At 69.7% G+C, this 57671-nt stretch carries 46 protein-coding genes and 1 pseudogene (1 of these 47 running past the window's edge); 25 read left to right on the top strand and 22 right to left on the bottom strand.

Going from position 1 to position 57671, the window contains the following annotated elements:
• From purE to RL72_RS19245, 4 genes are all read left to right on the top strand, one after another.
• On the top strand, window positions 1-78 hold the end of the coding sequence (gene purE / locus RL72_RS12500) for a 5-(carboxyamino)imidazole ribonucleotide mutase (protein WP_045251178.1). 390 nt of this gene lie to the left of the window's left edge; the window shows 78 of its 468 coding nt (coding positions 391-468); its start codon lies beyond the left edge, outside the window; its stop codon occupies window positions 76-78.
• A gap of 5 nt (window positions 79-83) precedes the next feature.
• Window positions 84-1532: an LCP family protein gene (locus RL72_RS12495; RefSeq protein ID WP_045251278.1), complete on the top strand. Its 1449-nt coding sequence runs from the start codon at window positions 84-86 to the stop codon at window positions 1530-1532.
• 59 nt (window positions 1533-1591) lie between these two features.
• The gene (locus tag RL72_RS12490; protein WP_045251177.1) at window positions 1592-2662 is read left to right on the top strand and encodes a glycosyltransferase; all 1071 of its coding nucleotides are present in this window, start codon (window positions 1592-1594) and stop codon (window positions 2660-2662) included.
• An 87-nt stretch (window positions 2663-2749) separates the two neighbouring features.
• Entirely contained in the window at window positions 2750-5179 is a 2430-nt protein-coding gene (locus RL72_RS19245) for an FG-GAP repeat domain-containing protein (RefSeq protein ID WP_156156796.1), read from the top strand.
• A 48-nt stretch (window positions 5180-5227) separates the two neighbouring features.
• On the opposite strand, the pseudogene RL72_RS12475 reads toward RL72_RS19245, so the two are convergent.
• Together RL72_RS12475 and rfbB are read right to left on the bottom strand one after the other, a co-directional pair.
• Window positions 5228-5776: pseudogene (locus RL72_RS12475) on the bottom strand (dTDP-4-dehydrorhamnose 3,5-epimerase family protein); the annotation flags it as partial.
• Window positions 5777-5784: 8 nt separating this feature from the next.
• On the bottom strand, window positions 5785-6783 hold the full coding sequence (gene rfbB / locus RL72_RS12470; protein ID WP_045251175.1) for a dTDP-glucose 4,6-dehydratase: 999 nt from the start codon (window positions 6781-6783) through the stop codon (window positions 5785-5787).
• Window positions 6784-6925: 142 nt separating this feature from the next.
• Between rfbB and RL72_RS12465 the strand changes: the two genes are divergently transcribed.
• Both RL72_RS12465 and RL72_RS12460 read left to right on the top strand, forming a co-directional pair.
• Window positions 6926-8425: a DUF2142 domain-containing protein gene (locus RL72_RS12465; protein WP_169748238.1), complete on the top strand. Its 1500-nt coding sequence runs from the start codon at window positions 6926-6928 to the stop codon at window positions 8423-8425.
• Between the two features lie 42 nt (window positions 8426-8467).
• The gene (locus RL72_RS12460; protein WP_082072366.1) at window positions 8468-10048 is read left to right on the top strand and encodes a DUF2142 domain-containing protein; all 1581 of its coding nucleotides are present in this window, start codon (window positions 8468-8470) and stop codon (window positions 10046-10048) included.
• A gap of 42 nt (window positions 10049-10090) precedes the next feature.
• Here the strand turns inward: RL72_RS12460 and RL72_RS12455 are convergent, their stop codons facing one another.
• From RL72_RS12455 to RL72_RS12440, 4 genes are read right to left on the bottom strand one after another with little or no spacing between them, the layout of a single operon-like run.
• The gene (locus tag RL72_RS12455) at window positions 10091-11047 is read right to left on the bottom strand and encodes a glycosyltransferase family 2 protein (protein WP_045251174.1); all 957 of its coding nucleotides are present in this window, start codon (window positions 11045-11047) and stop codon (window positions 10091-10093) included.
• 12 nt (window positions 11048-11059) lie between these two features.
• The gene (locus tag RL72_RS12450; RefSeq protein ID WP_052674377.1) at window positions 11060-11482 is read right to left on the bottom strand and encodes a GtrA family protein; all 423 of its coding nucleotides are present in this window, start codon (window positions 11480-11482) and stop codon (window positions 11060-11062) included.
• On the bottom strand, window positions 11479-12441 hold the full coding sequence (locus RL72_RS12445; protein WP_082072365.1) for a Gfo/Idh/MocA family protein: 963 nt from the start codon (window positions 12439-12441) through the stop codon (window positions 11479-11481). Before RL72_RS12445 ends, RL72_RS12450 begins: the two co-directional genes overlap by 4 nt.
• On the bottom strand, window positions 12438-13544 hold the full coding sequence (locus RL72_RS12440) for a DegT/DnrJ/EryC1/StrS family aminotransferase (protein ID WP_045251173.1): 1107 nt from the start codon (window positions 13542-13544) through the stop codon (window positions 12438-12440). The genes RL72_RS12445 and RL72_RS12440 overlap by 4 nt, the downstream gene beginning before the upstream one ends.
• 100 nt (window positions 13545-13644) lie before the next feature.
• Between RL72_RS12440 and RL72_RS20580 the strand changes: the two genes are divergently transcribed.
• Together RL72_RS20580 and rfbA are read left to right on the top strand one after the other, a co-directional pair.
• Window positions 13645-14364, top strand: a complete 720-nt coding sequence (locus RL72_RS20580) for an acyl-ACP--UDP-N-acetylglucosamine O-acyltransferase family protein (RefSeq protein WP_045251172.1) — start codon at window positions 13645-13647, stop codon at window positions 14362-14364.
• Between the two features lie 59 nt (window positions 14365-14423).
• Window positions 14424-15299, top strand: coding sequence for a glucose-1-phosphate thymidylyltransferase RfbA (gene rfbA, locus RL72_RS12430; RefSeq protein WP_045251171.1), 876 nt, complete (start codon window positions 14424-14426; stop codon window positions 15297-15299).
• A 19-nt stretch (window positions 15300-15318) separates the two neighbouring features.
• Here the strand turns inward: rfbA and RL72_RS12425 are convergent, their stop codons facing one another.
• The gene (locus RL72_RS12425; RefSeq protein WP_045251170.1) at window positions 15319-16164 is read right to left on the bottom strand and encodes an NAD-dependent epimerase/dehydratase family protein; all 846 of its coding nucleotides are present in this window, start codon (window positions 16162-16164) and stop codon (window positions 15319-15321) included.
• A 146-nt stretch (window positions 16165-16310) separates the two neighbouring features.
• On the opposite strand from RL72_RS12425, the gene RL72_RS12420 reads away from it, so the two are divergent.
• Together RL72_RS12420 and RL72_RS12415 are read left to right on the top strand one after the other, a co-directional pair.
• Window positions 16311-17225 (top strand): ABC transporter permease, encoded by a 915-nt coding sequence (locus RL72_RS12420; protein WP_045251169.1) that lies wholly within the window; start codon window positions 16311-16313, stop codon window positions 17223-17225.
• Entirely contained in the window at window positions 17225-18424 is a 1200-nt protein-coding gene (locus RL72_RS12415; protein WP_045251168.1) for an ABC transporter ATP-binding protein, read from the top strand. Before RL72_RS12420 ends, RL72_RS12415 begins: the two co-directional genes overlap by 1 nt.
• Before the next feature lie 26 nt (window positions 18425-18450).
• On the opposite strand, the gene RL72_RS12410 is transcribed toward RL72_RS12415, so the two are convergent.
• Window positions 18451-19818 carry a glycosyltransferase family 4 protein gene (locus tag RL72_RS12410; RefSeq protein ID WP_045251167.1) on the bottom strand — a complete coding sequence of 456 codons (1368 nt, stop codon included), beginning with the start codon at window positions 19816-19818 and terminating at the stop codon, window positions 18451-18453.
• A 176-nt stretch (window positions 19819-19994) separates the two neighbouring features.
• Here RL72_RS12410 and RL72_RS12405 point away from each other — a divergent pair, with 176 nt between their 5' ends.
• Genes RL72_RS12405 through RL72_RS12395 form a run of 3 tightly spaced genes read left to right on the top strand, consistent with a single transcriptional unit; the run spans window position 19995 to window position 24327 of the window.
• Window positions 19995-21869, top strand: a complete 1875-nt coding sequence (locus RL72_RS12405) for a rhamnan synthesis F family protein (RefSeq protein ID WP_045251166.1) — start codon at window positions 19995-19997, stop codon at window positions 21867-21869.
• Complete coding sequence (locus RL72_RS12400; protein ID WP_045251165.1) at window positions 21866-23098, top strand: acyltransferase family protein; 1233 nt, start codon at window positions 21866-21868, stop codon at window positions 23096-23098. Before RL72_RS12405 ends, RL72_RS12400 begins: the two co-directional genes overlap by 4 nt.
• Window positions 23095-24327, top strand: a complete 1233-nt coding sequence (locus RL72_RS12395) for an alginate O-acetyltransferase AlgX-related protein (RefSeq protein WP_139168347.1) — start codon at window positions 23095-23097, stop codon at window positions 24325-24327. Before RL72_RS12400 ends, RL72_RS12395 begins: the two co-directional genes overlap by 4 nt.
• 12 nt (window positions 24328-24339) lie before the next feature.
• On the opposite strand, the gene RL72_RS19240 is transcribed toward RL72_RS12395, so the two are convergent.
• The gene (locus tag RL72_RS19240) at window positions 24340-26202 is read right to left on the bottom strand and encodes a glycosyltransferase (protein WP_052674374.1); all 1863 of its coding nucleotides are present in this window, start codon (window positions 26200-26202) and stop codon (window positions 24340-24342) included.
• A 285-nt stretch (window positions 26203-26487) separates the two neighbouring features.
• On the opposite strand from RL72_RS19240, the gene RL72_RS12385 reads away from it, so the two are divergent.
• On the top strand, window positions 26488-28224 hold the full coding sequence (locus RL72_RS12385) for a DUF6798 domain-containing protein (protein WP_156156795.1): 1737 nt from the start codon (window positions 26488-26490) through the stop codon (window positions 28222-28224).
• Window positions 28225-28231: 7 nt separating this feature from the next.
• Here RL72_RS12385 and RL72_RS12380 read toward each other — a convergent pair whose 3' ends face one another.
• Window positions 28232-30373 (bottom strand): glycosyltransferase, encoded by a 2142-nt coding sequence (locus tag RL72_RS12380; RefSeq protein ID WP_045251162.1) that lies wholly within the window; start codon window positions 30371-30373, stop codon window positions 28232-28234.
• An 87-nt stretch (window positions 30374-30460) separates the two neighbouring features.
• Here RL72_RS12380 and RL72_RS12375 point away from each other — a divergent pair, with 87 nt between their 5' ends.
• Together RL72_RS12375 and RL72_RS12370 are read left to right on the top strand one after the other, a co-directional pair.
• A complete protein-coding gene (locus RL72_RS12375) occupies window positions 30461-31360 on the top strand; it encodes a glycosyltransferase family 2 protein (protein WP_052674372.1) in 900 nt (299 codons plus the stop codon).
• Window positions 31350-33152, top strand: a complete 1803-nt coding sequence (locus tag RL72_RS12370; protein WP_052674370.1) for a glycosyltransferase — start codon at window positions 31350-31352, stop codon at window positions 33150-33152. The genes RL72_RS12375 and RL72_RS12370 overlap by 11 nt, the downstream gene beginning before the upstream one ends.
• A 28-nt stretch (window positions 33153-33180) precedes the next feature.
• Here the strand turns inward: RL72_RS12370 and RL72_RS12365 are convergent, their stop codons facing one another.
• Window positions 33181-34317, bottom strand: coding sequence for an NAD-dependent epimerase/dehydratase family protein (locus tag RL72_RS12365; RefSeq protein ID WP_045251161.1), 1137 nt, complete (start codon window positions 34315-34317; stop codon window positions 33181-33183).
• Between the two features lie 252 nt (window positions 34318-34569).
• On the opposite strand from RL72_RS12365, the gene glf reads away from it, so the two are divergent.
• The 4 genes from glf to RL72_RS12345 are packed head-to-tail and all read left to right on the top strand — an operon-like array spanning window position 34570 to window position 39348.
• A complete protein-coding gene (gene glf / locus RL72_RS12360; RefSeq protein WP_045251160.1) occupies window positions 34570-35706 on the top strand; it encodes a UDP-galactopyranose mutase in 1137 nt (378 codons plus the stop codon).
• Window positions 35703-37775 carry an acyltransferase family protein gene (locus tag RL72_RS12355; RefSeq protein WP_052674368.1) on the top strand — a complete coding sequence of 691 codons (2073 nt, stop codon included), beginning with the start codon at window positions 35703-35705 and terminating at the stop codon, window positions 37773-37775. The genes glf and RL72_RS12355 overlap by 4 nt, the downstream gene beginning before the upstream one ends.
• Window positions 37776-37813: 38 nt before the next feature.
• Window positions 37814-38608, top strand: a complete 795-nt coding sequence (locus RL72_RS12350; protein ID WP_045251159.1) for an ABC transporter permease — start codon at window positions 37814-37816, stop codon at window positions 38606-38608.
• Entirely contained in the window at window positions 38608-39348 is a 741-nt protein-coding gene (locus RL72_RS12345; protein WP_045251158.1) for an ABC transporter ATP-binding protein, read from the top strand. The genes RL72_RS12350 and RL72_RS12345 overlap by 1 nt, the downstream gene beginning before the upstream one ends.
• Before the next feature lie 16 nt (window positions 39349-39364).
• On the opposite strand, the gene RL72_RS12340 is transcribed toward RL72_RS12345, so the two are convergent.
• The 4 genes from RL72_RS12340 to RL72_RS12325 all read right to left on the bottom strand — a co-directional run bounded on the left by RL72_RS12340 (window position 39365) and on the right by RL72_RS12325 (window position 43723).
• On the bottom strand, window positions 39365-39961 hold the full coding sequence (locus RL72_RS12340) for a hypothetical protein (protein ID WP_045251157.1): 597 nt from the start codon (window positions 39959-39961) through the stop codon (window positions 39365-39367).
• Window positions 39961-40935 carry a glycosyltransferase family 2 protein gene (locus tag RL72_RS12335; protein WP_045251156.1) on the bottom strand — a complete coding sequence of 325 codons (975 nt, stop codon included), beginning with the start codon at window positions 40933-40935 and terminating at the stop codon, window positions 39961-39963. The genes RL72_RS12340 and RL72_RS12335 overlap by 1 nt, the downstream gene beginning before the upstream one ends.
• An 89-nt stretch (window positions 40936-41024) precedes the next feature.
• Entirely contained in the window at window positions 41025-42320 is a 1296-nt protein-coding gene (locus RL72_RS12330) for an O-antigen ligase family protein (RefSeq protein ID WP_045251155.1), read from the bottom strand.
• Window positions 42317-43723, bottom strand: a complete 1407-nt coding sequence (locus RL72_RS12325) for an O-antigen ligase family protein (protein WP_045251154.1) — start codon at window positions 43721-43723, stop codon at window positions 42317-42319. Before RL72_RS12325 ends, RL72_RS12330 begins: the two co-directional genes overlap by 4 nt.
• A 211-nt stretch (window positions 43724-43934) precedes the next feature.
• On the opposite strand from RL72_RS12325, the gene RL72_RS12320 reads away from it, so the two are divergent.
• The 3 genes from RL72_RS12320 (at window position 43935) to RL72_RS12310 (ending at window position 48871) form a co-directional block, all read left to right on the top strand.
• Window positions 43935-44252: a WhiB family transcriptional regulator gene (locus RL72_RS12320; RefSeq protein ID WP_082072361.1), complete on the top strand. Its 318-nt coding sequence runs from the start codon at window positions 43935-43937 to the stop codon at window positions 44250-44252.
• A gap of 105 nt (window positions 44253-44357) precedes the next feature.
• The gene (locus RL72_RS12315) at window positions 44358-47474 is read left to right on the top strand and encodes a glycosyltransferase (RefSeq protein ID WP_082072360.1); all 3117 of its coding nucleotides are present in this window, start codon (window positions 44358-44360) and stop codon (window positions 47472-47474) included.
• Window positions 47471-48871, top strand: a complete 1401-nt coding sequence (locus RL72_RS12310) for a DUF5719 family protein (protein WP_045251153.1) — start codon at window positions 47471-47473, stop codon at window positions 48869-48871. The genes RL72_RS12315 and RL72_RS12310 overlap by 4 nt, the downstream gene beginning before the upstream one ends.
• Before the next feature lie 51 nt (window positions 48872-48922).
• On the opposite strand, the gene RL72_RS12305 is transcribed toward RL72_RS12310, so the two are convergent.
• On the bottom strand, window positions 48923-49369 hold the full coding sequence (locus RL72_RS12305) for a hypothetical protein (RefSeq protein ID WP_309599119.1): 447 nt from the start codon (window positions 49367-49369) through the stop codon (window positions 48923-48925).
• A 49-nt stretch (window positions 49370-49418) separates the two neighbouring features.
• Between RL72_RS12305 and RL72_RS12300 the strand changes: the two genes are divergently transcribed.
• Window positions 49419-49625: a DUF3499 family protein gene (locus RL72_RS12300; protein WP_045251152.1), complete on the top strand. Its 207-nt coding sequence runs from the start codon at window positions 49419-49421 to the stop codon at window positions 49623-49625.
• A 20-nt stretch (window positions 49626-49645) separates the two neighbouring features.
• Here RL72_RS12300 and RL72_RS12295 read toward each other — a convergent pair whose 3' ends face one another.
• Complete coding sequence (locus RL72_RS12295; RefSeq protein ID WP_045251151.1) at window positions 49646-50491, bottom strand: RDD family protein; 846 nt, start codon at window positions 50489-50491, stop codon at window positions 49646-49648.
• Between the two features lie 16 nt (window positions 50492-50507).
• On the opposite strand from RL72_RS12295, the gene RL72_RS12290 reads away from it, so the two are divergent.
• The gene (locus tag RL72_RS12290) at window positions 50508-51500 is read left to right on the top strand and encodes a stage II sporulation protein M (RefSeq protein ID WP_045251150.1); all 993 of its coding nucleotides are present in this window, start codon (window positions 50508-50510) and stop codon (window positions 51498-51500) included.
• A 46-nt stretch (window positions 51501-51546) separates the two neighbouring features.
• Here the strand turns inward: RL72_RS12290 and RL72_RS12285 are convergent, their stop codons facing one another.
• The 5 genes from RL72_RS12285 to RL72_RS12265 form a co-directional block, all read right to left on the bottom strand.
• Window positions 51547-52326 (bottom strand): aquaporin, encoded by a 780-nt coding sequence (locus tag RL72_RS12285; RefSeq protein ID WP_045251149.1) that lies wholly within the window; start codon window positions 52324-52326, stop codon window positions 51547-51549.
• A gap of 143 nt (window positions 52327-52469) precedes the next feature.
• The gene (gene katG / locus RL72_RS12280; RefSeq protein ID WP_211256056.1) at window positions 52470-54719 is read right to left on the bottom strand and encodes a catalase/peroxidase HPI; all 2250 of its coding nucleotides are present in this window, start codon (window positions 54717-54719) and stop codon (window positions 52470-52472) included.
• A gap of 94 nt (window positions 54720-54813) precedes the next feature.
• Window positions 54814-55233, bottom strand: a complete 420-nt coding sequence (locus tag RL72_RS12275) for a Fur family transcriptional regulator (protein WP_045251148.1) — start codon at window positions 55231-55233, stop codon at window positions 54814-54816.
• Window positions 55234-55328: 95 nt separating this feature from the next.
• A complete protein-coding gene (locus tag RL72_RS12270; protein WP_045251147.1) occupies window positions 55329-56639 on the bottom strand; it encodes a DUF58 domain-containing protein in 1311 nt (436 codons plus the stop codon).
• 16 nt (window positions 56640-56655) lie between these two features.
• Window positions 56656-57579: an AAA family ATPase gene (locus RL72_RS12265; protein WP_045251263.1), complete on the bottom strand. Its 924-nt coding sequence runs from the start codon at window positions 57577-57579 to the stop codon at window positions 56656-56658.
• Window positions 57580-57671 lie beyond the last annotated feature (92 nt).

Here is a 57671-nt window from a genome sequence, read left to right as displayed (position 1 = left end):
GATCGGATCGAGTCCTATGCGCGCGACCTCGAGGCGCAGGTCGAGGAGAAGAACCGGCGGCTGAAGGACAGCCTGTGACCCAGATGCTCACCAGGCCCGGAGCGGTCTCCGCATCGAGTGCGGGGCTCATCCGCACGCGCCCGATGCGCGACCCGGACTTCGGCTCGCCGCAGGTGATGACGCGCCGCGGCTGGTGGCTCGTGGTGCTCAACGTGCTGGTGCCCGGCTCCGCGCAGGTGCTGGCCGGCAACCGGCGCCTCGGCCGCTTCGGGCTCGGCGCGACGCTGCTGATGTGGACCCTGGTGGTCGTGGGCGGCGTGACCGCGCTGCTCTGGCACCAGGCGCTGCTGTGGCTCACGGTCGGCGGCGGCTGGGTGAGCTGGCTCGTGCTGAGCCTCATCCAGGTCCTGTGCTTCGCGTACATCGTGCTGTGGATCGTGCTCACCTTCGACACGCTGCGCCTGGTGCGCCTGGTCCGCACCAGGGACTACGCGAAGATCGCGATCCCGCTCGTGGCCGTGCTGGTGCTGGGCCTGTGCGGGAGCGCCACGGCGTCGGCTGCGAACATCGTCGGATCCAGCCGCAACGCGATCAGCACCCTGTTCGGCTCGGGCGGGCCGAGCCTGCCGCCGAGCGACGGCTACTACAACGTGCTCCTGCTGGGCGCCGACAGCGGGCTCGGACGCGACTCGATGCGCTATGACAGCATCTCCGTCGTCTCGGTCAACGCCGAGACCGGCAAGACCACGATCTTCGGCATCCCGCGCGACATGCCGCATGTGCCGTTCGCGCCGGGACCGATGCACGACCTGTACCCCGACGGCCTGCAGGCGCACGACGACGCCGAATGCGGCTGGGGGAGCGGGATCAACCAGCTCACCAACGCGGTCGAGACGTGCCACACCGGTCCGTCCCTCTACCCGGAGGCGACCAAGCACGGATCCCGTCCCGCGGTCGAGGCCACCAAGGACGCGGCGGAGGGCGTGCTCGGGATCAAGATCCCGTACTACGTTTTCCTCGACATGAACGACTTCGCGAAGCTCATCGATGCGCTCGGCGGCGTCGACATCACGGTCAAGGAGCGGCTCCCCGAGGGCAACGTGCCGGAGTGGGGCGGCCCGGACAACGCCGAGGAGTGGGCGACGGGCTGGATCGAGCCCGGCAAGCAGCACATGAACGGCGACACCGCGCAGTGGTACGCCCGCTCGCGGTACACCACGAGCGACTTCGACCGGATGCGCCGCCAGCGCGAGCTGCAGGACGCGCTGCTCAAGCAGTTCACGCCGCAGAACGTGCTCACGCACTTCAACGAGATCGCGGCGGCGGGCACGTCGGCGGTGGACACCGACCTGCCGCAGGACAAGCTGCCGGAGTTCTTCGACCTCATGGTGAAGGCGAAGCAGCAGGGGCTCACGACGATCGATCTCACCCCGGCGAACGGCGTGGACGAGTTCGAGCCCGACTGGAACGACATCCACGCGAAGGTCAAGGCCGCCCTGCATCCGACGCCCTCGCCGACGCCGACCGGCTGATCGCGGGAGGCCGGGAGCGCCTCAGCGGCGGATGCCCCGGCGCTGGATAGGCTCGTCGCATGGCTGTGCTGCGGGTGGTGCTCGATCAGGTGAACGACGTCGTGGAGCCCGATCAGGCCGATGCGGCGCTCTCCCTCGTCCGGGCGCTCGCGGCGACCGCGCCGCCGAAGTGCGAGATCGAGGCGATCGTGCCGGCCGGCGGCGAGAGCATGGTCGCGGGCGCTGACACGGTGCATCGCCTCGGGCTCGCCCGTCGCGAGCTCGCCGGGGCGTGGCAGCTGGGCGTGGTCGCGGGCGTCGGCGGCGGCATGATCCATGCCCCCGGTCTCCTCGCCCCGCTCGTGAAGCACGACCGGGCCAACGACTACGACCAGACCGTGGTCACGGTGTGGGATCTGAGTCCCTGGGTGGCACCCGAGCAGCTGTCCCGCGCGAGCGTGCTGTGGCACCGCGGCATGCTCAAGCGCGCCGTCAAGCACGCCGACGCGATCGTCGTGCCGACGCACGCCATGGCCGAGCAGCTCGCGGACCTGGGCCGCTTCGGGGACCGGATCCGCGTGATCCCGGGAGCCGCGGCCGAGGGCTTCACGATCCCGCCCGACGCGGCGGGGCGTCGCATCGCTCTCGGCGCCCCGGCGCGGTACCTGGTCGCCACGGGCGGAGCCGCCGTGCTCGAGCCGGTGTTCGCCGCCGCGGTCGCCGTCGACGCCGATGTCTTCGTCCTCGACGCCCCCGACGCCGCGGCCTCGGCGATCGCGGGGGCCGCCGCGGCCGCCGGGCTGCCCGCGCCGCGGGTGCACGTGATCGGGCGGCTCGACGCGCCGGATCGTGCCGCTCTGCTCGCGGGTGCGCTCGCGCTCGCCGCCGCCGACCCGGCGCCGGCATGGCCGTGGCGCATGATCGAGGCGCTCGCGCTCGGGGTTCCGGTGATCGCCGCGGACAGCGGCGTGCACCGGGACGTGCTGGCCGAGGGAGGCCTGCTGGTGGGGCCGGACGGGTTCGCCGACGCGGTTCGGAATGCGGCGGGGGAGGGCGCGCGGCGCCTGTCGGTGCTCGCCGCGGATCGCTCGCGCGCCTATTCCTGGACCGGTTCGGCCGAGCGGGTCTGGACGCTGCACGCGGAGCTCTGACGCATCGACGACGCGTGAGTCGCGCTGTTCGGCAGCTTCGTGCGTGTCCGCGGCGTCATCCGGGGTGGCGTCCCGCAGAATATCAGCATGACTGGACATGCCCCGGGTCCTGTGCGCGCCGCCGTGCCCCGACGCAGGATGATCGGCATGCTCGTCATCGCCGCCGTCCTTCTCTCCGTGCTCGCGCCGGCGATCGCCGGAGGTCCACCGGCATCGGCCGTCCAGACCTCCCTGGCATCCTCCGCGACGACCTCGGTCCGCCCGATGACGCTCGACGGGTGGAATGCCGGGAACATCATCAGCGATGCGGTCTTCACGAACAAGACGACCATGAGCGCGGACCAGATCCAGAGCTTCTTCAATGCCAAGGTCGTGTCCTGCCAAGCGGGGTACACCTGCCTCAAGGACTTCCGGGTCACCTCGCAGGACCGTCCGGCGGATGCATACTGCCGTGGCTATTCGGGCACGGCCAACGAGAGCGCCGCGAGCATCATCTACCGCGTCTCCCAGTCCTGCAACATCAACCCGCAGGTGCTGATCGTGATGCTGCAGAAGGAGCAGGGTCTCGTCACGCACACCTGGCCGAGCAGCTGGCGCTACGACAGCGCTCTCGGACAGGGCTGTCCCGATGATGCGCCGTGCGACCCCACGTACGTCGGCTTCTTCCAGCAGATCTACGGCGCGGCCCGTCAGATGCAGATCTACATGGAGGGTCGCTGGTTCACCTGGTACGCCCCGGGCAACACCTGGAACATCCTGTACAACCCCAACCAGGGGTGCGGCTCCGGGCCGGTCTACATCGCGAACAAGGCCACGGCGGCCCTGTACTACTACACGCCGTACCAGCCCAACGCCGCCGCCCTGCGAGCCGGCTACGGCGAGGGCGACTCCTGCTCCGCCTACGGCAACAGGAACTTCTACAACTACTTCACCGACTGGTTCGGGTCGACCCAGACGTCGACGCCCGCCCAGCCGCCGGTCACCCTCCAGCCCATCAACACGTCGGGGCATGTGCTCGCTGTCAATGCGGCCGGGCAACTGCTCGCCTACCCGTTCAAGAACGTCACGTGGGGTGCGCCGATCCAGGTGGGATCCGGATTCGCGGGCCGCAAGGTGTTCGGCGTCGGCGATCTCACCGGGGACGGCAACAGGGACGCGATCGACGTCCGCTCCGACGGCACCGTCGACGTCATCTCCGGAACCGGCACCGGATACGACGCCGTCAGGACCCTTCCCGTGAACTGGTCGGGAGCCGCGTTGATCGCGCCCGCAGGCGACTTCGACGGGGATGGGATCCCCGACATGTTCACGACGCGCGCGGACGGGACGCTCCTGTTGTGGCGGGGAACCGCCCAGGGCGGACTCCGCGAGGGCATTCCGGTCGGGTCGGGCTGGCAGGGCTTCACGGCGCTGGTCGGAGGAGTGGACTTCTCGGGCGACGGGGTCCCGGATCTCATCGGTCGCACGTCCGGCGGAAGCCTCGTCGTCTATTTCGGCAACGGGCGCGGAGGCTGGGCGGGGCAACGCGTGGTCGGCTCCGGCTGGAACGGGATGAGCGCGATCTTCAGCCCCGGCGACTTCGGCGCCGACGGCACCGCCGACCTTCTCGCCCGTGACGGGCAGGGCCGGCTGCTCCTCTACGCCGGCCTCGGTGGGGGCGCGTTCTCCAGTGGCACGATCGTCGGCGGCGGCTGGGATGTGATGACCTCTCTGAGCGGACCGGGAGCTCCCGCGACCAAGGCGCGAGCTCTTCCGGCTGGTGCCGGAGACCTGAACGGGGACGGTGCCGCCGATGTCGTGGCGCTGACGTCCGCCGGCGCTCTGACCGTGTATCGCGGCAACGGGACCGGCGGGTGGGGCGCGGTCTCCTACGCGCGCACCGACTGGGCCGGTCAGGCGCGGCTGATCCCGCTCGGTGACTTCACCGGCGACGGGTTCCGCGACGTCGGCAGCGTCGACGCCTCGGGGACGTTCCGTCTGTGGAAGGGCGATGGAGCCGGCGGCTTCGCGGATCCGATCGTCATCGGCTCCGGATGGGATCCCAAACAGGTGATCGTCGGGAGCATGGACTTCGACGGCGACGGCAACACCGATGTCCTGATGCGCAACAGTGCGGGCGATCTGCTTCTGTATCGCGGCAACGGCGCCGGGGGCTGGATCACGGGCCGTGGCGAGAGGATCGGGTCCGGGTGGGGCGTGTTCGACGCCGTCTTCTACGCGGGCGACTTCGACGGCGACCGTCGGGGCGACCTGATCGCGCGTCGGGCGGACGGCTCCCTCTGGCTCTATGGAACCGATGGTGCGGGATCCTGGGTGTCCGCGAAGCAGATCGGAACAGGCTGGTCCATCATGACCGCGGTCGTCTCCACCGGTGACTTCGACGGTGACGGCGCCGCGGACGTGATCGCGCGTCTTCCCGATGGCGGCCTCATGCTGTATCGCGGCGACGGTGCAGGCGGTTGGAAGGGCAGCACCATCATCGGGTCCGGCTGGTCGGTGTTCAGCCAGATCGGCTGAACACCGGCGGTTCTCCGCGGAGCCGTGGAGGAGTCGGGTTCAGAAGCGCATCGGCGCGACGTCGGCGAGCCGCGGGTGTCCCAGGTCCTTCGCGGACAGCTCCGCTTGCTCGAGGGGAACCGGCCACTCGATGGCGACCGTCTCGTCGGCGAGATTGAGGAACGTGTACTCGGCCTCGGGCGACCAGTGCTCGTTGACGAGATACGTGTACGCGGTCGAGTCTTCGAGCGTCTGGAAGGCGTTGCCCACTCCGCGGGGGACGAACACGGCGACCGAGGGGTCGATCACGGTCGTGAACACCGTGCCGAACCCGTCGCCCTGGCGGAGGTCGACCCATGCGCCGAAAACGCTGCCCGTCGCGACCGAGATGTACTTGTCCCAGGGTTCGGCATGGATTCCGCGCGTGGTTCCGCGGGTCTTGTTGAAAGAGATGTTGTTCTGCACCGGCCCGAGATCCGGAAGCCCCAGAGAGGTCATCTTCTCCCGCTGCCAGTTCTCTTTGAACCATCCGCGGTTGTCCCCGTGCACGGGGAGGTCGAGGACCACGAGACCGTCGATGGGCGACGTGTGCAGGGCGAGCGGCAGCCCGAAGCGGATCCCGCCGCTCACTGGCCGGTCTCCGCGTACTTGCGCTCGGTCGCGGACTTCTGCGGTCGCCACCAGTCCTCGTTCTCGCGATACCAGCGGACGGTGTCGACGATGCCCGCCGAGAAGTCGGAGAACTGCGGCGTCCAGCCGAGCTCGTCGCGCAGACGCGTCCAATCGATGGCGTAGCGGCGATCATGACCGGCGCGGTCCGTGACGAGGTCGTAGTCGTCGGCGGGTCGTCCCATCTCCTGGAGGATCAGCTCGATGACCTGTCGGTTGGTCTTCTCGCCGTCCGCGCCGATGAGGTAGGTCTCGCCGATCGTTCCCGCGTCGAGGATGCGGAGCACCGCAGACGAGTGGTCGTCGGCGTGGATCCAGTCGCGCACATTCAGTCCGTCGCCGTAGAGCCTCGGGCGGACGCCGTCGATCAGGTTCGTGATCTGCCGCGGGATGAACTTCTCGACGTGCTGGCGCGGGCCGTAGTTGTTGGAGCAGTTGCTGATCGTCGCCTGGACTCCGAAGGAGCGGACCCAGGCGCGCACGAGCAGGTCGGAGCCGGCCTTGGTCGACGAGTAGGGGCTCGAGGGGTTGTAGGGCGTCTGCTCGGTGAAGCGCGCGGGGTCGTCGAGCTCGAGGTCTCCGTAGACCTCGTCCGTGGAGATGTGGTGGAACCGGATCCCGCTGCGACGAGCGGCTTCGAGAAGAGTGAAGGTGCCGATGAGGTTGGTCTGCACGAAGGGTGCCGGTCCGCTGAGGGAGTTGTCGTTGTGCGATTCCGCCGCGTAGTGCACGACGGCATCATGCTCGTCGAAGAGGCCGCCCACCAGCTCCGCATCGCAGATGTCGCCCTCGACGAACCGGAACCGATCGGAGGGGAGGCCCTGCAGCGACGCGACGTTTCCCGCGTACGTCAGCTTGTCGAGGACTGTGACACTGTCATCCGTGTTCTCGAGAACGTAGTGAACGAAATTGGAGCCGATGAAGCCGGCTCCGCCCGTGACAAGCAGTCTGCGCATCCCGCAATGATACCGGGCGCTCATGAGCCGACCCTGTGCCGGTGGGGCACCCGGGAGCCGCTCCTCGCTCACATATACTCGCCGGGTGGCAGTTACCCCGGATGGCACCGCACCTCTCGATCGCCCTGGACGACGCGGGGGAGTGCGGCTCCTTCTTCTGGTGCCGCTGCTGCTGCTGGTCGCGCTGAGCGCCTGGGCCGTGGCGACGCCCGTCGGCGGATCGCCGGATGAGAACTATCACTTGGCGAGCATCTGGTGTGGTGCGGGGGAGCGTCCCGGGTTGTGTGAGAGTGCCTCGGGTGGTGCGGGTGAGCGGGTGCCGTGGGCGACCATCGCCTCGCAGTGCTATGCATTCCATCCGGAGGTCGCGGCGACGTGTCAGGTGAAGGCGCTGGGCGCGGATCCGAATCGTCTGGTGACGACGCAGCATGTGAACTCGGTCGCGCATTACTACTCGCCGTTGTATTACGCGGTGCTCAGTCCTTTCGCGTCGGCGGATGTCGGGGCGTCGGTGATCGCGATCCGGATCGTCAATTCGCTGCTGTTCGTGGTGATCGTCTCGGTGCTGTTCTGGGTGCTCCCGGCTCGGCGGCGTCCTCTGCTGGTCGTGTCCTTGGCGGTCACGGTGGTGCCGTGGGGCGTGTTCCTGATCGCGTCGGTCAATCCGAGCGGCTGGGCGGTCCTGGCGGGCGGGACGGTGTGGCTGGCGGTTCTCGGGTTCTTGGAGAGCGCGGGGTGGCGTCGTGTGGTGCTCGGAGTCCTGGCGGTGGTCACCGCGGTGATGGGCGCGGGGGCGCGTTCGGATATGGCGGTGTATGCGGTGATCGGGATGGTCGCTGCGGTGTTCCTCGCGATGCGGGGCGGAGGGGGCAGGCGGTTCTGGGTGTCCGTCATCCTTCCGGTCGTGCTGTCGCTGGTCTGCTTCGTGCTCTTCCTCACCGCGCAGCAGGTCGGTGTGTGGCAGAACGGCGTCGCTCCGGGCAGCGGGGGAACGGCGCGGCACGGCTGGAGCCTGCTGCTGCACAACCTCCTCAACGTCCCGACGCTCGTGTTCGGCTCCCTGGGCTCCTGGCCGCTGGGGTGGAATGATGTGACGATTCCGCCGGTCGTGTGGGTGGGCACGCTGTTCGTGTTCGCGGCGGCGGTCTTCACCGGGCTCGCGACGATGAGCTGGCGCAAGGCTCTCGTGGTGGGGGCGACCGTGATCGCGCTCGTCTCGCTGCCGCTGTATCTGCTGCAGCGCAGCCTGACCGAGGTCGGCGGGCTGGTGCACCCGCGCTATCTGCTTCCGCTGCTCATCATGTTCGTCGGGTTCGTGCTGTTCCCGATCGGCACCCGGTGGGTGCGGGTGACTCCTCTGCAGGCATGGCTGGTCGTGGCCGTCCTGTCTGCTGCCAATGCGGTGTCCCTGTACAGCAACATCCGCCGCTACACGCTCGGCGGGGCCCCGGGAGTGTCGCTCAGCGGCCCCGGGAGCTGGTGGTGGGGCTCCGGCGTCCCCCAGCCGTCGATCGTGTTCGCCGGCGGGATCATCGCCTTCACCGCGGCCCTCGCACTCCTCACCCACCACCTCCTCACCACACAACGCGCCGTACCTGACTCCGTGCGGCGGGGATCCGGCGTCCCGGTCGCATCGGTCTGAGGCGGCGCGGATCGGCCGGCGGGCCCCTTATATACTCGCCGGGTGGCAGAAACAGGCAACAGCAAGGCCCCCGCGGAGCGCACTGCGCGACGCCTCCCGTCTCTCCTTCTTCTGGTGCCGCTGCTGCTGCTGGTCGCGCTCTCCTCCTGGGCGGTCTCTTCGCCTGCGGGGAGCTCGCCCGACGACAACTATCACTTGGCGAGCATCTGGTGTGGTGCGGGGGAGCGTCCCGGGTTGTGTGAGAGTGCCTCGGGTGGTGCGGGTGAGCGGGTGCCGTGGGCGACCATCGCCTCGCACGAGTGCTACCACTTCCAGCCCGAGGTCGCGGCGACGTGTCAGGTGAAGGCGCTGGGCGCGGATCCGAATCGTCTGGTGACGACGCAGCATGTGAACTCGGTCGCGCATTACTACTCGCCGTTGTATTACGCGGTGCTCAGTCCTTTCGCGTCGGCGGATGTCGGGGCGTCGGTGATCGCGATCCGGATCGTCAATTCGCTGCTGTTCGTGGTGATCGTCTCGGTGCTGTTCTGGGTGCTCCCGGCTCGGCGGCGTCCTCTGCTGGTCGTGTCCTTGGCGGTCACGGTGGTGCCGTGGGGCGTGTTCCTGATCGCGTCGGTCAATCCGAGCGGCTGGGCGGTCCTGGCGGGCGGGACGGTGTGGCTGGCGGTTCTCGGGTTCTTGGAGAGCGCGGGGTGGCGTCGTGTGGTGCTCGGAGTCCTGGCGGTGGTCACCGCGGTGATGGGCGCGGGGGCGCGTTCGGATATGGCGGTGTATGCGGTGATCGGGATGGTCGCTGCGGTGTTCCTCGCGATGCGGGGCGGAGGGGGCAGGCGGTTCTGGGTGTCCGTCATCCTTCCGGTCGTGCTGTCGCTGGTCTGCTTCGTGCTCTTCCTCACCGCGCAGCAGGTCGGTGTGTGGCAGAACGGCGTCGCTCCGGGCAGCGGGGGAACGGCGCGGCACGGCTGGAGCCTGCTGCTGCACAACCTCCTCAACGTCCCGACGCTCGTGTTCGGCTCCCTGGGCTCCTGGCCGCTGGGGTGGAATGATGTGACGATTCCGCCGGTCGTGTGGGTGGGCACGCTGTTCGTGTTCGCGGCGGCGGTCTTCACCGGGCTCGCGACGATGAGCTGGCGCAAGGCTCTCGTGGTGGGGGCGACCGTGATCGCGCTCGTCTCGCTGCCGCTGTATCTGCTGCAGCGCAGCCTGACCGAGGTCGGCGGGCTGGTGCACCCGCGCTATCTGCTTCCGCTGCTCATCATGTTCGTCGGGTTCGTGCTGTTCCCGATCGGTACCCGGTGGGTGCGGGTGACTCCTCTGCAGGCATGGCTGGTCGTGGCCGTCCTGTCTGCTGCCAATGCGGTGTCCCTGTACAGCAACATCCGCCGCTACACGCTCGGCGGGGCCCCGGGAGTGTCGCTCAGCGGCCCCGGGAGCTGGTGGTGGGGCTCCGGCGTCCCCCAGCCGTCGATCGTGTTCGCCGGCGGGATCATCGCCTTCACCGCGGCCCTCGCACTCCTCACCCACCACCTCCTCACCACACAGCGAGCACAGCAGGCTCAGCTGGTCGATGAGGCTGAGGAGAGAGGCGCGCAGGCCCGCGTCGCGCAGGCCGGCGCCTCCTGATCGTCCGCCTCGCACGACTCCGGCGGGGCGGACGATCCGAGGTCAGTGGAACGGCTCGTACTCGGGCCGGGACGGGCTGGCCTGGATGTCGAGCTGGAGGGCGCTGATCAGCATCTGTATGCCGATCATGAGCGGGAACGCGGCCAGCATCACCGTGGCGGCCGTGGCCACGACCGAGCTGGCGATCTGGAAGCAGACCCAGATCGAGATGACCACGCCCACCAGAGAGAGCAGGATGCCCACGAACAGCAGCAGCGCCACGGGCGAGAACGACCACAGCACGTAGCGGTACCAGATCCGCCGCCAGAATCCGCGGACGAGCAGGTTCATCAGCTCGGGGATGACCTTCGACAGCCGGATGCTCGACACCTCCTCGCCGTACACGGCGGGGATCGGAACGTCGACCGCGCCGACCTGGAGGATGTTGAGGTGGATCAGCAGATCGTTCTCGAAGCTGTACCGGGGCGACACACGGTCGAGGGGAACCCGCTTGAGGACCTCGGTGCGGACAGCCGTGTAGCCGTTCTGCGGGTCGAAGAGGTTCCAGTACCCGGAGGCGAGCTTGGTCATGAACGACAGCACGATGTTTCCGAAGATCCGGTAGCCCGGCATCCCCTCGAAGGACTCCGGGGAGAAGAACCGGTTCGCCTTCGCGAAGCCGTAACCGTCCTTGGTCACGCGATCCAGAAGGTCCGGCAGATACACCGGATCCATCTGCGCGTCTCCTGCCATGATCACGTTGACGTCGGCGCCGAGGTCCATCGCGGCTTTGTGGCCCGTCACGATCGCGCCTCCGACGCCCTGGTTGACCTCATGCCGGATCAGAGTCACGCGCGGATCTGCGATCTCGGTCACGACCTCGCTCGTGCGGTCGGGACTGTGGTCATCGACGATGACGATGTGATCGACGAACTCCGGCATGGTCGAGATGACCGTCGAGATCATCTTCTCTTCCTTGTACGCCGGGACGACGGCAGCGATGCGTGCTCCCTGATACACGTTGACTCTCTTTCAGCGGCTGCGGTCGGCGAAGACCCAGTACCGGTACGCGAAGTAGTTCCAGATGGTGGTTGCAGCTGTCGCGACGACCTTGCCCACGGCCCAGCCGGCCGGGGTCATGTCGATCAACGCGACGATCGCCGCCGTGGCGAGCGTGTTGAACACGACGAGCGCGGTGTACTTCAGGAGCGTGCGCCCATGCGGCGCGTTCGACTCGAATGTGAAGTAGCGCTGGATCGTGTAGGTGAACGCGAAGCTCAGGACGAAGGCACTCCCTGCTGCGAGCCAGGTCGGCCATCCGAAGACCTGATGGAACAGGGCCAGCAGGCCGAGGTCGACGAGGAAGGCGAGACCGCCGGCGACGAGGTATCGGATCGCGCTGCGACGGCTGGACGAGATCCACGCACCTGTCCGCGGAGGCGGGGCGGCCGTCATGCCGATGCCCGCTCCGCGATGACGTGGTCGATCACCTGGTGCGAGGGCAGGATGCTGCGCCGTTCGGCGGCGGCATCCACGCGCCCGTCGATCACCTCGAGGAAACGCGCGAACTGCGCGGTCAGCGGCTCCGGTGCCGGTGGGATCTCCGGGATCTCGATGATCGTCTGCTGACGGTAGCTCGGACCATCGTCGACGGACGCCTCGGAGACGTGGCGGTAGATCGTGAGGTTGCGGCGCAGGAGGTCGACCTCGATGAGGCGGTCGAGCTCGTGGACCGTGAGCGTCCGCACCTTGTGCTGACCGATGCGGCTGGCGGAGATCTGCGCCACGGCGCCTCCGTCGAAGCCGAGGATGGTCGCAGCCACATCCTCCGCGCCCGTCGCGGACTCCGGGTGGAAGAACCCCAGCCGGGACGAGATCGTCTCCGGCTGGCCGCCGATGAGGTTGATCGCCAGATCGACGTCGTGCACGAGGAGGTCCCACGCGACACCGGTCCTGATGCGCGGGGCATACGGCGAATGACGGGTCGCAGTGACGTGGAGGGGCTCGCTGATCGCAGCGCGCGCCGCGATCACGGCCGGGTTGTAGCGCTCCAGAAGACCGCACATGATCGGCAGATCGCGCTGCTCCGCGACATCGAGGATCTCCTCGGTGCGCAGCAGGCTGTCCGCGACCGGCTTCTCGATGAGAAGCGGGCGATCCTGCGCCAGCACCTGCATCGCGAGTTCATGGTGCGCCTCGGTTGCGGCGGCGATGACCACCGCGTCGTAGTCGCCCAGGTCGGGGAGCTCGGGGCTCCACGTCGCGCCGAAGCGCTCGGCGACGGCGCGCCCCACCTCTTCGCGCGGATCCACGAGCACGGCGAGTTCCGCGCCTTCGGACTGGCTGATCACGCGGGCATGGTGAGAGCCCATGCTCCCCGCGCCGACGAGCACCGCCTTCTTCGCGACGCTCATGCGCGCTCCGCCACGATCGCCGCCACAGTCTCTGCGACCTGGTCGAGCTCGTCGTCCGTCAGAGCTGCGTGCACCGGCAGCGACAGCGCCTGCTCGGCGAGCCGCGCCGCCACGGGGACGTCACTGATCCGCACCTGCGGGTTGTTCCGGTAGGCGTCGTAGTCGAAGGTGAGCTTCGGGTAGTAGATGCCGTTGCCGATACCGCGCTCGGTGAGCTCGGCCGCGAGCGCGTCCCGTGTGATGCCGGCTTCCTCGGTGACGCGGATCGTGTACTGGTGCCACACGTGACCCCGGCCCTCGGCTTCTCGGGGCGCTTCGATGCCGGCGACCGAGTCGAGGATCGAGGACAGCCGTGCAGCGTTGTGACGGCGTCGTGCCACCGTGTCCTCGTAGCGGGCGATCTGAGGGAGCGCCAGCGCGGCCTGGAGATCCGTCAGGCGGTAGTTGTTGCCTGCCATCTCGTACTGGTAGCGCGCGCGCATGCCCTGATTGCGGAGCAGACGGAGACGGTCGGCGAGTGCGTCGTCATCGGTCGTGATCATGCCGCCCTCGCCGGTCGTCATGTTCTTCGTCGCGTAGAACGAGAACGTTCCCAGGCCGTAGGAGCCGGCGTAACGACCCCGATACGTCGCGCCCTGCGCCTGCGCCGAGTCCTCGAGGATGCGCAGACCGCGCGAGTCCGCGAGCGCCTGGATCGGGTCCATGTCCGCCATCTGGCCATACAGATGGACCGGGGCGACGACACGGGTGCGATCGGTGACCGCCGCGGCGAGAGCGTCCGGATCGATGTTGAAGTCGTCCTCGCGGGCGTCGGCGAAGACCGCCGTGGCACCGGACTGAAGGATCGCGTTCAGCGTCGCGACGAACGTGAAAGGCGTCGTGATCACCTCATCGCCGGGCTCGAGGTCGAGGACCTGCAGAGCTGCGATGAGAGCCGTCGTGCCGTTGTTCACCGCGACCGCATGCTTGGATCCGTAGCGCTCGGAGAACTCCTTCTCGAGGAGGGCGACCTTCGGACCTTGTGCGATCAGACCGGACCGGAGCACCTCGAGGACGAGCGCTTCTTCTTCGGCTCCGAATCGGACGTGCGTGATGGGTATCATGTGCTCTCGAACTGCTAGAACGGCGCATCGCTGACGCAGCAGATGCATAACGGACGCTCCGAGCTTACCGCCCGGCGCGAGCAACGACAGCGAGGCGCAGATGAACACGATCCATCCCACCGCAGTGATCTCGGCCGATGTCGAGCTCGGCACAGGGAACACGATCGGGCCCTTCGCGGTCATCGAAGGGCCCGTCACGGTGGGCGACGGCAACTGGATCGGCGCGGGCGTCGTGATCGGCTGCCCGCCCGAGGTCCGATCCTTCCCGCACCCCCGTGAGGCCGGTGATCCGCGGGGAGGAGGCGTCGTGATCGGCGATCGCAACACCATCCGCGAGTACGCCCAGATCCATCAGGGCTGGAAGTCGCAGACGCGGGTGGGGGACGACGCGTTCATCATGAACCAGGTGTACGTCGCGCACGACTGCACTCTCGAGGACGGAGTGACGCTCGCGTCGAGCGTCCTGCTCGCCGGGCATGTGCGAGTCGGTGCCGGCGCGAACCTGGGCCTGGGCGCCTCCGTCCATCAGTTCCGCACGATCGGACGGGGGAGCATGATCGGGATGGGTGCGGTCGTCACCCGCGACCTTCCCCCCTACGCCAAGGCGTTCGGTTCGCCGGCGGCGGTGCGCGGGGCGAACGTGATCGGCATGGAGCGCTCGGGTGTCGCCGAGGACGTCATCCGCGCGCTGACCGGCCTCTACGCCGCCGGCCCGCAGGCATCGGCGTCGGCCGGGGCGACGCTCGAAGCACTCGGCGACCCCGCGCTGGCCGAGGCGGTGGACCTCTGGGTCCGGGGACGCAGCGCGACCGCAGGCTGATCGGATCGATCCCCGCGGATCGGTTTGTCAGATCCGCGGGCGTGCATGACACTGGACAGATGCGTGGCATCATCCTGGCCGGCGGCACCGGCTCGCGGCTTCATCCGATCACCCTGGGCATCTCCAAGCAGCTCATGCCCGTGTACGACAAGCCGATGATCTACTACCCGCTGTCCACGCTGATGCTCGCCGGGATCCGCGACATCCTGATCATCACGACTCCGCACGACGCGGAGCAGTTCCAGCGACTGCTGGGCGACGGCTCGCGGTTCGGCGTGTCCCTGACGTACGTCCAGCAGCATTCCCCTGACGGCCTCGCGCAGGCGTTCACCCTCGGCGCCGACCACATCGGGAACGACACCGCGGCGCTGGTGCTCGGAGACAACATCTTCTACGGCCCCGGAATGGGATCGCATCTGCGCGAGTACGCGGATCTCAGCGGCGCGGCGGTCTTCGGATACTGGGTGGCGGACCCCACCGCGTACGGCGTCGTCGAGTTCGATGCTCAGGGGCGTGCGCTGTCCATCGAGGAGAAGCCGGCGCAGCCCAAGAGCAACTACGCGATCCCCGGGCTCTACTTCTACGACAACGACGTCGTCGAGATCGCCAGAGACCTGAAGCCGTCGGCGCGTGGCGAGCTGGAGATCACCGACCTGAATCGCGTGTATCTGGACCGTGGCGACCTGCAGGTCCAGATCCTTCCTCGCGGCACGGCGTGGCTCGACACCGGCACCTTCGACTCCCTGGGCGAAGCCACGGAGTTCATCCGCACCGTCCAGAAGCGGCAGGGTCTCTCGATCGGCTGCCCGGAGGAGGTCGCGTGGCGGATGGGGTTCCTCGACGACGACGAACTGCGTGAGCGCGCGGAGCCGCTGGTGAAGAGCGGTTACGGCCAGTACCTGCTCGACATCGTCGCGCGCGGCCGAGGCCGCTGAGCGGATCGCCCCGGGCGGCTCAGCCCCGGGCCATCACCTCGCGGATCACGGTGGCGTCGCCCCACACACCGGGGGAGTCGTAGGGCCGATCCGGGAAGGCGCCGTACTCCAGCGAGATCCCGAGACGGTTCTCCGCGATGAACTGCTCCACCTTCTCCGCGAGGGAGATCGGCTCGCCGGTGCAGCAGTTGACCGTGCCGGTGACGTCGACGGCTTCGGTCAGTGCGGCGAGCTGGCGCCCGAGCTCTTCGACGCGGATGAAGTCGTAGCGGTTCTTCCCGGAGGTGAAGGGGAAGCTCGTCCTTCCCGCGTCGGACGCCTCGAGCAGCTTGCGGAAGATCGAGTTGCTGCGACGGTCGTCGCCGTAGATGTAGTAGGCCCGTGCCCAGGCCAGGCTCGTCTCGGCGGGCAGCGCGAGAGGAAGGGCGCGGCGGAGGGCGTCCTTCGCCACCCCGTACTGGGAGAGCGGGTTCGTCGGAGTGTCTGCGGTGATCGCACCCTCCCAGTACCCGACTTCGTGCATCGTGCCGAGGGCGGTGATCCGGGGGCACCCGGCGTCAGCGGCCGCGGTGAGCAGCCGGTAGTGCGCGGAGAGCTGTCCGAGGTGAGCAGGGGAGTTGTGGGTGAATCCGTCCTGCCAGGCGAGGTGGACGATGCCCTGCGGCTCCCCCCAGGTGCGGACATCGAAGTCGGAGGCGAGAATGTCCGCCTCGACCCTGGTCGCGCGCGGATCGGTCGGCGCGGAGGATCCAGGCCGGACCACGGCGAGGACCTCGTGACCGCGGTCTGCGAGGGCCGAGACCACATGGGGCCCCAGGTAGCCGCCGGCACCGGTGACCACGAAGCGCGAGCGAGAGTCGGTCATGTAGGCGCCACCGTTCCCAATCCACGTCCATCGAGCTGCGGACGTCGTCACGAGAGTACCGGATCCGCGGGACGGGGCCGCCTCCGGGATTCTGACAGCCGCCTGCAGTAAGGTGAGGAGGTTATGTCGGACGACGTGGGAGCACGGTGGAAACGGAACTTCGATACGCACGGCTGGCGGAAGCGCCGTTCACGCGCACGGATTCGTCCGGTCTGAAGCTGAACGTCCGCGGAGGCAAGATCCGCGAGCTCTTCCAGCGCCGTGAGCTGTTGCGGCTTCTGGTGCGCCGAGACCTTCAGGCGAGGTATCGGGACAGCGTCCTCGGATTCCTCTGGACCGTGATCCGCCCGGTCATCGTCTTCCTGATGTACTTCGTGGTGCTGGGCAAGTTCCTGCGCGCGGCGGAGGGAGTGCCCGACTTCGCGGTCTATCTCTTCGCGGGGCTGACCCTCTACGGCTTCTTCAACGAGATGGTGGTGAGCTCGACGGGATCGATCCTGGCGAACTCGGGCCTCGTCAAGAAGATCTACCTCCCTCGCGAGATCTTCCCTCTCGCGAGCATGGGCGGTGCGGGCTTCATGTTCCTGGTGCAGTGCCTCGTCCTGCTCCTGGCGGCGGCGATCTTCGGGGCTCTTCCGGAGAACCCCGTCCAGATGCTGTGGTTCTTTCCCTCCGTCGCGCTGATCCTCGTCTACGGGCTTGCGCTCGGCCTGTGCCTCTCGGCGGTCAACGTGTACCTGCGCGACGTGCAGTACCTCCTGGACCTGGTCGTGATGCTCGCGATGTGGGCGTCTCCGATCGTCTACTCCTGGAAGATGGTGACCAGCGCGTTCGAGAGCTTCCACCTGCCGACGTGGCTGTTCGAGATCTATCAGAACAATCCGATCACCCTCGGCGTCCTCGGATTCCATCGCGCCTTCTGGGGCGGCGGCACTCCGGCGGACTATCCCACCCACCTCGGACTGCGCATGCTCATCGCCTTCCTCATCGGCGTCGTGCTGGTCTTTCTCGCCCACCGAGTGTTCAAGCGCTTGCAGGGCAACTTCGCACAGGAGCTGTGATGGTCGTCGCCAATCGCCCCGGTCCCGTCGTCGTTCGCGTCGAGGACGTCTCCAAGACCTTCCAGGTCCGCAAGGACAACTCCCTCAAGGATCGTGTCGTCCATTTCGGCTCCCTGGGCAAGGAGCACCGAGAGCGCTTCACCGCGGTGGACAGCATCACGCTCGAGATCCAGGCGGGCACCACGGTGGGCCTGCTGGGTGCGAACGGATCCGGCAAGAGCACACTGCTGAAGCTCATCGGGGGCATCGTGGCGCCGACGAGCGGCTCGATCTACAGCCGCGGCCGGATGGCGGCGCTACTGGAGCTGGGAGCGGGCTTCCATCCGGATCTCAGCGGGCGCGAGAACGTCTACCTGAACGCAGCCATCCTGGGGTTGAGCCGCGAGCAGGTCGACGCACAGTTCGAGGCGATCCATGAGTTCAGCGGCATCGGCGAGTTCATCGACACCCAGGTGAAGTTCTATTCCTCCGGGATGTTCGTCCGCCTCGCCTTCGCGGTCGCCATTCACACGGATCCTGATGTGCTGCTCGTCGACGAGGTGCTGGCCGTCGGAGACGAGGCCTTCCAGCGCAAGTGCATGGAGCGCATCGCTCAGTTCCGCTCCGAGGGACGCACCATCATCCTCGTGTCTCATTCCGCCTCCCAGGTCCAGGAACTGTGCGATCGCGCGGTGGTCCTGAAGGACGGCTCCGTCGTGTTCGACGGCGACGTGAACCAGGGCGTGGCGGCCCTGCGCAACGTCCTCGAAGGACGTCGGCTGGGTGAGCTGCACGAAGACGAGCAGGACGAGAATCCTCTCGAGATCACGGGGATCACGCTGCACGACGAGCTCGGCGAGGAGATCGACAGCGTCGCGGTCGGGGAGCCTCTCACGCTGCGCATCCATGTTCGCGCGCGTCGCGATCTGCCGCAGTGGGCGGCCGGCTTCAGCATCGACAACACTCTCGGGCAGATGACGATCGCGTCGAACACCGAACGACTCGGCATCACTCTGCCGGCCGTCGCCGCGGGGGACTCGCACGTCGACTTCCGTATCGAGAAGCTCTATCTGGGCGCGGGCCAGTACTACGTGAACGCGAACGTCTCCGAGGTCATCGACATCGACTCCGCGATCCTGATGCAGGGACGCATGTTCACCGTGCGCGACGAGACGACAAACCTCGGGCTGGTCACCGCGCGGATCTCGGTCGGCTCCTGAGCGGAGCAGACCGGCGGTCGCCGGCGTCAGAGGCCGTTCTGTCTCCGTGCCGATGAGAGCTGTTCCCGGGTCTGGTTCAGCTCGTCGTCCAGCTGCAGGATCTTGGCCTCCAGCACCTCGATGTGGCGCAGGTGGTGCGCATCGGGCGGCAGGCCGAGCGCTGCAGAGAAGTCGGCGGCGTGCCGCGGGCTCCGGCAGAATTCGATGAGCGGCCGCAGCGATCTGTCCCACGACATGGTCCGCCCGAAGGCGCGGGCGTTCTCCCTGAGCGCTGCGCCGTCTGCCTCGAAGAGCACCTCCTCGAGCGCGGCGACGAGTGCGCCGACGTCCTGCGCGGGGACGACCCGGCCCAGCCCGTTGTCCCGGATCATCGGGGCGAAGGCGTCGCCGTCGGTCGCGATGATCGGCAGCCCCGCCCAGAGATAGTCGAGGATCCGCGTGCGGAAGCTGAACGCCGTCTCGATGTGATCGAAGTGCGTGCTGACGCCGACGTCGGCATCGAGCAGGAAGTTGATGCGATCGTCGTAGTCGGTCCAGCCGGTGTTGAAGAAGACCTGCGTGCCGGTGAGGCCGAGCTCGTCGGCGAGCCGCACCGCCTCGACAGCCATCCGTGATTCCCGCACGGCGGGATTGGGGTAGGTCATGCCCAGGAAATAGAGCTTCACCTCGGGGCGCCGCCGTGTCAGCTGATGCACGGCGCGGATGAGGGTCAGCGGGTCGAACCAGTTGTACACCCCGCCACCCCAGAGGACGACCTTGTCGTCCGGGCCGATCCCGTCCTCCGCGTCGCGGATGCCGTGCCGTGTCTGGGAGGGATGGTCGTCCGAGACGCCGAACGGCACGACATCGATCAGATTGCGGAGGCTGTGATCGTCGTCGTAGCCGTCGGGGGAGATCCTGCCCAGAGCTCCGAGGTGGCCGAGCCAGAAGTCGCGCTGCTTCTCCGAGGCGCAGATCACGAAGTCCGCGCGACGCAGCTGTGTCGAGAGCATGTCGACGCAGTAGCCGACGAGGAACCGGCGGCCCTCGGGGCCCTCGTCCCTCGCGGACTCGAGTGCTTCGAGGTGCAGAGGGTCGTAGACGTCCGCGACGATCACCACATCGGTCTCGTTCAGCCACGGATGCAGCGTGAAGACCTCGCCCTGCGCGATGACGACATCCGCCCACGCGACCTGACGTCGCAGCTCGTCGTCGTCCGCGCTGAGGACCTCGAACGCCTCATGCGCGAGCGTCGCCTCCTTGACGGAGACGAGACGCACGGGAGCGAAGGCGGCCAGCCGCTTCGCCATCTCCCAGGCGCGGATCGCGGGGCCCCCCATCTTCCGGCCGAGCGTGTCGGGGCTGACGATCAGGACGTGCTGTGCGCCGAGCGGGTCGGCAGGGGAGTCTGGCATGGGTGAGCTCTCTCGGCTTCGGGGAAGACGTCGTTGTCTCCGGATGATCGGAGGACCACGCGGTGCGGCGCGAGCCATGAGTCGAATCATCCTACTCGGTGCCCGGTGCCGGTCCCGGGGAATCCGCAGGACCGGCGGGTATACTCGACCGGAATGTCCAGTTCGTGAGGAGCCCCGTGAAGCGCATCGCCTTCTACCTGTTCTGGGAAAAAGAAGGGATCGTCGATCGCTACATCCCGTACTGCCTGGAGAAGCTCCACGAGCACGTGGAGAAGGTCATCGTCATCTCGAACGGACCGGTCTCGCAGAGCGGTCGCGCCGAACTCGAGCGCGTCGCGGACGAGGTCTGGGAGCGCGAGAACGTCGGATTCGACGTCTGGGGCTACAAGGAGGCGATGGAGCGTTTCGGGTTCGACCGTCTCGCCGAGTACGACGAGCTCATCCTCCTGAACTACACGTTCTTCGGTCCGGTCTATCCGTTCTCCGAGATGTTCGAGAAGACGGACGCGTGGGACGTCGACTTCTGGGGAATCACCGAGCACGGCGAGGTGGACCCGCATCACTTCGCCAGTGGCGGCGTGCTCCCGCGGCACATCCAGTCTCACTGGCTGGCTGTGCGCAAATCTCTGCTGGCGTCGGAGGCGTTCCGCCAGTACTGGGAGACGATGCCGATGATCACGAGCTACGAGCAGTCGATCGACCGGCACGAGGCCCGCTTCGCCAAGCATTTCGAAGAGCAGGGATTCACCTGGGATGTGGTGTATCGCTACACGGATTTCCCGAGCCGCAATCCGGTCCTCGAGGATGTCGTGCAGCTCACCGCCGAGCGGTGCCCCATTCTGAAGCGACGCACGTTCTTCCACGACCCGCTCTACCTCTCGGATCACGCGATCATCGGGCGCGACGTCATCGACATCCTGGAACGGACGTCCGACTATCCGCTCGAGCTCATCTGGGAGAACGTCGCCCGCACGGTCGAGCCGCGTGTCCTCGCGACGAACTTCTCCCTGCACCGGATCTACTCCGATGCGCTGGAGATCGACTCCGAGCAGCAGGAACGCACCCGCGCGATGCGCGCCCTGGTGGTGATCCACTGCTACTACGAGGACATGATCGACGAACTCGTGGACTACGCCGACCGCCTTCCGTGCGAGCGCCACCTCGTCGTGACGACCGACACGGAGCAGAAGCGTGGCTTCCTCGAGGCTGCTCTCGCGGCCCGCGGCGTGCCCTCCTACGAAGTCCGCGTCACGGAATCCAACGCCGGTCGAGACATCTCGGCCTTCCTGCTCACGTGCGCGGATGTCCTGCGGGAGGACTACGACATCGTCGTGAAGCTGCACTCGAAGCGCTCGCCGCAGGACGGAGCCGTGGCAGGGGGCTGGTTCAAGCGCCACCTGGTCGGAAACCTGCTGCATTCGCCGAACTATGCCGCGAACATCGTGAGCCTCTTCGACCGGCATCCGGAGATCGGCATGGTCATCCCGCCGGTCATCCAGATCGGCTTCCCCACGATGGGGCAGGCCTGGTACCTCAACAAGCGCCCCGCAGCCCGGCTGTGCCAGCAGCTCGGGATCAAGACGCCGCTGGACGCATCGACGCCGCTCTCCGCGTACGGCTCCATGTTCATCGCGCGTCCGCGCGCGCTGCGCACGCTCGTCGACGCAGGTCTGACCTGGTCGGATTTCGAGGACCAGCCGTACAGCGACGGCTCACTCGCGCACGTGATCGAACGCCTGTTCACCTATTCCTCGCTCGGCGCCGGCATGCCCGTCTACACGGTGCAGAGCACGGAACTCGCCTCGATCAACTACCCGTTCCTCGAGTACAAGCTCCAGAACTTCAGCGAGGGGTTGCCGGGGGCCGCGGTGCAGCAGGGCGCCTACCTGGAGCGCCTCAAGGCGCACAGTGTGCTGGGATTCAGCAAGCGCATCGTGCACATGCGCTTCCCCGCGCTCGCACGCATGCTCTTCCCGGTGTATGACGCGAGCCGCAAGGCGTATCGACGTATGCGCCCGGCCGTGCGCACCCCGAAGCGGAACCGCGCATGAGCCTCGCCCGCAGCGGGCCGCTGAGCGTCGCGCAGGCGTTCGATCCCCGTGCGAACTCGCTCGACTTCCTGCGTTGGCTCATGGCGTTCCTGGTGATCTTCTCGCACGCGGGCCCGATCGCCGGGTTCTACGGCGGCGAGGACCTCGGCGTGCAGATCTCCCACGAGCAGTCCCTGGGCGGCGTCGCGGTAGCGGGGTTCTTCTTCTTCTCCGGGTTCCTCATCACCAAGTCGCGCATGGGGCGGTCGACGATCTGGCGGTATCTGTGGAGGCGGTGCCTGCGCATCTTCCCCGCGTTCTGGGCCTCCCTGATCCTCACCGTCCTCGTCTTCGCGCCGATCGCCTGGCGGACCGTTCACGGAACATTCGACGGCTATTGGAACGCCGTCATCGAATCGCCGAAGACCTACTTCTTCGACAACATGTTCCTGGTGCTCAACCAGCGCAACATCGCCGGACTCGGCGAGACCGTGCCCTACTTCCAGATCCATGGCGTGCGGGACTGGAACGGCTCCGCGTGGACGCTCTCCTACGAGTTCCTCTGCTACATCGTCGTGGGCCTCCTCGGCCTCTTCGGCGCTCTGGCGTCCAAGCGCTTCGCCACCGCCTTCGCGGTCATCGTGATCGGTCTCAACGCGCTGCAGTGGCTGGGGGCGGGCAACATCGCCGGTCTGAACCGCGTGTTCGCCGACCCGTTCATCCTGATGTTCTTCGCGCCGTACGCCTTCGGTATGCTCTTCGCCCTGCACGGCGACAAGATCCCGATCGACGATCGTGCCGCGTTCGGCATGCTCGGGCTGGGGCTCTTCACGTACGCCTTCGGCGGGTGGAATGTCGTCGGCCAGTACGGATTCCTCTATTTCCTGATGTGGTGCGGCGTCCGGTTGCGCCTGACCCGCTGGGCCCGGTTCGGCGACTTCTCGTACGGCATCTACATCTATGCCTGGCCGCTCATGACGCTCGCGACCTATTTCGGGCTGCAGAAGCACGGCTGGATCGTCTATCACCTCACGATCGTCGTGGTCGTGCACGTCCTCGCGATCCTCTCGTGGCATCTGATCGAGAAACCGGCCATGTCGTTGAAGGACTGGACGCCGCGCTGGCTCGCCCGTCTCTTCCAGCGGCTGTCGCCGCTGACGTCGCGAGTGAAACGGCTGATCGTCAACCCGGACTACTCGTCCACCCGGTTCGCCGAGACGCTGCGCGCAGAGAGGGGAGCGGAGTCGTGAGCAGTGGCACTCCGCTGCACAGTGTGCACGCCGTCGAGCAGGACAAGCCGCGATCCAGAGCTCGCCGGATCTGGCACTTCGTTCCTCTGGCGCTGCTGATGGTCGTCGTGCTGATCCTGGCCGTGATCGGTGCCGGCACGCGGTTCGCGCGGCATGAGGCGGCACTTCAGCAGCAGAGGAGCGTCCTGGCTCAGGCTTCCCAGCAGGCCTCGCTCCCGGCGAGCTGCACATCCACGCAGTTCCCCGACCATCCCTCGGATATCTGGCTCGGACCGCGCACCGCCGCCTCGGAAGCGGCGTTCGCCGCGCACCCGGACGTGCAGGGAATGCGGGTCGAGGGGCGGGACGGCTTCAACTTCTGGGGGGACGGCCAGTCGCAGAACTTCTCCCAGGCACTCGGAAGGGCGCCGTGGCTCGATCCGCAGCTCGCCCAGTGGGTGACCTATTTCGACGGTCTCGACAAGCAGCTGCGCGAGGACGGGCGGAACCTCGTGATCGTGGTGGCGCCCGCAAAGTGGGAGCTCTACCGCGAGGAGCTCCCCGAGTGGACTCAGGACCTGCAGGGACGCACCCACCTGGAGCAGTTCCTGCAGCACACCGGTGACCTGCCCGTGGTCGATGTGAGAGATGCGCTGCAGCAGGCGAAGCAGACCGCCCCCGTCTACTCCGCCGTCAATTCGCATTGGACGCCGTACGGGGCGTACTCCGCGTGGCGTCAGACCGTCGCGTGCGCTGCGGACCTGTACCCGGGTTCGGTGTGGTCGAAGATCCAGGTTCCGGCTGTGACAGGTGTGCAGCGCGTCGCCGCGGCGAACGAGTTCACCCCGTATGGGGATTCGTCGACGCCGAACGACTGGACGATCCCGGTGACAGCCGGCGAGCACGGATCGGTGAAGTCCGTCATCACCGGGGCCGACGGGAAGAAGAAGGCCGGGCCCGCGGACGGAGCGGTGGGGATGCTCGATCTTCCTGCCCAGACCGAGAGCGAGTCCGGTGCCGGGCGCGCGCTGATCGTGCGCGACTCGACGGGTGAGGCCCTCGCGCCGACCTGGGCGCAGGCGTTCCAGAGCACGTGCCAGATTCGTCACAACCTCGACTACGGAGACAAGAGCAGCAGCCAGCGTCCCGACGTCGCCGCTGCGGCGAAGAAGTGCGGGGCCGACACGGTCCTCTACGTCTTCACCGAGCGCTACTTCTCGCAGGCCCCGCCGACTCTCCCGGCGGGCTAGCGTGACGTGCGCTCAGCGGTCCGCAGCGCTCAGCTCGGGTCGCGTGGAGCGGATCCAGTCCTCGTTGCAGTAGTCGTCCTTGTAGACGGCGAGGCGGGTGAATCCGACGAACGAGCGCCATGCGTCACCGAGGCGGAATCGGCTCGCGCCGGTCTCATGCCGAGGGGCAAGGGCGACGGGGACCTCGGCGACGATGTTGCGCTGCTGCTCTGCGGCGAGCACCAGCTCCGTGGTCCACATGAGCCCGCTCTCCCGCGAGACACGGGCGAAGGAACGCCCCCATTCGCCGTCCACCCAAAGGGTGCCCTGGCTGTCGCCGACGCGTGACTGCAAGAGGGCGGAGCGAAGGAACCGGAAGATGCGCGACTGGATCGTGCGCGTCCTGCTGCGGACGACGTCGGACTCGGGATGCGCCTTGGACCCGATGGCGACGATCGTCGAGGGATCGAGCCGCCGGAACCCGTCGAGATCCGTGAACCCGAAGGGCAGATCGTCTGCGGTGAGCAGCAGCCGCTCCCCACGGGTCGCGAGCGTTCCCACACGCAGGGCTTCGCCGAGCCCGGGCGGGGAATGACGCAGTATCAGCTCTGCGCTGTACGGCCAGCGGGACTGGATGTCGCGCACCATGTCGGTCGTGCCGTCCGTGGAGCCGTTCTCCACGACGATGACCTCGTCGTCGGCGCTCAGCGCCCGTCCGAGCGCATCGAGAGTCTCTTCGAGCACGTCGGTCCCGTTGCGCGTGGGGACCACGACGCTCAGCCCGACGGGCGGCCGCATCGAGGCGGTCGAGAGGTCGTGCGGACCTCGGCCGCTGACCCGCGAGCGCTCGATCGCGCGGACGTGCGCAGGCATGGACGTGATCGACCAGGCGAGGGCGCCGAGGGCGATCAGGACCAGGTAGCCGAGAGCCGCCGACAGCAGCGTGAACGTGTAGAGGTTGGGCGCCGTGACGGCGGGGTAGACCAGCCCGGCGATGACGGCCGGGCTGGCGATCAGCACGCCGGCGACCAGTGAGCGGCGCTGCGGCGCGCGGCGGGTGAACGCCAGGAGCAGCCCGACGATCACGAAGATCAGCATCGCCCCGAACTGCTTCAGGGTCGCGAGCAGTCCGCGCAGGACATCGCCGGAGGGGTGGACGACGGCGGGGGTGCTCGGATCAGCGGCGACCGCGGCGTGGGCGGCGACCGCGAGCGCCGCGAGGAGGACCGCGGCGAGCAGCCCGAACGGTGCGCGCACGCGCAGCCGGCGAGGCGTGCTGCGTGCGAGGACGACACCGAGCGCGGTCGCCGAGACGACGCCGTTCAGCCAGCCGAACATCCCGGTCAGCAGCGTCGCGGCGACCAGCAGCAGCACGGCGGCGGTCAGCCGCCAGCCGCTCATCCGGTAGGTGCTGAAGAGCAGGCCGAGAGAAAGGGTCAGGAAGACGAGCGAGCCGGCGATGCCGTGTGACGCCGGGACGCGGAGCGGACTCGCGTCGTTCACGAGACCGAACTGCGTTCCGATCAGGATCGTGCCGTTGTTGAGAAGCCACAGCAGCGGCGGTGCGAGGATCAGCGCATACCCCGCTCTGGCACGCCGGAACACCCTTGCCACGGCGACCGGCAGCCACAGCAACGGCAGGGCGAGGACGAGCGCCTGCGCGAGGGCGAGCCCGTCCGCGACGGCCGCCGTTCCCGCGATCGAGGTGAGGAAGCGCTCCAGGAGGTCGATGCCGCCGAGACCCCCGGTCGCGGCGGTGGCCTCCGACCACGGGGCGGCGTCTGCCCCCGGCAGCGGAAGGCGCGGCATCGCGAGCACGACGACGAAGGACAGTGCTGCGAGCGCCGCTCCCACGGCGATCAGCAGTGCGGAGGTCGAGCGGGGCCAGGGGAGCATGTCATCTGCCCGGATCAGAGGATGACGGCCACCATGTCGCACACTACTCACCCCAATACAGTACTGTGCGGCGGCGCCGGGAGCCGCACGGCCAAGGGCAGGGACGCATCGCTGCGACGCGATCGCGGCGGTGCGGCTCGGAACACGTCCTCGACGGTCCGACGGGGGAGGGACGTTAGGATGAGGACCGGCTGTGTCACGCGCGCCGCCATCCCCTGCTCAGGCGGGGCGTCCGCGCGAGCGGTCGTCATTCTGCGGAGTCCACCTGCACAGCGAGGGATCAACATGCCTGGAGAACAGCTTTCGGTGCCGTCGCGCGCTCTCATCAGCCCCCGCGTCAGCCGGATCCTGCTTCCACTGGTGCTCGCGGCGCTCATGGGCATCCTGGGGGTCTGGAGCACAGCGGGGGGCGGCTACGTCGCAGGAACCGGCGACCACTTCGTGTTGTCGCCCGAGGGCTTGAGCTGGGTGCACCCGGACGCCTTCAAGAACGACTGGTTCATGCAGGCCGCACCGCAGCCGCACTGGTTCTTCGATCTGATCACGATGATGGGCGAATCCCTCGGTGCGCTCTCCGCCGTGTACGCCCTGCTGTGGATGGCGGGCCTCCTTGCGGCGGGCGCGGCGACCTCGCTCCTGGCCCACCGTTTCGTCCCCGGTGCTCCCTGGGCCATGGGCATCGCCGTCACGCTCGTCATGGCTGTGATGCCCTGGATGATGGGCGGGACGGGGTCACCGCTCATCGCGATGGCGCTTCCGGCGGTGCAGTCCGCGAACCTGATCTATCTCGTTCTCGCGGCCATGCTCTGCGAGCGCCGGCTCATCGTGATCGTCGTCGCTCCGCTCATCGCGATCCTGCACGTGCAGCAAGGATCCATCGTGCTGGTGCTGCTCGTCGCCATGCTGATCTCGACGGCGATCCGCGAGCGCAGGCTCGACCGGGCCATGTCCGTCGCACTGGTGCTCACGGGAGGGTTCGTCGCGTTCGGGCTCATCATCCGGCCGGTCGCCTCGAACCTGCAGGACTTCGTGCAGATCTGCGACAAGATCATCCCCTATCACTGCGCCGCCCATCTGTGGACGGGGAAGGAGATCGCTTCGTCGATCGGGATGATCGTGCTCTGCGCGCTCAGCGTCTTCCTGGTGCCCGCCGCGAAGCGCTGGCTGTGGCTGACGACCGTGGGGCTCGCGCTGCTGGGGTACTCCGGCGGATTCCTCGTCGATCTGCTGCGCATCCCGTTGCTCGGCACCCTCGCGCAGGGGGTGAACGTGTACCGCCTCGCCGCCGTGCTCCTCCCGTTCGCCATCTGGGGAGCGTTCGCTCCCCTCCTCACGCGTGCGCGAGGATGGCGCCTGCTGATCATTGCAGGCATCTGGGGCGTCGCCTGGATCGCGGTGCTGTACACGCCGTACCTGCCTGCTCCGTCGAGGACGAGGGCGATCCTGCTGGGGTTGGCGCTGCTCGTCCCGTTCGCCTGGTATCTCGTCGCGCGTCACCGGCGAGGGGTCGACGACGCCGACCTGAGGCTCGTCACGATCTCCAGCGGGCTCCTCGTCGTGCTGCTCAGCGCGGTGAACGGAGGCATGGTTCTCCGCGCGCCGAACTTCACCTTCATCGGGAGCACGGAGCTGCAGGAATGGGGCAAGGAGGTGCGGGACGTGGTCCCGTCCGGAGACGTGATCGTCGCGTCCCCCCGGGACGAATGGGCGAAGCTCGTCACGCAACGGGCCGTGGTCGTGGACTGCAAGGACGTTCCGTACGGCGGCGCGCCGTGGCGGGAGTGGCAGAAGCGGATCGAGGACCTCGGCGGCTTCCAGCAGTGCGTCGCACCGGGACCGCTGCTCTACAACACCCTCTCCGCGGACCAGTTGATCGGGATCGCCGACACCTACTCCTCGGACTTCATCCTGGTCAATCCGGGCGTCCCCCACACGATGGACGACCTTGAGGCCAAGGGATGGACGCACGTCGTCTCGCCCGTCGGCTCGACCGGTGCGGACCTGATGCGCCGCCCTCGCTGACCGAGCGTCACCGGCGGGCGAGGACCGCGTCGAGCAGGGTTCGCGCGCGAGCGTCGAACGAGTGCTCGCGGCGGATCCGCTCCGAGATCTCGACGAGCTCCGATCCCGGCGGGAAATGCCGGTCCAGCGGCGGCGCGGTCAGGGCGACGAGCTCCTCGTCGTCCCGGAACGTGCGCACGGCCCTCCCGAAGATCGCCTCGATGCCGTCGACGTGGTCGCTGATCGCGCGACCGCCCGCAGCGACGACGTCGTAGAGACGGTTCGAGATGAACCCCTCGCGGCGCATCGCGGGCCAGTGGTCGTTGAGAACGGCCCCGGCCGACTCGTACAGCGCAGGGAGCTCTCCGTTCGGCACGTGCGTCGCGACGATCGCCGAACCCGGGATGTAGCCCCGCCAGTCCGGCCCGTACACGCGGACATGCCGACCGGCCTGCAGCGGCACGACGACCGCGGGACGCGCGATCCCGCGCGCGGTGCCGACGAAGACCAGGTCGTCGCCTCGGGCGGTTCCCGAGGGCCGGAACCGGAGCGCGTCTGTGCACTGCAGGAGCGGCTCGATCGGCACGTCGAACCGCGCGGCGGCCTCCTGCGCCCACGCCGCCGAACCGGCGAAGACGCGGTCGTATCCGGCGACCTCCTCGCCGGTGACCTCGTCCGGGTGGCTGATGATCCAGAGCAGCCGGTGCGGAACGTCCGGCGCAGGCAGGGGATGGGGGCCGCGCAGGCACAGCACGACATCGTCGTACTCGGACGACGCGCGGTCGAGCGCAGGGCGGGAGTCGACGGCGACGTATTGGCCGAGTCGTTCGAGCGCGGCGGCGAGCGAACGGGCGAAATGCGTCTCCCCCCAGGACTCGCCCTGCGGCCCCGCGGGGGCTGCGGTCTTGATCGCCCAGCGCAGACGCGGGGCGGCACTGCCATCGGGAAGCGAGACGGTCGCGCGATCCTTGACGTACCGCGGCCGGGCGGTGCCGCCGCCTGCGGTCCAGCCCGCGTGGCGCAGACCACGGGGGGAGAGCGTCGGAGGCGGAGATTCCGGGAGATCCTCCGTGGTCGGCGCTCGGTCCGCTCGCGGCCCGATGACGCTCTCGCCGAGCAGCGTACGCGGCGGACGACGGTCGCCGGCGATCGCGGCGACGACGGGGGAGTCCAGCGCGGCCACGAGGAGCTCATCGCCCGTGGCCACGGCGTCCTCGCGAGGGAAGTCCTGCAGCGCCCGGTAGACCCGGCCGTCCAGGGAGAGGAGGCCCGCCGAGGCCACCGCGCCCGCGGGGGAGATCCACACCGGCGCGACAGGACCTCGGCGTGCGGCGGTCACGAGGCGGCGGATCGTCTCTGCGGTGACGGCGGCGCCCGGCGTTCGGCGGACGATCACCGCGTCCGCGGGGGACTCGGCGGGCTCTGCATCGGCGGGCGGGTACCGCAAGACGCGGATGCGCGGGTCGCCCAGAGGCAGCGGGCCGGTGAGCATGCCGACGTCGTGCGGTGCGTTCGTCAGCTCCAGGATCACGCGCAGGCCGTCGCTCGCGACCTCGTCGTCCCGGAGGACGCCGAGAGCGCCGCGCAGGCCCTCGCCGTCCGCGTCGTCCCCGTCGAGCTGCCAGTGCAGCACCGTGTGCGGCACGGTGTCCGCCGCGGGGCGCGCGGGGCTCGCCGTCCCGAGCGCCGCGGCATGCAGCGCGCCGAGGTCGGCGGAGCCTCCGCCGCGCAGGACGATCGTCCCGCCTGACCGCAGCACGCGCCAGGCGCTCCCGAGCACTCCGCCCGGGGTTCCGGGACGGAACCGGTCGGATCGTGCATACGACGGCGCATCCCAGGCCAGGGATGTCTCGAGGTCGCGCTGATCCGCGATCAGATAGGCGTACATCGCGGGCACCCGATCCGCGTCCGGCAGCTGTCGCGATACGAGACGCTCCGCGAACAGGGGATTGAGCGTCAGACCCGACCGGAAGCCTCCCCGCACGTAGGCGCGGACGGCTTGCCGGTCCGTGACCGGCCGCCCGAGCTGGCCCGCCGCGAACCGGGTGTCGACGATGTCCGCACGGCGGATCGTGCGCGCCCACCAGAGCCGGTCTGCGACGCCCAGCAGGGGGCGGAGAACGGGGAGAGAGCGCGCGGCGCGCCAGAGTCCTCGGAGGCGGGTCAGCATCCTTCGGAGTCTAGGCGCTCCCGGGGCCGCGACAACGGGAGATGGTAGCCTTCGAGCATCGAAGCCCCGGTTCCCACAGGAGATCTCTTGCCTGAAACGTCCGCTCGTGTCGGTGTCGTCGTCAGGACCAAGGACCGGCCGGTCTTCCTGGAGCGGGCGCTGCACGACATCGCCCGGCAGAGCTTCGCCGACTGGTCCGTGGTCGTGGTGAACGACGGGGGAGACCCCGCGCCGGTGGACCGGATCGTGGCGGCGCTGTCTTCGGAGCTCGGCCCCCGGGCGTCGGTGATCCACCGCACCACCGGGCTGGGCCGCTCGGCGGCGGCGAACGCGGGTGTGCAGGCGCTGTCCACCGAGTTCGTCGTGCTCCACGACGACGACGATCTCTGGGCGCCGCATTTCCTGGCCGACGCGGTCTCATGGCTCGACCGCACTCCCGAGGACGCGGGGGTCGTGACCCGGACCGAGATCGTCTACGAGCGCATCGACGGAGAGCGGCTGATCGAGACCGGACGCGAGCCGTTCTGGGGCGAGATGACTCGCGTCACATACGCCGACATGCTCCAGGTCAACCGATTCGTCCCGATCGCCTACGTCTACCGTCGTGCGCTGCACGACGAGGTCGGGCTCTATCGGGAGGATGTGCACGCGGCCGAGGACTGGGAGTTCAACCTCCGTGTGCTGCGGCTGCACCCGATCGGATACCTGCGAGACCGGGTCGGTGCGTACTGGATGCAGCGTCGCGGGGTCGAGGGGATCCTCGGCAACAGCATGTTCGCGCTGGCGGACGAGCACGACAAGTACGACCGCATGATCCGCGACGAGGCGCTGCGGGCCTTCGCCGCGGCACACGGCGACGGCCTGATGCTGTACCTCGCGCGCTACATCCAGGACGAGGTCGACCGCCAGCTGTCTGAGCGCACCTCGCTCGGCCAGAGGGCGACAGAGGTCGCCCGGCGAGGATGGCGCCGGTTCCGTGGCCGCTGAGACCGGGGTCGTCGCCCAGCGCCTGGTGTTCCCCGTCGACGGCATCGCCGCCGATGCCGGCCCGCTGTACGTGCGTGGCCCCGTCGTCGTGGAGGGCCGACGCGCGGTCCGCATTCCTCCGGGCGTGAGCGCCTCGTTCGCTACCTATTTCAACGCGTTCCCTGCAGGGATCTGGGCCTCTGCGACGGGCATCGACCGCGTCGCACTGCACCTGAGCGCGGAGGGCGCCGGGGTGCACCGTCTTCGCGGCGTCACCGCCGACGGTGCGCCGTACACGCTCGCCGAGTCTCGGGGTTCAGGAGTGCTCGTGCTCGACGCGGTCCTTCCGCAGGGCCTGACCTGGATCTGGCTGGAGGTCGAGACGGGGCGGGAGACGGTCCGGGTGTTCGACGCCGAGTGGCGGATCGACGCTCCGGCGCGTCCGGTGCGGATGGACGTGGCGATCACGACGATGAACCGCGTCGACGACTGCGCGCTGCTCCTTCACGCCCTGGGGGACGCGGAGCTGACGGACGTCCTGGCGCATGTCGTCGTCGTGGACCAGGGGACGGATCCGATCGGCCCGCACGCGCCGGACGGGCCTCTTCGCAACGGCGTGCCGCTGCGGGTGATCGTCCAGGAGAATCTCGGAGGCTCCGGCGGCTTCAGCCGCGGCATGCTCGAGGCCCTGGGGACCGGAGCGACCCACGTGCTGCTGCTGGACGACGATGTGCGGATCGAGCCGGAGTCGATTCGGCGCCTGCACGCGCTCGCATCGACGGCGGTCGGCGACCCGCTGCTCGGGGCCCAGATGCTGAGCATGCTCGAACCCACCGTGCTGCACTCGATGGGGGAGCAGATGGATCGGTCGCGGATGTGGTGGCATTCGACCGAACCCGAGCTGTCGGCCGCCGACCTCGCGGCGCATCCTCTGGAGAGCACGCCCGGTCTGCGGCGTTTCCGCCCCGTCGACTTCAACGGATGGTGGATGTGCCTCGTGCCCACGCAGGTGGTGCGAGCGGTCGGTGCCTCGTTGCCGCTCTTCATCAAGTGGGACGACGCGGAATTCGGTCTGCGCGCAGCCGCCGCCGGCCACCGCACGCTCACGATTCCGGGGGTCGCCCTGTGGCACGTCCCGTGGACCTCGAAGGACGACGGGCTGGATTGGCAGGCGTACTTCCAGCTGCGCAACAGACTGGTCACGGCCCTCGTGCACGAGCGGCGCCCCCGGCGGGTGCTCTGGGCGACCTGGACGCAGGACGTCAACCATGTGCTCTGCCTGCAGTACGGATCGGGCCGGTTGCGCAACGTCGCCCTGGAGGACGTCCTGTCCGGGCCGGAGCACCTGTCCGCGACTCTGCGAGGCGGGCGGGCACGCGCGCAGCGGATCCTCGCCGATGCGGGTCAAGCGGTCCGTCCCGACGATCCTGCGCAGGAAACGCCTGCGCCGCACCGCGAGCAGTCCGCTCCGCGGGGTGCGATCGCTCAGGCGCGACGGCTGACGCGAGTGCTGCTGCATCAGCTTGCGCCCGTCAGACCGCTCAGCCGTCCGGCCGAGACGGTGCAGAGAGCATCGGGCAAATGGTGGCGGCTGGGACTCCTCGACGACGCGCGGCTGCGCAGCGCGTCAGGATCCGGCTCCTTCCTGCTGCATCGCTCGCGGTCCGAGGCGCTGGCACTGCTCCGTCGCTCTGCCGGGCTCCGGCTCCGGCTGTGGTGGTCCTGGCGGGCGCTCTCCCGCCGCTATCGCGAAGCCGCACGGGAACTCGCCGGGGAGCCGTTCTGGCGAGGGATCTACTCCGAAGCGGAATGAGGCGCGGGCGCAGCCCGAGCAGCGACCGTCATTTGAGCAGCTTGCGCTCGGCCATCTCCTTGAGGGAGCGCTCGTATCCGTCGGCTTCGACCGGCTCGGTCAGCACCCACTCGGCGAACCGCTTCACGCCGTCCTCGAACGCGACCGCCGGGGTGAATCCGAGGATCTCACGCAGCGCGCTCGTGTCCGCGACGTTGTGACGGATGTCGCCGAGGCGGTAGTTGCCGGAGATCCGCGTCGGCACCTCCGTGCCGTACGCGGCGAACAGCGCGGCGACGACGTCGTTGACGGACGTGGCGACGCCGGAACCCACATTGAAGATCCCGCCCGCGGCCGCAGGCGCCGTGGCGGCGAGATAGGTCGCTTCGACGACGTCGTCGATGTAGACGAAGTCCCGGCTCTCCTCGCCGTCCTCGAAGATGTTGATGTCCTTGCCCTGCCGGATCAGCGTGGAGAAGATCGACAGGATGCCCGTGTACGGATTCTTGAGCGACTGCCCGGGGCCGTAGACGTTCTGGTAGCGCACCGAGACCGGCTCGACGCCGATCGTCGGCGCCACCGTCATGATGAGCGACTCCTGCATCTGCTTCGTGATCCCGTAGACGGACGACGGGTGGACGAGCGCGGTCTCGTCGGTCGGGATGAGCCGAAGCTCCCCCTCGCCCGGAACATGGACCTCGAAGTCGCCCGCCGCCATGTCGGCGTCGGAACGGTGCTCGGGGTAGACCCGCCGGCCGTCGGTGGTCTCGTAGGCTCCTTCGCCGTAGATCGAGCGCGACGACGCGATCACGACGCGGCGGACGGAGTGCTCCTCGTTGGTGAGGATGTCGAGCAGCTTCGCCGTTCCGCCGACGTTGGCGTCCACGTAGCGGTCGATCTCGTACATCGACTGGCCCGTACCGGTCTCCGCCGCCAGGTGGATGACGATGGTGGCGTCCCGAAGCGCGCGGCGCAGATCCTCCTTCGACGTCACGGTGCCCACGATCACCTCGGCGACGCCGTCGAGCGAGCGCAGCAGCGGGGAGGTCGTCTCGGGGTCTTCGCCGTGGACCTGCGGGATGAGCGCGTCGAGGACGGTGACGGCGTGGCCGTCGCTCGCGAATCGCGCGGACAGGCGGGTTCCGATGAAGCCGGCTCCGCCGGTGATCAGGACGTGTTCCGACATGGATGCTCTCCTCGGGCGCTCGGACGGGGCTCGGCGGCGTTCGAAACGTCGACGCGGCAGCGGGCCCGCGAAGAAGTGTGCCTCCGTCGACTGTATCGCAGCGCGTTCCGGCGACCCGCCTTGCCCAGCCCACGCGGGAGGGATCCAGGGTTCATCGAGCGACAGGCCGTAAGATCGAGGTGTTTTGCGATCGATCCCGATGATCGCGGAGCGCACGGGGCAGGGAACGCATCGTGCAGAAGGGCCTCTCACATGGATCTCCTCATCGTCGGGTCGGGTTTCTTCGGCCTCACCATCGCCGAGCGCGCCGCAGCAGCGGGCCGCAAGGTGACGGTCATCGACCGTCGTCACCACATCGGCGGCAACGCGTACAGCGAGGACGAGCCGACGACCGGCATCGAGGTGCACCGCTACGGCGCTCACCTCTTCCACACGTCGAACGCGACCGTGTGGGAGTACGTGAACCGCTTCACGACGTTCACGGGCTATGTGCACCGGGTGTACTCGACGCACAAGGGCGAGGTCTACCCGCTTCCGATCAACCTGGGCACGATCAACCAGTTCTTCCGCGCCGCCTACACGCCCGATGAGGCGAGGGCGCTCATCGCGGGCCAGGCAGGCGAGTTCGACGCGCATGAGGCGAAGAACCTCGAGGAGCGCGGGATCGCCCTGATCGGCCGTCCGCTGTTCGAGGCGTTCATCCGCGACTACACCGCCAAGCAGTGGCAGACCGACGCGCGCGAGCTCCCTGCGTCGATCATCAGCAGGCTGCCGGTGCGGTACAACTACGACAACCGCTACTTCAACGACACCTGGGAGGGCCTGCCGACCGACGGCTACACCGCGTGGCTGGAGCGCATGGCCGATCACCCCAACATCGACGTGAAGCTCAACGTCGACTTCTTCGACGACGCGCAGCCGCTGAACAAGCGCTCGACCGTCGGTCAGGTGCCGATCGTGTACACCGGTCCCGTGGACCGCTACTTCGACTATGCGGAGGGCGAGCTCGGCTGGCGGACGATCGACCTGGAGCAGGAGGTGCTCGACACGGGAGACTTCCAGGGCACCAGCGTCATGAACTACCCCGACGCGGATGTGCCCTACACCCGGATCCACGAGTTCCGCCATTTCCACCCCGAGCGCGCCGATCGCTACCCGACCGACAAGACCGTGATCATGCGGGAGTTCTCGCGGTTCGCGGAGCGGGGCGACGAGCCGTACTACCCGGTGAACACCGCGGCCGACCGGGACGGCCTGCTCGCCTACCGCGAGCTCGCGAAGGGGGAGCAGGACGTGCTCTTCGGCGGTCGCCTGGGGACCTACCAGTACCTGGACATGCACATGGCCATCGGATCCGCCCTGTCGATGTGGAACAACCAGCTGGCATGACGGTCGACACGCACTCCCGCCGGGCGCATCGCGCTGCGGTGGCGCGGACGAGCGCCCTGCAGCGACAGCGCCAGGGCCACCGCAGCGACATCGACGGGCTGAGGGCCGTGGCGATCCTCCTGGTCGTCGTCTACCACGTCTGGATCGGGCGGGTCTCGGGCGGAGTCGACGTCTTCCTGATGATCTCCGCCTTCTTCCTCACCGGCTCCTTCGTGCGCCGGATGGAGGCAGGCAAGCCGCTCGCGATCGGCGCCTTCCTGCTGAGCCGGTTCCGCCGGCTCATGCCGGCGGCGGCTGTGGTGCTGGCCGCGACGCTCGGCGCGTGCTGGCTGCTCCTGCCGCAGACCTCCTGGCCGCAGCTCTGGAAGGAGGGCTGGGCCTCCCTCGGGTACGTGCAGAACTGGGTGCTCGCGAACGACGGCGTGGACTACTACGCGCACGACTCGGCGCTCGCCTCACCACTGCAGCACTTCTGGTCGCTCTCCGTGCAGGGCCAGGTCTTCGTGCTGTGGCCCCTGCTCTTCCTCGTCGGGGCGCTGATCGTCCGCACGACCGGGCGGTCGGCCGGGGGCGTCATGGCCGTCCTGTTCGGCGTGGTGTTCGCCGGCTCGCTGGCCTTCTCCGTCTGGGAGACCGCGGGGCAGCAGACGTTCGCCTATTTCGACACCCGTGCGCGGCTCTGGGAGTTCGCCGCGGGCTCGCTGCTCGCGCTCGCCCTCCCGCACGTCCGCCTTCCCCGGGTGCTGCGCGCCGCACTCGGATGGCTCGGCCTGTTCGGGCTCGTCGTCTGCGGCATGGTCATCGACGTGCGCGGCGGCTTCCCCGGATACCTTGCACTGTGGCCGATCGTGTCGGCCGCTTTGGTGATCGTCTCCGGGACCCGACCCGACGACGAGGGATCCACCTCGGCGGATCTCGGCCCGGGCAGGATCCTGGCGACCCGCCCTGTGCTGGCCGTCGGCCGCGACGCGTACGCGCTCTACCTGGTGCACTGGCCGATTCTGATCCTCTGGCTCAGCTGGCGCGGCCAGACCCAGGCGTCCGCGCTCGACGGCGCGCTGATCATCGCGTCCTCGCTCGTGCTGGCCCGCGTCATCACCCTCTGGGTCGAGAGGCCGCTGCGGCTTCGCGCCGGCGATGGCGGCGTCCCCTGGCGCAACGCGGCGGTCATCGTCTGCTGCATCGCGCTCGTGACGGCCGTCCTCGCCCCGTGGCAGTGGAACGTGACGAGCCAGGCTGCGGCGTTGCAGCAGGCGTACAAGAAGGCCTATACGGGTGCTCAGGGAGCACCGGGGACGACCGAGGACGACGGCATTCCCATCATCCCCTCCGTGAGCGGTCCGGAGGCGGAGAACTGGACGGAGCTGGACCGGGCGTGCTCCGGGAGGTTCGCTTCCGACGTCGACATCGTGCAGGAGAACTGCCAGCAGACGTCGAATGCCGATAGCGCGTCGCGCGTCGTGGTGGTCATGGGCAATTCGCATGCACAGCAGATGACCTCCGCGGTCCGGGCTGTCGCGGATCGGCGCGGGTGGGGGGTCGTGATGATCTTCCGGCCGTGGTGCTCCCTCGCCGCCGATCATCCGATGGCCGTCCCCGAACATCTCTGCGATGAGTGGCAGGCCGCCGCGCTGGACCATGTGCTGACGATCCATCCCGACGCGTTCTTCACGATCGTGACGGCGGCGTCCGCGGACAGTCCGGACGAGGAGGCGATCGCCGGGCTGGGGGACCTGCTCGACACCTTCGATGCGGCCGCGATCCCGGTCGTGGGCGTACGCGACAACCCGCGCTCGGGAGAGACCAATTACTACACGTGCGCGATCGAGCGGCAGTTCTGCGACTTCCCCGCGGAGTCCGCGCTGGCGCCGGAGAATCCGGCCGCCGAGTACGCCGACCGGATGACGCTCATCGACTTCACGCCCTGGCTCTGTCCTGACGGGACCTGCCATGTCGTGATCGGGCACATCGCGGTGTATCTCGACATGAACCACCTCAGCGCGCAGTTCGCCCGAACCCTCGGTCCCGCGCTCGAGCAGCAGCTCGGCGACGACTTCCTGAAGCCGTGACACAGGGACGAGCAGCGACCCCGAATAGACTCGGATCCGTGAGTCACACGACGGCCGGCGCCCCCGGGTCGCCCCGGCGCTATTTCCATTCGCTGTGGCTGCTGTCGGCGCGCGACCTCCGCGTCCGCTACGCGACGAGCGTGCTGGGCTACCTCTGGTCCGTGCTGGATCCGCTGGTCATGAGCGCGATCTACTGGTTCGTGTTCACGCAGGTGTTCCACCGAGGTCAGGTCGGCGAGCAGCCGTACATCGTCTTCCTCATCACCGCGCTGCTGCCCTGGGTGTGGTTCAACACGGCGGTGGGCGAGTTCACCCGCGCGTTCAAGAAGGACGCCCGCCTGATCCGGTCCACCGCGATCCCGCGGTCCATCTGGGTGGTGCGGGTCATCGTCACCAAGGGCCTCGAGTTCACGTTCGCGATTCCCGTGCTGGTGCTGTTCGCCGTGTTCGCGGGGGCGAAGGCGAACTGGTCGTTGCTGCTGTTCCCCGTGGCGATGATCTGGCAGACGGTGCTCCTCATCGGGCTGGGGCTGCTGGTCGCCCCCCTCTGCGTGCTCTGGGCCGATCTCGAGCGCACGACGGCGCTGATCCTCCGGGCGCTGTTCTACGTCTCGCCGATCATCTACGGCTTCAAGGACCTCCCGCACGAGCTGCACGTCCTCGGAGCGCTCAATCCTCTGTCGGGCATCTTCACCCTGTACCGCGTCGGGCTGTTCCCGGGGCAGTGGCAGCCGGAGCCGGTGATCATCGGGGTCGTCGTCACCCTGGTGTTCCTCGCGCTCGGGCTGTTCACCTTCCGCTCCCTCGAGCGAGACGTGCTGAAGGAGCTGTGATGGACCAGGAGCGCACCGCGATCGAGGTCGACGGGCTCGGCGTGCGGTTCCGGCTGGGCCGCCGAGGACGCCGCAGCTTCAAGGACCTCTTCGCGGGCAAGAAGCGGCGGAACAGGCCCGGTGAGTTCTGGGCGCTGCGGAACGTGTCGTTCCGCGTGAGCCACGGCGAGGCGATCGGTGTGGTCGGCCGCAACGGCCAGGGCAAGTCGACGCTGCTGAAGCTCGTCGCGGGCGTGATGCTGCCCGACGAGGGGCAGGTGCGCGTGCACGGCGGCGTCGCCCCGCTCATCGAGCTCACCGGCGGCTTCGTCGGCGACCTCACGGTGCGCGAGAACGTGCGGCTCACCGCGGGTCTGCACGGCATGGGCCGTGCCGAGGTCTCCGCGCGCTACGACGACATCATCGACTTCGCCGAGCTGGAGAAGTTCCAGGACACCCCGTACAAGCATCTGTCCAACGGCATGAAGGTCCGGCTCGCGTTCTCCGTCGTGTCCCAGCTGGAGGAGCCGATCCTGCTGGTCGACGAGGTGCTCGCCGTCGGGGACAAGGCCTTCAGGGACAAGTGCTACCGGCGCATCGACGAACTGCTCGCCGAGGGGCGCACGCTGTTCTTCGTCTCGCACAACGAGAAGGATCTGCGCCGCTTCTGCACGCGGGGGCTCTACCTGGACAAGGGCGGACTGGTCCTGGACGCATCCATCGGCGACGTGCTGGACCGGTACAACGCGGACAACTCCTGAGGGACCGCCTGCGGACTCAGAGTCCGACGAGTCCGCGCAGCTGTCCGAGCGCCGCGCGGGCGTCGGCGAGCGCTGCGGAGGCATCCGCGCCGCTGGCGAACGCGTTCTTCAGCGCCTGAAGCTTGGCTGAGTAGACGTTCACGTCCTGGCTCCACGCACCGGCGATCGAGGACGGTGCGGGCTGCCCGGCCAGGTTCTGGGCGTCGATCTGCAAGGAGTCGACGGTCTGCGTCGCCGCATCCCCGCTCTGGCCCTGGGCGATGCCGAGGCCGGTGGCGGCGTCATCGAGCCGAGGCTGCACCAGGGCGCGGAACTGGTCGAGGGACGGGTCAGGCACCGGAGGAGGCGAGGTGACCGGAGCGGTCGGCAGATCGGTCGGAGCGGAGGTGGGTGCGTGCGTGGGGGAGACCGTCGGGGACGGCGTCGCGGACTTCGACACCGAAGGGCTCGGGGTCGGTGCCGCGCCGTCGCCGCGCGGGATCAGGAACAGCGCCACCACGCCGGCGGCGATCAGCACCGCCACCACGAGTGCGATGATGAGCGCGATCCGTCCTCCGCGCTTCGGCTTCTCGTCCGGGAAGATCCAGACGGCTTCCGGCTTCTGCTCGCTCATCAGTCCTCCAGGGCCGGCATGGGGCGCCAGCTGCGGTCGCGGCCGATCTTCCCGCCGTCGCGCAGCCCGCGGAACAGATTGCTCGTTCCTCGCACCGTGCGCTCGACGAACACGAGACGGATCAGCTCCTTGGCGAAGGTCATCGTGGTGCCGAGGCCGAACAGCACGGGGCTGTAGACGCCGTGCTGGCGGTAGTACTGCTTCAGGTAGGCGCGGTTGCGCATGATGTAGTACCGGTATGCGTTGCTGGACGCGTTCATGTGCCGGATCCCCATGTCCCACTGCTTGATCTCGCGGGTGCGGCGCAGCACGAACTCGTCCACGATCACGGCCTGGGTCTTGCGCGACGCGAGCCAGCCGTACATCTGGTCGTCCCAATAGATGAAGAAGCGCGGATCGGGCAGGCCGATCTCCTTGACGATCGAGCGGTGGATGAACATCCCCTCGAAGCAGCCGCTGTTCATCGGCTTGAAGCCCGTGGCGTCGAAGCCTGCGGGCGCGAACGGGATCGGGATGCCCATGCGCTCCGCGATCCGGTACTGCCAGTAGAACGCGCTGCCGTCGTAGTCGTAGCGCCGGCCCTGGATGCTCTTGAAGCGCGGCGCCCAGGCGCCCATCCTCGCGAGGCCGTCGGGGAGCACCTCGACGTCGTCGTCCATCATCCAGATCCATTCGGATCCGAGCTCGTACGCGGTGCGCATGCCCTCGCTGAAGCCGCCGGATCCGCCCGTGTTGGTCTCGAGCCGCCGGTACACGATCTCCGTGCCGACGCGGGAGCGGTACGAGTCGACCACGTCGGTGGTGTCGTCGGACGAGGCGTTGTCGATGATCACGACCCGTCCCGGCTTCGGGTCCATCCGCTCGATGCTCTCGAGCAGTCCCTGCAGCAGGTGGGAGCGGTTGAAGGTGACGATGACGATCGTCGCGGTGGCCGGGTCGAAGCCGGCGGCGCCGTTCTGGCGGTCAGGGGTCACGGATGTCGCTCCAGAGAGGGTGAGGGGGCCCTTCCAGCCTACCCGCCGAACCTCCCACGTCCCTGCGCGCGTGCGCGCGCCGCGGAGCCTCAGCGATCCGGCAGCGGAGTGGAGCTGGTCTGCACGGCGTCGATGTTCTCCCGCCAGCTGCGCGACTGCCCGGCCCGCAGCGCGCACAGCACGAGCAGGAACCAGCCCGCGCCGACGAGGGTGAAGCTCTCGAACACCGAGTCCACGGCGAGCGTCACGAGCACCAGCGGAGCCCAGGCGTAGACGACCGAACGACGCACGCTCGCCACCAGCCAGGACCTCACGAGCGCGACGCCGCCGAGCAGGCAGAACAGCAGCAGGCCGCCGCCGCCGACCTGCAGCAGAGTGTCGAAGAACGCGTTCAGTGCGCTGCCGTGGTGGTCGTTGGTGAAGTAGTTGATGCTGTTGAACGGGTACAGATCGTCGTTCCAGAGTCCGAACCAGCCCCATCCCTGCGCGGGCCGCTGCTGCACGTATCCGAGCAGGGTCGTCCACAGGTCGACCCGCGTGTTGAAGTCGCTTCCCGCATCCAGCACCGCGATGATCCGCTGGTGGAACACGGCGGCGGCGATGAGCGCGGCGAGCACCACGGCGCCGATGGTCCACTGCAGCGGTCCGCGCCTCGCCGGGGGAGCCTGGCGCACCATCACCAGCGCGACGCTCGCGACCCCCACGACGGCGGCGAGCACGAGCACCGTCGGCGACGCCGAGAACAGCGCGAGGGTCCCGGCGACGACGACCGAGGGGATCGCGACGGCCGCGGAGAGCGACTGCGAACGCCACTCCACCACGAAGGTGATGATCGCGATGACGGCGATGAGCCCGAGCATGTTGCGGGTGCCGAAGAGGCCCTGGATCGGCCCGCCGGTCGCCAGCCGTCCCTGGATGCCGAGGAAGGGGAAAGGCATGTCCAGGAGGATGCCGCTCATGATCTCGGCGATGAGGGAGGCGGCGAGCAGGATCCGCAGCGCGTCGCCCAGTGCCCGCACCGTCTGCAGCGTGTCCCGGATGTGGCCGACGACGATGGCGATGACGGCGTAGCCCGCGAGTGCGGCCCAGGACTTCAGCGTCGCCGTCGAGGCGGTGGACCAGACGGTGCTGGCGAGCGTCCAGGCGAGGAAGGCGAGCAGCGTCGACGGAGCGACGCGCAGGGGGCTGAGCTCGTCGCGGCGCACCCACAGGATCCCGATGCCGATTACGCTGAGGGCCGCGATGATCGTGTTGCGGGTGGCGGCGGACGTGAACGCGCCGATCGCGTACGAGCCGAAGACGGACAGCAGCGCACAGGTCGTGTACGCGCGGGCCATCTCGACCGAGGACAGGGTCCTCGCCAGGCGCCGCCGCGGAGTGGTCATGCCGTTCGGCGGCGCGACTGCGGCGGTGCGCCCTCGCCGGGTCCTGATCCCACGAACGGGGAGATCTTCATCTTGAACGACAGCAGGATCACGAGCAGCCAGCCCCAGAGCATGATCGGGGTCGACTCGGCGAGGCCGAGCACCAGGAGCATCGCGACGAGCACCGTCGGCAGCAGCGAGAGCGCGGCGTACGGGCGGTCGTCCACCAGATCCCAGCGCGGACGGTCGACCGCGAAGAACCACGCCCGCCAGGCGAACGCGAGGAAGACGATCGCGATCAGCACGACGCCGATCGCGCCGAGCTGCAGGAACACGTCCAGCCACATGTTGTGCGCCATGAAGACGGTGATCCGGTGGTCGATGATCCAGCCGTGGAACGCCGGGTCCCACGGCACCCAGGGGGAGGAGAAGCCGTTGCCGAAGACGGGGTGCTGCACGGCACGCTCCCACACCTTGCGCCAGATCTCGACGCGTCCGGTCAGATCCGAGGACTTGCCGAGCGCCCCGAAGACCGTGTTGCGGGCGAACCAGATCCCCGCGGCCCCGACGACCGCGACCGCGGCGAACACCGCGTACAGGCGCGTGCGCTGGGCGGGCCTGCGGGCGCGCCGGAAGAGCAGTGCCGCGCCGAGCACCAGCGCGCCGATCGCCAGCGAGGCGTACGCGGTCGCGGATCCGGCACGGAGGAAGAAGAACGCCGCCAGCGCGATCCAGATCAGCAGCGCCGGCCGGCGCCTGGCCCCCTGCGCGTACAGTAGCGCGAACACGACGAGGGCGATCGCGCAGAGGATGCCCAGGGTGTTCGAGTTCCCGACGATGCCCTGCAGGCGTCCGCCGTCGAAGAGATCGCCGCGCACCCAGTACCAGTGCGGATCCGGCTTCCCGGCGGGCAGATCGGAGAAGAACGGCAGCAGAGGGCGTCGGAGCACGAGCGCGACCCACAGCTCGAGGACGAGCGACAGGCCGAGGACCCACTTCAGCGCGCTGGACAGAGCGCGCGCGATCTCGTGCCAGCTGAGGGTGAACGCGATGAAGAGCGCCACCACGGTGATGGATGCCTGCAGCGTCCAGGTGAGCAGCGTCGCCGACGGCCACCTCGACCACAGCACCGACACCAGAGCGACGGCCAGGTAGCCGAGAGCCGCCCACGGCAGCCGACGCCAGGGGAATCGTGCGGGGCGGGCCAGCGCGATCCGCGGGACGGCGAGTCCGAGCGTGCCCAGCAGCAGCACGCCCAGCACGACGGCGGCGCCGTCGACGCCGAGCAGGTTGAAGACGGCGGTGTGCGCGAACACGCCGAACAGCAGCAGCACGATGTGCGCGCGCAGGAGCAGATGCCCGGTGGATTCGCGCGCCGGTGCGCTCGGCGGGGGTGCCGTGGAGAGTCGGGAGTGCTGCGCCATCGTGGTTCAGAGTACCGCGCGCCTCTCGGCGCGCCGGGAGCGCGGGCAGGTCTCCGACACGCCGACGCGACACGCCGAACGCGTCGAAGAACGTTCAACGGATGCTTGAGGGTTTACGATCCGCGACTTGACCCACGGGAATGACACGGGTGTAATTAGTTATGCAACGCGGCCCGCGGGGCACCCGGGGGGAAACGAGGGAGAGGGCGACATGACGGCATACCGTTCCGACGTTCCCGACGACTGGTTCGTCGATCCGGTCCAGTTGGGGGTCCCGGGCGTTCGCCGTCCGACCGAGGGCGATGACAACGCTCTCGCCTGGCAGAGCGAGGCGCTCTGCGCCCAGACCGATCCCGAGGCCTTCTTCCCGGAGAAGGGCGGATCCACCCGCGACGCCAAGCGGATCTGCACCTCGTGCGACGTGCGGGGCGAATGCCTCGAGTACGCGCTGAACAACGACGAGCGCTTCGGCATCTGGGGCGGGCTCTCCGAGCGCGAGCGCCGCAAGCTCAAGCGCCGCGCCGTCTGAGGCGGGCGCGCCCGACTCGCGCGAATGATGCGTCCGCCGGGAAAACGGTGACGCGCCCAGCCGGAAGCCTGCTCGTCCGGTTCGCCCGCTTAGGCTGACCCCGTCATGTCTGCCCGAGTACACGCCGTCCTCGTCGCCCGTTCGGGGTCGACCTCTCTCGCGCGCCTGCTGCGCGCCCTCGATGCGCTCGCCGCGCAGACCCGTCGGCCCGACGCGCTGACGATCGTCGCCTGCGGGCCCTCCTCCGCCATGCGCAGCAGTGTGCGCGTCGCGCAGTCGGCAGAGGCCGTCATCGAGACGAAGGCCTCCACGACCCTCGCCTCCGCCGTCGCCCTGGCCCTTCCCCGGGTCGCGAAGGACGCGGATCTGTGGATCCTCACAGACGACTGCGCGCCCGCACCCTCAGCGCTCGAGCAGCTCGCCGGCGCGCTCGAGCGGTCTCCGGCCGCGGCGATCGCCGCGCCGAAGCTGCTCAGCGATGTCGACGAGCACCGCATCGCCTCGTTCGGCCAGAGCATGACGCGGCTCGGCCGTGCCGTCGACCCGGCGCGCGGCGAGCTCGACCAGGGCCAGCTCGACGGTCAGGACGACACGCTGGGCGCCGACGTGCGCGGACTCCTCATCCGCGCCGGCCGCGGACTGCGCCCGGATCCGGGCCTGGGCGGACGCGACGAAGGACTCGATCTCGGTGTCAGGGCGCGCCTCGCCGGCGCGCGCATCGTGCTCGCCCCCGGTGCGCGGATCGCCGTCGACGACACGACCGGCGAAGGCACGGCCGCCGACGCGTACGCCCGGCGGCGCGCGCAGCTGCACCGGCGCCTCAGCTACGCGCCCGCGGCAGCGGTCCCGCTGCACTGGCTGTCCCTGCTCCCGCTGGCGCTGTGGCGTTCGATCACGCACCTCACCGGCAAGCGCCCGGCAGCGGTGCTGCCGGAGTGGGGCGCGGCCGGCGTCGCGATGGTCTCCGGATCCGCCGTGGCCCGGTCGCGGCGGGCGATCAAGGCCGACCGGAGCGCGTCCTGGGCGAGCATCGCGCCGCTCCGCATGACGCGCGCGCAGCTGCGCCAGCACCTCGACGACGGACACGGCACCGAGGCCGGTGTGCACGAGGAGCTCGGCTTCTTCTCCGGCGGCGGTGCATGGGCGGTGCTGGCGGCGCTGGTGGCCGGCGTCGCGCTCTTCGCCTCGCTGCTGGCGTGGCCCGCCCTCGGCGGGGGAGCGCTGCTGCCCATGCGCGAGACCGTCGCAGCGCTGTGGCGCGATGCCGCCTACGGGCAGCGCGGCTTCGGAGTGGGGGTGGTCGGCCCGGCCGATCCGTTCTCCGGGGTGCTGGCCGTTCTCGGGTCGCTGTGGCCGGGCGCGCCGTCGTTCTCCCTCGTGCTGCTCTGGGTCGCGGCGCTCCCGCTCGCGATGCTCGGCGGCTGGTTCGCGGCCACGCGGATCACGGATCGCCCCGGCCTGCGCATCCTCGCGGGGACGGTGTGGGCGCTGGCGCCGACCTTCCTCATCGCCCTCGCAGACGGCCGCCCCGCCGCCGTCCTGCTGCACCTGCTGCTGCCGTGGGTCTTCCACACCGTGCTCGTCGCGCAGCGCTCCTGGGGAGCCGCCGGAGCTGCGTCGCTGCTGACGGCGGCGAGCCTCGCCTGCGCCCCCTCGCTGGCTCCGGCGTTCGTGCTGCTGTGGCTGATCGCGATCGTGTGGCTGCTGGTGCTGCGTCGGGTGCGCGGCGCGGTGCGCATGGTCTGGGTGCTCGTGCCGTCCGTGGTCGTCTTCGCTCCGCTCGCGATCTGGCAGGCGGCGCGCGGAACGCTCTGGGCGCTCCTGTCCGACCCCGGCGCGATCCTCGCGGCACCCCAGGCGACGGCGGATGCGGCAGGGCGCCTTGCGCTGCTCGGCGGGCTGCCGACGATGGACCAGGCGGGCTGGCCCGCCCTGCTGCACGCGCACGGCGCGCCCTGGGTGCTCTGGCTCGCCGCGCCCCTCGGCGTGCTGGCCGTCGTCTCGACGATCACGCGGCGCTGGAGCGTCGGGATCGGATCCCTGCTCGTCGCCGCCACGGGTCTTGCGACGGCGTTCGCGGTCGTGGGCATCGCGGTCGCGTTCACGCAGTCCCAGGCCGTGCCGATCTGGCCGGGATCCGCGCTGAGCCTCGCCTGGATCGGCGTGCTCGGCGGTGCACTGGTCACACTCGACTGCGCCATCACGCGCCCGACGTGGCGAGGGCTGGCGGCCCTGGTCGCCGCCGCGGGAGTCGTGGTGTGCGCCGTGCCGACCGGCGTCTCCCTGGTCACGGGTGAGGCGACGATCCACCGCGGAGAGCTGACCACGCTTCCGGCCTACGTCAGCGCGCAGGCGCGGGGGGACCGCGAACTCGGCACCCTCGTGCTGACCGCTCAGCCGAGCGGCGCGCTCGGCACCACCGTCGTCTGGGGCGCGAGTGCGACCCTGGGCGCGCAGGCCACGATGGTGAGCACGGCGACCGCCCCGCAGGGCGTCGATCTCACCGAGCTCTCCGTCGACCTGGTCTCCGCGCGGCAGTTCGATGCGCCCAAGGCACTCGGCGCCCTCGGCGTGCGCTTCGTGCTCGTGGAGTCCGCCGCGGACAAGGAGACCTCCGCGGCGCGCTCGCTGCGGCTGCAGGCGGGCACCGCCCTGGACCAGCGCACCGGCTTCGTGCGCGTCGGCGAGACGCCCCGCGGCGTCCTCTGGCGCATGGAGGCGGCGCCGGCCGCCCGTCAGGGACTGACGGCCGGGCAGCGCGCGACGGCACAGCTCGTCGTCGCGATCGAGATCATCGTGCTGCTCGCCGCCCTCCTCCTGTCGATCCCGACGCGGTCGTCTCGTCGCGCCGCCCGGGCGGTCCCGCGCGCGGTCGGGGTGCTTCCCGAGCGCGCACCGCGTCCGGCCAAGCCCGAACGGGAGCGGCGGGCGCGTCCGCGGCGGAAGCCGAAGACGTCCCCGGAGTCGCTCGTGATCCCCGCCGTCGCCGGCGCCGGGTCCGCCGATCCCGCCGGTGAGGCGCCGGATGAGCAGAGCGCGCCGTCCGCGCAGGAGACGGCGGCGCCGGAGCCCGAGGCGGAGTCGACCACGAGCACCGAAGCCCTCCTCGACGCGGAGGAGACGGACGGCGTCGCGCCGCCGGAATCGGCGACCGAGGTCAACGTCGACGATGCGTCAGAACCCCGCACCGGATCCGCGCCCGCGAAGGAGGCCGACGAATGAGCAGCAGGACCTCCACGCGCGTGGTCGCCACGGGCGCCCGCCTGGTCGCCGGAGCCATCGTGTCCGCGGCGTGCGTCGCAGGCGCGGTGATCGCGGTCCCGGCCGCCTGGCCGACCGTCGAGCACACGGCGCAGCACGCGACGATCACGCCGGTCGCCGGAGACACGCTGCTCAGCTGCGCCGGATCCTTCCTCGCGCTCGGCCGGGACGCGTCGCAGGCGTCGCAACTGAGCGTCGCCGCGACCCCGCAGGTCGTGCGCGGCGCGGCGGGATCCGCGTCCCTCGACGCGATCGAGCTCGGCATGGCCGGGGTCCTGGACGACCAGGCGGCGCCCGGATTCAGCGCAGCGCCGGAGGGTCGCAAGCCCGCACTCGTCGCGGCGGCCCAATCGCTGACCGTGACCGCGGACGACCTCGCCGGCTTCGCCGCCTCGGCCTGCCGTCCGCCCAGCATGGAGTCGTGGATCGTCGGCGGCGCCGGAACCACCGGCTCGAGCGACATCCTCCTGATCGCCAACCCCGGTGCCGTCCCCGCGAACGTGGTCTTCACGGAGTACGGGTCGCAGGGCGGCACGCACTCGTCCGAGCTCGTCGTCCCCCCGCGCACCCAGTCGACGGTACCACTCGTCGCCGGATCGGCGGGGGAGAGCAGCCCGGTCGTGAAGGTGACCTCCAGCGGCGCCCCCGTGCGCGCGGCGCTGCAGTCGAGCCTGATCCGGATCCTCGACCCGGTGGGCGTCGACGTGCAGGACGCGATCGCCCAGCCGTTGAAGGACTTCTCCCTGCTGGGAGTGCGCGCCGTGGTCGGCTCCTCCGACGACGACAACGCCTCCACGGCGGTGCGTCTGCTGTCCCCGGATGCGGACGCCACGGTCACGCTGCAGCCGCGCAACGCCGCCGACGGGTCCAAGGTCGGCGAGCCGAAGACCGTGAAGCTCACCGCGGGCCAGGTCGGATCCGTGAACTTCTCCGCCCTCAAGCCCGGGCTGTACGGCATCGACGTGTCGGCGACGGCGCCCGTCGTCGCGGCGGCCTGGCAGACGACCGGCTTCGTGAAGGGGTCCGACTTCGCCTGGATGACGCCCGCGCCGACCATCACCGGGGAGACGGCGTTCGCGGTGGCCGACGGCCCCGCTCCCCAGCTGCACCTGCAGAACGCCTCCGATCAGGCGACGACGGTGCAGATCGCCCCGGTCTCCGGCGGCAAGGCGCAGAGCGTCGCGCTGAAGCCCGGCGGCGGGGCGACGATCGCCCTCACCGGCTCCACCACCTACACGCTGACGTCGCCGACCGCCGTGCGCGCAGCCGTGGCGTACTCGGGCATCGGACGCCTCGCCGGATATCCGGTGTGGGCCGCGGACGCGGCGGCGGCGCCCGTCACCGTGTACCAGCGCTGAACGCGTCGATGGCCCCGGTGGTGCGGTGAAGACCGGGGTCGTCGGGCCGGGTCACTCGTCCGTGTCGAAGCCCCGCGGATCCATCTCCCAGGGCTCGCGGCCGATGTACTGCGCGGCCGCGCGGAAGACGGCCCCCTCGATCGCGATCCTGCGATGGGCGGCGTCGTCATGACCGGGCTCGAGCAGCCGCTCGATCGGCACGCGGAACAGCACGATGCGCTGCGCGGCGGTGTCGATGAGCCACCGGGGCAGCCCGTCGGCGTCGGAGTGCGACGGCATCGCAGCGATCTCGATGCGCACGGGTCGCAGATCCGGCCACATCGATCGGAGCAGCTCGACCGCCGATCCGACGTGCAGGTCGAACGTGTCGAGCCGGCCGTCGAGCGGGGGGAGCGGCGGCCGCACCACCGAGCTGCGGCCGAGCCGCCCGTGGCGGCCGTGCCGGTCTCCCCGACGCGGCGCGACGGCGGCACGACGGGGTCCACGAGCGCGACGCATGCGGCAAGTCTAAGCGGCGGGCGAGAGGTCCGCGGCTACCCTGAAAGGGATGTACGGACGACTCTGCTCCAAGGTGGGCTGCGCGCGCGAGGCCGTGGCGACCCTCACCTACGACTACGGCGACCAGATGGCGGCCCTGGGGCCCCTCGGCGTCGAGAACGACCCGCACGCGCACGATCTGTGCGCGATCCACGCCGAGCGCCTCTCCGTGCCCACCGGCTGGATCGTCGTGCGGCATGAGACCCTGCAGGCCTGACCGGCCCGCGGGTCGGATCCTCAGACTCCGACGTCGAGGCCGCTGAGCTTCTGCACCCGCTCGTCGGCGAGGCGCAGCGCACGGCTCTCCCGCTCGCGGCGCAGCACGGTCGCGGCGACCAGCACGACCTCCGGCGGGGCGGCGGGGACCGGTGAGATGAAGGCGGACGCCTCGGCGAGCAGTTCCTGCGCGATCCGGGCGCGGGCAGCCGGGAGCAGCTGCGGCGCGCTGTCCAGGAACTGCGAGATCCGCCGGGCGAGCCGGTCGGGCATGCGTGCGACGTCGGCGATCGCCGCCCACGCCTCCAGGCCGGGGGGCATCGCGATCGGCCGGGGCGAGAGCCGCGGCGTGCGCACCTTCTGGCAGTACGTGCCGGCGACGAGGTCGCCCAGGCGCTGCGAGCGGGCGGTGAAAGCCCCGGTGAGGAACGCGACCGCGCCGAAGGTCATATAGGTCTCGAACACGCCGACGAGCGCGCGGATGAAGGCGTGGCGGAAGCCGGCGGCGCCGCCGTCGACGCGCACGATCCGCCCGCCCACCGCGAGCCGGCCGAGACTGCGTCCGTGGGTGAGGGTCTCGATCGCGCAGGGCACGACGAGGAACGCGGTGACGAGGGCCAGGACGCCCAGGATCCGGTCGAGTGCGGAGTCGGCGATCGTGACGATCAGCCAGAGACGCACGGCGATGTAGCCGAGATAGATCGCCCAGCACAGGGCCCCGTCGATCAGCGCGCCCAGGGCCCGGAGGAAGAGCCCCACCGGCTGCACCTCGATCGCGACGGCCTCGCCGGAGAGCACCTCGTCGTCGCGGTCGAGGGCCGCGGAGTGCGCGCTCGCGGCCGTGCTCGAGGGCAGGGCATCCGACATGAGTACAGTAAAGCAGGTGGACGCCGACGCACTCGCCGATGCCAGGAGCCGCGAGTGGGCGCGCCTGGACGACCTCAGCCGGCAGCGTCTGGACGGCGCCGGGGTCGACGAGCTGATCACCCGCTACCGCGCGGCCTCGGCGGATCTCGCCGATCTGCGCAGCTCCGTCGGATCCTCGCCGCAGAGCGCGCACGTCTCGACGATCCTCGCGCGGGCGCGGCTGCGGCTCACCGGGCAGAGCGACAACGTGCTGCGCCAGACAGGGCGCTTCTTCACGCGTCAGCTCCCCGCGGCGCTGTACCGCCTCCGGTGGACCACCCTGGTGATCGCGCTCGCCAGCCTCGCCGTCATCGTCGTGGTGGCCGTGTGGATCACCTCGGATCCGGCGCTCGTCGCGGCCCTCGGGTCCAAGGCCGACCTGAAGTACTACGTCGACCACGCCTTCACCGAGTACTACACGGAGAACCCCGCCGCGACGTTCGCGGGCCTCGTGTGGACCAACAACGCCTGGATCGCCGCGCAGTGCGTGCTGTTCGGGATCACGGGGATCTGGCCCATCGTCGTGCTCATGCAGAACGCCGTGAACGTCGGCCTCGCCGTCGGCGTCATGTTCGCCTACGGTCGCGGCGACGTGGTGGTGCTGTATCTGCTGCCGCACGGGATGCTCGAGCTCACCTGCATCTTCGTCGCCGCGGCGGCGGGCCTGCACATCTTCTGGGCATGGCTGGTGCCGGGGGAGCGCGGCCGGGGCGAGGCGCTCGCCTCCGCCGGGCGATCGCTCGGCACGGTGGCGCTCGGACTCGTGTTCGCGCTCGGGCTCTCCGGCCTCGTCGAGGGCTTCGTGACGGGATGGGGCCTGCCGTGGCCCGTGAAGATCGGGATCGGCGCCCTCGCGCTGGCCGTCTTCCTCGCCTACATGCTGCTCGTGGGTCGACGTGCGCAGCGGCTCGGGGAGACCGGCGATCTCACGGAGTTCGAGGCGGGCACGCCGACGCTCGTCGCGGGCTGAGAACCGGATCCGGCGCTCGCCCCCTGCCGGGGTGGTCGCGGCGTGGTCAGCTCGAGGGGCGGGATCCCTGGTCGACGGGAACGTCGAACAGGGCGCGGTAGGTGAACCCTGCGATCAGCGCGCCGACGACGGGGAAGACCAGGAACACCCACAGCTGCAGCAGCGGCCCGACGCCGCCGTAGATCGCGGTCGCCAGAGAGCGGGCGGGGTTCAGCGAGGCGTTGTCGATCGGCAGCGTCGCCAGCACGCCCAGGGTGAGTGTGAAGCCGATCGCGACCCCGGCGAACGGCGTGCCCCGCACCGGGTGGGTGACGCCGAGGATCACGAACAGGAACAGCGCCGTGAAGACGACCTCGGCGATGATCGCGGCCCACGCGCCGAAGCCGCCGGGGGACAGCGTGCCCCATCCGTTGCTCGCGAAGCCCGCGTCCTGTGCGCGGGGCAGCCAGCCCTCCGGGCCGAACGTGCCGATCAGGGTGAGCACCGTGGAGGCGACGACGCCGCCGACGCACTGCGCGACCACGTACGGCCCGGCGTCCTTCCACGGGATGCGGCCGGCCGCGGCGGCGCCGAGCGTGACGGCCGGATTGAAATGGCCGCCCGAGATCGGCCCGAAGGCGTAGACGCCGACGAGCACCGAGAGCCCGACGGCGAGCGCGACGGCGAGGTAGATCGCCCCCTGCGCTCCGGGGTCGGTGAAGTGGTTCGATGCGAACAGGGCCGTGCCCATCGCGGCGGCGACCAGCAGGAACGTCCCGAGACCCTCGGCGACGAGGCGAGCGGGGAGCGGGGACGCCGGCGCCGCGGGCGATTCGATGCGGGACATGGGACTCCTTGCTGTCGGGCGCCGGGCGGGCGCCGCCCTCAGCGACACTACCGGCGAAGCCGTGCGCGGCACCGCAGCGCCGACGGCCCGCCCCGGGATCGGGACGGGCCGTCGGGCGTTCGCGCTGCGGTGGGCTCGCGGGATCAGCGCACGTCGAAGCGGTCGAGCTCGGCGACCTTGACCCACGCCTTCACGAAGTCGTCCACGAACTTCTCCTGGGCGTCGTCGCTGGCGTACACCTCGGCCAGCGCGCGGAGCTCGGAGTTCGAGCCGAACACGAGGTCGGCGCGGGTGCCCAGCCAGGTCTTCTCGCCGGTCGCGTCGTCCGTCGCCTGGAACGCGTGGGATCCGGGATCCAGCGGCTTCCAGGTCGTGTTCAGATCCAGCAGGTTCACGAAGAAGTCGTTCGTGAGCACGCCGGGGGTGTGCGTGAGCACGCCGTAGGGGGATCCGTCCCAGTTCGTGCCGAGCACGCGCAGACCGCCGACGAGGGCGGTCATCTCCGGGGCGGACAGCGTCAGCAGGCCCGCCCGGTCCACGAGCAGCACCTCGGCGGGGATCGCGCGCGCCACGTCGCTGACGTAGTTGCGGAAGCCGTCGGCCTGCGGGTTCAGGTACTGGAACGACTCGATGTCGGTCTGCTCCTGCGTCGCGTCGGTGCGCCCGGGGGTGAACGGGATCTCGACGGCGCGCCCCGCGGCCGCCGCGGCCTGCTTCACGCCGACGTTGCCCGCCAGCACCACCAGGTCGGCGAACGACACCTGCGCTGCGCCGGCGGCGTTGAACGCCTCCTGCACGCCCTCGAGCGCCGCGATGACGCGGGCGAGCTCGGCAGGCCGGTTGACCTCCCAGCTGCGCTGCGGCTCGAGGCGGATCCGGCCGCCGTTCGCACCGCCGCGCTTGTCGCTGCCGCGGAACGACGCGGCGGCGGCCCAGGCGGTGGAGACGAGGTCCGAGACGCTGAGCCCGGTCGCCGCGATCCGCTGCTCGAGGTCGGCGATCTCGGCCGGGCCGATCAGGGCTCCGGTGTGCGCGGGCAGGGGGTCCTGCCACAGCAGGTCCTCTGCGGGAACCTCGGGTCCGAGGTAGCGGCTCTTCGGGCCGAGGTCGCGGTGCGTGAGCTTGAACCACGCCCGGCTGTACGCGTCGGTGAACGCGGCCTGGTCGTCCTTGAAGCGCAGCGAGATCTCCCGGTAGACCGGGTCCTCGCGCAGCGCGAGGTCGGTGGTGAGCATCCGCGGCTCGCGGCGGCCCTCGCCGTGCGCCTCGGGCACCATGTCGGATCCGGCGCCGTCGGCCGGCTTCCAGTGCTTGCCGCCGCCGGGTCCTGTGGTGAGCTCCCAGTCGTAGGCGAAGAGGATGTGGAAGAACTCGTTGTCCCAGCGGGTGGGGTGGTAGGTCCAGGTGACCTCGAGTCCGGATCCGATGGTGTCGTTGCCGTGGCCGGCGCCGTGGCTGCTCTTCCAGCCGAGGCCCATCTGCTCCATCGGAGCGCCCTCGGGCGACTCTCCGACGTTGCCGGCTTCGGGGGCCGCGCCGTGCGTCTTGCCGAACGTGTGACCGCCGGCGATGAGGGCGACCGTCTCCTCGTCGTTCATCGCCATGCGGCCGAACGTCTCACGGATGTCCTTCGCGGCGAGGAGCGGGTCGGGGTTGCCCTCCGGTCCCTCGGGGTTCACGTAGATGAGGCCCATCATCGTGGCGGCGAGGGGCTTCTCGAGCGAGCGCTCGCCCTGCTCGTCGGTGCTGATGCGGGCGCTCGAGTCGAGCCAGATCTTCTCGGATCCCCAGTACACGTCGTCGTCCGGCTCCCACACGTCGGGGCGGCCGCCCGCGAAGCCGAAGGTGGGCATGCCCATCTCCTCGTGCGCGACGTTGCCGGCGAGGATCATCAGATCGGCCCAGCTCAGCGCCTTGCCGTACTTCTTCTTGACCGGCCAGAGCAGGCGGCGGGCCTTGTCCAGGCCGACATTGTCGGGCCAGCTGTTCAGCGGCGCGAACCGCTGCTGACCGGTGCCGCCGCCACCGCGGCCGTCGAAGACGCGATAGGTGCCCGCGGAGTGCCACGCCATCCGGATCATCAGCGGGCCGTAGTTGCCGAAGTCGGCGGGCCACCAGGGCTGCGACTCGGTGAGGAGGGCCGCGATGTCCTTCTTGACCGCGTCGAGGTCGAGGGTCGCGAAAGCGGCGCGGTAGTCGAAGTCCTCGCCGTGCGGGTCGCCGACCGCGGGGTTCTTCGCGAGCTGGCGCAGGTTGAGGCGCTCGGGCCACCAGTCGGTGTTGCCGGTGCGGCCGCCCGCGGGGCGTGCCGCTCCTCGGCCGGCGTGATCGATGGGGCATTCCGCGGTGTTCTGGGATGCTGTGCGGGTCGCAGCAGCGTTCGTGTCAGACAAGGCAGATCCTTTCTCTCTTCTGGGTGGCTTTTCTGGCGCGCCGATCACCGCTCCCCGGAGACGGTTCCCCGGCGGCGGTCGGCGTGCGTCTCGGTCACGCGGAGTCGTGCACCTCGTCGCAGGCGGCGCAGATCGCGCGGTAGGTGACGGAGGCCTCGAGCAGCCGCATCCCGTGGTCCTCGGAGGGATGCAGGCACGGCGACGCCCCGACCGCGCACGCGACGACCTCCAGGCGTCCGCACCGCACGCACTGCATGTGGTGATGGTTGTCGTCCGGCTCCACCTCGAACAGCGCGCGGTCGGCGTCGGGCAGGCTCACACGGCGGACGATGCCCGCCGTGGCCAGATCCCCGAGGATCGCGTGCACGGTCGGCAGCGCGATGTCCGCACCCGCGACCGCGTTGTGGATCCGGTCCGCCGAGCTGTGCGGGGCGAGGGCCAGCGCCTGCAGTACGGCGATGCGCTGCACCGTGACGCGCAGTCCCGCGCCGCGGATGATCGCCGAGGTGTCCATGCCTCCACCGTAGCCTTTTCCTGAATGATTCAGGAAAACGGGCGCGGGTCGGCGTGTCGTCGCCGAGGAATCCCGCCCCGGCGGACGCCGCGCGCTCAGAGACGGCCCGCGGCCTTCAGATCGAGGTAGCGGTCGGCGATGCGCGGCGGGAGGTCCTCGGGATCCGCGGCGAGCGGCTCGGCCCCGGCGCGGCGGATCGCGTCGGCCACGCGGGCGGCGTCGGCCAGCGTGCGCTCGGCCGCGGCGGCGAGGTACACGTCCTCCCGGGAATCGCGGGCACGCGCGAGGTCGGCGATCGCGACGTCGGTCGCGGAGCCCACGAGGATCGTCGTGGCGCGGGAGGCGGTCGGGAACGCGCCCAGGAACGAGCGGGCGCTCTCCACGGCGTCCTGCGCGGTGAGCACCACGATCAGCGACGGGCGGGTCGTCACCGTGCGGATCGCGGCGAACGCCGCGCCCCAGTCGGTGTCGACGAGCCGGGCGTGCACCGGGGCCATGGCGTCGGACAGCGCGGGCAGCAGCGCGGGGCCGTCGACCCCGCTGACCCGCCCACGCACGGTGCGGTCGAACAGCAGCAGGTGCACGTGGTCGCCCGCACGCTGCGCCAGCGCGGCCAGCAGCAGGGCCGACTCGTACGCCGCGTCCAGCCGTGTGCCGTCACCGACCCTTGCCGCCGCCGTGCGTCCGGTGTCGATCAGGATCACGACGTGCCGATCGCGCTCCGGACGCCAGGTGCGCAGCATGGTCGTCCCCGCGCGAGCGGTGGCGCGCCAGTCGATCGAGCGCACATCGTCGCCGCGCACGTACTCGCGCAGCGAGTCGAACTCGGTGCCCTGACCGCGCACCTGAACGCTCGTGTTGCCGTCGAGCTCGCGCAGGCGCGCCAGCCGGGAGGGCAGGTGACGGCGCGAGGTGAACGGCGGCAGGATCCGGATCGCGCCGCGCACCCGGTGGCGTCCCTGGCGACCGGCGAGGCCCAGCGGCCCCGTGGAGCGCACGGCGATGAACTCGCTCGACAGCTCGCCCCGGCGGCGGGGGAGGAGCGTGATCGACAGCCTGCGGCGCTCGCCGGCGGGCAGGTCCAGGCGCATCCTGCCCCGCTCCGACGCGCCCGCGGTGGGCTGCCAGCCGTCCCGGAGGGTTCCCCGCAGCCGTCGCTCGCCGAGGTTCTGCACGACCACCGTCGCGGTCGCCGGCTCCAGCTGACGCCCCCGGCTCGGCACGTCCCGCGTGATGCGCAGGGCGCCGAGCGGAGCGGCGAGCAGCACGTCGATGCCGACGAGCACGGCGCACAGCGCGAGCCAGCCGAGCAGCACGGACCACGGCGGCACCCCGAGGGCGTCGAGCAGCACGATCGGCACGACGCCGAGGGCGGCGACGATCACGAGGCGACCGGTGAGGAACATGGAGGCGTCTCCGGGGTCAGATCGGGACGCGGGTCTGCTGCACGACGCTCGTCAGCACGGCGTCGGCGGAGACGCCCTCCATCTCCGCGTCGGGCCGCAGCTGCAGGCGGTGCCGCCAGACCGGGATCAGCATCGTCTGCACATGATCGGGGGTGACCGCGCTCGATCCGTTGAGCCAGGCCCAGGCCTTGGCCGCCGCCAGCAGAGCGGTGGAGGCGCGGGGGCTGGCGCCCAGCTGCACCGACGGCGACTGCCGGGTGGCGCGCGCGAGATCGACGACGTAGCCGAGCACGTCGTCCGTCACCTGCACGCGTCCTGCCGCCTGCTGCGCGGCGAGGATCTCCTCCGCCGTGACCACGGGATGCAGGTCGGTGAGCGCGCGCGGCGAGAACCCGTCGGCGTGACGGCGCAGCACGGAGACCTCGGCGTCGCGCTCCGGCATGCCGACGACGAGCTTCATGAGGAAGCGGTCCAGCTGGGCCTCCGGCAGCGAGTAGGTGCCCTCGTGCTCGATCGGGTTCTGCGTGGCGGCGACGAGGAAGGGATCGGGCAGCGGCAGGCTCGCGCCGTCGGACGAGACCTGGCGCTCCTCCATGGCCTCGAGCAGGGCGGCCTGGGTCTTCGGCGGCGTGCGGTTGATCTCGTCGGCGAGCAGGATGTTGGTGAACACCGGACCTCGGCGGAACTCGAACTCGCCGGTCCTTGCGTCGTAGACGAGGGATCCGGTGACGTCGCCGGGCATCAGGTCAGGGGTGAACTGCACGCGCTTCGTGTCCAGGCCCAGCGCGCGGGAGAAGGAGCGCACCACCAGCGTCTTCGCGACGCCGGGCACGCCCTCGAGCAGCACGTGTCCGCGGGCGAGCAGCGCGACCAGCAGACCGGTCACGGTGCCGGCCTGGCCGACCACGGCCTTGTCGACCTCGGCGCGCACGCGCTGCATCGCCTGTCGCAGCGCGGCGTCCTCCGATGCCGGCGCGGGCGTCGGCACGGCCGGGGCCGGGGCCGAGGGCGCGCTCGGCCCCGGCCCCGGCC

Origin of the sequence: Microbacterium azadirachtae (assembly GCF_000956545.1) — a bacterium.
In the GTDB taxonomy this organism is placed as follows: Bacteria; Actinomycetota; Actinomycetes; order Actinomycetales; family Microbacteriaceae; genus Microbacterium; species Microbacterium azadirachtae.
This window is presented reverse-complemented; position numbering and strand designations above follow the sequence as displayed.

What these genes read in the sequence shown, in the direction of transcription:
- RL72_RS12495 (WP_045251278.1), top strand. Translation starts at nt 84, where the DNA reads ATGCTCACCAGGCCCGGAGCGGTCTCCGCATCGAGTGCGGGGCTCATC.
- RL72_RS12490 (WP_045251177.1), top strand. Translation starts at nt 1,592, where the DNA reads ATGGCTGTGCTGCGGGTGGTGCTCGATCAGGTGAACGACGTCGTGGAG.
- RL72_RS19245 (WP_156156796.1), top strand. Translation starts at nt 2,750, where the DNA reads ATGACTGGACATGCCCCGGGTCCTGTGCGCGCCGCCGTGCCCCGACGC.
- rfbB (WP_045251175.1), bottom strand. Translation starts at nt 6,783, where the DNA reads ATGCGCAGACTGCTTGTCACGGGCGGAGCCGGCTTCATCGGCTCCAAT.
- RL72_RS12450 (WP_052674377.1), bottom strand. Translation starts at nt 11,482, where the DNA reads ATGACGGCCGCCCCGCCTCCGCGGACAGGTGCGTGGATCTCGTCCAGC.
- RL72_RS12445 (WP_082072365.1), bottom strand. Translation starts at nt 12,441, where the DNA reads ATGAGCGTCGCGAAGAAGGCGGTGCTCGTCGGCGCGGGGAGCATGGGC.
- RL72_RS12440 (WP_045251173.1), bottom strand. Translation starts at nt 13,544, where the DNA reads ATGATACCCATCACGCACGTCCGATTCGGAGCCGAAGAAGAAGCGCTC.
- RL72_RS20580 (WP_045251172.1), top strand. Translation starts at nt 13,645, where the DNA reads ATGAACACGATCCATCCCACCGCAGTGATCTCGGCCGATGTCGAGCTC.
- rfbA (WP_045251171.1), top strand. Translation starts at nt 14,424, where the DNA reads ATGCGTGGCATCATCCTGGCCGGCGGCACCGGCTCGCGGCTTCATCCG.
- RL72_RS12425 (WP_045251170.1), bottom strand. Translation starts at nt 16,164, where the DNA reads ATGACCGACTCTCGCTCGCGCTTCGTGGTCACCGGTGCCGGCGGCTAC.
- RL72_RS12415 (WP_045251168.1), top strand. Translation starts at nt 17,225, where the DNA reads ATGGTCGTCGCCAATCGCCCCGGTCCCGTCGTCGTTCGCGTCGAGGAC.
- RL72_RS12410 (WP_045251167.1), bottom strand. Translation starts at nt 19,818, where the DNA reads ATGCCAGACTCCCCTGCCGACCCGCTCGGCGCACAGCACGTCCTGATC.
- RL72_RS12400 (WP_045251165.1), top strand. Translation starts at nt 21,866, where the DNA reads ATGAGCCTCGCCCGCAGCGGGCCGCTGAGCGTCGCGCAGGCGTTCGAT.
- RL72_RS19240 (WP_052674374.1), bottom strand. Translation starts at nt 26,202, where the DNA reads ATGCTCCCCTGGCCCCGCTCGACCTCCGCACTGCTGATCGCCGTGGGA.
- RL72_RS12385 (WP_156156795.1), top strand. Translation starts at nt 26,488, where the DNA reads ATGCCTGGAGAACAGCTTTCGGTGCCGTCGCGCGCTCTCATCAGCCCC.
- RL72_RS12380 (WP_045251162.1), bottom strand. Translation starts at nt 30,373, where the DNA reads ATGCTGACCCGCCTCCGAGGACTCTGGCGCGCCGCGCGCTCTCTCCCC.
- RL72_RS12365 (WP_045251161.1), bottom strand. Translation starts at nt 34,317, where the DNA reads ATGTCGGAACACGTCCTGATCACCGGCGGAGCCGGCTTCATCGGAACC.
- glf (WP_045251160.1), top strand. Translation starts at nt 34,570, where the DNA reads ATGGATCTCCTCATCGTCGGGTCGGGTTTCTTCGGCCTCACCATCGCC.
- RL72_RS12355 (WP_052674368.1), top strand. Translation starts at nt 35,703, where the DNA reads ATGACGGTCGACACGCACTCCCGCCGGGCGCATCGCGCTGCGGTGGCG.
- RL72_RS12345 (WP_045251158.1), top strand. Translation starts at nt 38,608, where the DNA reads ATGGACCAGGAGCGCACCGCGATCGAGGTCGACGGGCTCGGCGTGCGG.
- RL72_RS12340 (WP_045251157.1), bottom strand. Translation starts at nt 39,961, where the DNA reads ATGAGCGAGCAGAAGCCGGAAGCCGTCTGGATCTTCCCGGACGAGAAG.
- RL72_RS12330 (WP_045251155.1), bottom strand. Translation starts at nt 42,320, where the DNA reads ATGACCACTCCGCGGCGGCGCCTGGCGAGGACCCTGTCCTCGGTCGAG.
- RL72_RS12325 (WP_045251154.1), bottom strand. Translation starts at nt 43,723, where the DNA reads ATGGCGCAGCACTCCCGACTCTCCACGGCACCCCCGCCGAGCGCACCG.
- RL72_RS12320 (WP_082072361.1), top strand. Translation starts at nt 43,935, where the DNA reads ATGACGGCATACCGTTCCGACGTTCCCGACGACTGGTTCGTCGATCCG.
- RL72_RS12315 (WP_082072360.1), top strand. Translation starts at nt 44,358, where the DNA reads ATGTCTGCCCGAGTACACGCCGTCCTCGTCGCCCGTTCGGGGTCGACC.
- RL72_RS12310 (WP_045251153.1), top strand. Translation starts at nt 47,471, where the DNA reads ATGAGCAGCAGGACCTCCACGCGCGTGGTCGCCACGGGCGCCCGCCTG.
- RL72_RS12305 (WP_309599119.1), bottom strand. Translation starts at nt 49,369, where the DNA reads ATGCGTCGCGCTCGTGGACCCCGTCGTGCCGCCGTCGCGCCGCGTCGG.
- RL72_RS12300 (WP_045251152.1), top strand. Translation starts at nt 49,419, where the DNA reads ATGTACGGACGACTCTGCTCCAAGGTGGGCTGCGCGCGCGAGGCCGTG.
- RL72_RS12295 (WP_045251151.1), bottom strand. Translation starts at nt 50,491, where the DNA reads ATGTCGGATGCCCTGCCCTCGAGCACGGCCGCGAGCGCGCACTCCGCG.
- RL72_RS12285 (WP_045251149.1), bottom strand. Translation starts at nt 52,326, where the DNA reads ATGTCCCGCATCGAATCGCCCGCGGCGCCGGCGTCCCCGCTCCCCGCT.
- RL72_RS12275 (WP_045251148.1), bottom strand. Translation starts at nt 55,233, where the DNA reads ATGGACACCTCGGCGATCATCCGCGGCGCGGGACTGCGCGTCACGGTG.
- RL72_RS12270 (WP_045251147.1), bottom strand. Translation starts at nt 56,639, where the DNA reads ATGTTCCTCACCGGTCGCCTCGTGATCGTCGCCGCCCTCGGCGTCGTG.
- RL72_RS12265 (WP_045251263.1), bottom strand. Translation starts at nt 57,579, where the DNA reads ATGCAGCGCGTGCGCGCCGAGGTCGACAAGGCCGTGGTCGGCCAGGCC.